This is a genomic window from Salinimicrobium aquimaris (assembly GCF_035607535.1).
Classification (GTDB): Bacteria; Bacteroidota; Bacteroidia; order Flavobacteriales; family Flavobacteriaceae; genus Salinimicrobium.
This window is the reverse complement of the sequence record NZ_JAYDZX010000003.1, coordinates 288,357-346,027: the sequence shown is the minus strand read 5'-3', so window position 1 is coordinate 346,027 and position 57,671 is coordinate 288,357. Positions and strand designations below refer to the sequence as shown.

Here is a 57,671-nt window from a genome sequence, read left to right as displayed (position 1 = left end):
TTTTATGAGTCGGTTCCAAAGAGAACCACTCAGGCTTTGATTCGCCAGACCCTGCAGTACAATTGCCGACGATTGTACGCCCACGTTCCCTGCCATTGCCGCAATAAGCGGAACAAAAAAGAAAAGTGCGGCATGCTCCTGCATGGCGGCATCAAAGGTTCCCAATACGGTCACAGAGACAAAACCGCCCAGAAGCGCCAGAATTAGCCAGGGTAATCTTGCACGGGTAAGCCGTAGAATAGAATCATCGGCCTCCACGTCTTCAGATATACCGGCAGCCATCTGGTAATCTCTTTCGGCTTCATCCCGAATGAAATCCACAATATCATCAATGGTGACACGACCAACGAGACGTCCCATTTCATCTACAACCGGAATGGCTTCCAGGTCATATTTTTGCATGATACGCGCTACCTCCTCGCCTTTTGTATGCACAGTAACATAATCCACTTTGTCTATAAATACATCGCTGATGTTAGCTCTGCTTGAGGCTGTGAGCAGGTCCTTCAGGGATAGTCGGCCCTTAAGTTTTCCCTTGTCGTCCACTACGTAGATAGAATGGACACGGGTAACATTTTCGCCCTGGGCTTTCATCTCGGCCAGCGAACCGGTAACACTCCAGTTCTCGTTGACTTTCACAAGCTCCTTTGCCATGAGTCCCCCGGCAGAATTCTCGTCGTAGCGCAGCAGCTCCACAATATGCTCGGCGTGCTCTTCATCGCTCATTTCCTGGATCACCTCCTGCTTTCGCTCTTCAGAAAGTTCGGCGATGATATCGGCAGCATCATCGGTATCCATATTCTCGAGTTCTTCGGCAATTTCTTTGGCCGAAAGATTATCGAGGATACGTTCCCGCACGTCTTCCTCCAGCTCCATAAGGGCCTCGGAAGTTTTGGTGCTGTCAAGCAGTTTTATAATATAGGTTGCCTGGTCGAGGTCGAGTTCGTCGATGATCTCGGCAATATCGGCATGGTGCACCTCATCCAGCAGCTGCAGGAGCTCGGCATCGCGCTTCTCTTCAATGAGATGCTGAATGTGCTCGATATATTCTTCGCTTACCTCAAACTGCATAAGGCTGGATCTTTTGTGTAAGTTCAATGAACCGGGCAGTACTCAGCTGCTCCGGGCGCAAGCCAAAGATACTATCTTCTTTAATATTTTCAGGAAGATCGAAGATTTTCAGACTGTTTCTTAGAGTCTTTCTTCGTTGCTGAAAAGCAGTCTTTACCACTCGGAAAAACAGTTTTTCATCGCAGGGCAGGGAAAGCACTTCTTTCCTGGTTAGCCGAAGCACGCCGCTATCCACTTTTGGAGGCGGATTAAATACTGAAGGCGGCACGGTAAAAAGATATTCCGCCTCGTAAAAAGCCTGTACCAGAACAGAGAGGATCCCGTAGGTCTTACTTCCCTCTTTTTCGCAGATCCTTTGTGCAACTTCCTTCTGAAACATCCCCGAAAACTCCGGAATATACTCCCGAAGCTCCAGCATCTTAAAAACGATCTGCGAAGAAATATTGTAAGGAAAGTTCCCGATGATGGCCAATTGATCCTGCTTAAAAACTTCGCTGATATCGTACTTTAAAAAGTCCTTTTCATGGATCTTTCCTTCGAGTGCAGGATAATGCTCGTGAAGATAGGCCACACTTTCTGTATCGATTTCAATGACATGAATATCAGCATCCTTCCTGAGCAGGTATTTTGTGAGCACGCCCATTCCCGGACCAATCTCCAGAACGTGAGGATATCCTTTGTAGGTGAGAGTATCTGCAATTCTTTCGGCAACAGATTCATCTGTAAGGAAGTGCTGACCAAGATGTTTCTTCGCCCTTACGTCCCCTTCCTGAGGTGCATGCGCAGCCGCATGCTGGTGTTTCCCACCTTTCTTTTTGTAATTCTTCTTCATATAAAGGTGGGATTCTTATTGCTCGCTGATGATCTCCAGTTCCGTCCTGAAGGCTACGAATTTCCCTTCAAAAGGAGCTGTTTTGCTTCGCAAGGTTTTGGCATCTTCGTCGTAATACCGCTGCAGCATCTGCTTACTCTCGGTAGTGTACTGAACAGAATAGGTCACCCCTCCCATTTCCTCGTTCACCATCACCCGCGTCATTAGGGCTTTTATGAATTTTCCGGTGTTGAGCATATCAGGAATGTGTTCTTTTTTCATCCATTCCACCCACTCATCGTGGATATCTTCCTGAATATTTATAGTGACGTTGTAGATATACATAAGATGCTAATAATTTTGCGGCAGGAACGCTGCCAAATGAATGCTTATTCCAGTTCGTCCCCCCGTAATTGCCGGAATTTTTTCCGGGCGTCGACAAAGTAAATACTATCGGCGTAATTAAAGATAATTTTTTCATAAAACTCCTGCGCCTTCCCGGGTTCTTCCAGTTTGTCGGCATAGAGTTCGGCGAGATAAAAATGCGCATTATCCCCTAAAACCCCATTTTTATAATGCTCAATTATTGCTAGATAGTTCTTTTCGGCCTTAGCATATTCCCGGGCCTGCTCATAAAGCCCCGCCTGTTTTAAAAGCGCATCATCTTCTATTTTCTCGCCTTTGTGCTGAGTCAAAACAGAATCCAGGACCTCAATCGCCTTGCTGTTCTTTTCCTGAAATGCCAGAAGATCGGCACGCGCGTACTTCTTTAAGGCAGTTCTCGTACTGTCCTCCTGCGAATTTTCGCTTATTAGCAGGCTGAGTTCCATGGCATCATTTGAGATGAGCTGGGAAGTTGCCGACTTCAATACATCCAGCTGAATTGTAGCCCAATCGAAATCCCCCTTGTAATAACTCGTTTTTGCCACCTTAAATCTTGCCATCTGTGCGATCACATCGTTTTCCACCAGGTTCTGCACCTGGGAATAATAGATCAAAGCCTGATTAAATTTCTCGTCCAGCACAAGAATGTCTGCCAATGCCATTTTTAAAGCTGCTTCTTCCAGCTTCTTTAGATCCCGGTCCAGGAAATTGCGCAGCACTACTTCAGCTTCAGAAATCTTTTGCTGCTTAAAGGCAAGAAAATTGGCGTAGTCGATGTACAGGGACAACATTTGGGAACCACTTCCATAGGTCTCAAAAAGGGTATTATAACCTGCCTCTATTTCCGAATATTTTTCCTGCGGAAGAGTCTCCTGCAGGATATTCAATCTTAGCTGATGCGCCTGAAGTTTCAGATCTTCATTGGGAGCTTCAGCAATAACAAAATCCAGGACTTCAAGCGCCGTTGCAGGTTGCCCCTCTTCCCGCGCCATTACCGTAAGCCGAAGGATCGCGCCCAATCCCTGACCAGACCGGCGGTAGATTGCCTTCTCTTGCTGAAATGCCTTTTGATATTCCTTTTGCTGCACAAACAGCCAGCTCAACATACCGTTGTACAAGATATTCTGATCCTCCTGAAGTCTTTTAAGAAGCAATTTCCTAAAGATAAGGTTTGCTTCATTTTTAGGATCATCTGTAATGAACTGCCCGTAAATGCGGCTCACCCCGGGCAGGAGATTCGGATTATTGCCCAGCACGTCGATGTAATTACTGAACATTTTTTCGATTTCGCCCTGCTCCCCGTAAAGCCTCGCAAGCTGAATATTGTATTCGGCATCGGGATTCATTTTCATTCCCAGTTCATAAGCCGTTACGGCACGATCAAGTTTACTGTACTTTTCAAAGGATCGGGCAATGGAAAAAGCATAATTGGGTCGGGATTCTATAGCTCTTAAAGCTTCGGCATAAAATTGATCGGCCTGAGAAGCGTTCCCCTGCAGCTCATAATTATGACCCAGTTCCACCAGGTAGTGCGGTGCATTGGCAGTGTTGTTCACCCGCTCCTTCAGCAGTTTTTCTGCCTGATTATATTTTTCAAGTTGCTGGTAGGTGGCTATTAATCCGTAGAAAAAAGAAGCGTTATAAGGCTCCTGCTTCAGCAGCTTTTCGTAGATGTTCTCTGCCTTTTCAAATTCTCCGCGGTCGAAATAGTTCTTCGCCAGTTGTTCTGACTGGGAATAGCCTGAAATAACCGTGAAAAGGAGGATGAGAAGGAAGTAGAGATCGCGCATCCCGATTTAATTTTTATAAAGATAAGAAATTGCCCTTTTTAGAACCTGAAAGAGAGGTAATTATTATCCTGAAACAAAAAAACCTCACAGGTTTTGAAAAGCTGTGAGGTTTGTTACCAGTAAAGATTAACTCCTAGTCAATAATATCAAACCCCGTATAAGGCACCAGCACCTCGGGTACTTTTATTCCTGCAGGAGTCTGGTAGTTCTCCAGGATACCTGCGAGGACGCGCGGCAAGGCAAGCGCGCTTCCGTTAAGCGTATGCACCAATTCCTTTTTGCCGTCTTTGTTCTTGTACCGCAACTTGAGCCTGTTGGCCTGAAAAGTTTCAAAATTTGAACACGAACTAATTTCCAGCCAGCGATCCTGTGCTGTAGAGAACACCTCAAAATCGTAGGTTAGAGCTGAAGTGAAGCCAAGATCTCCACCGCAAAGCCTCAGGATGCGGTAAGGCAACTTTAGATCTCTCAAAATATCTTTTACCTGCTCTACCATATTGTCCAGAGCAGCATAAGAATCCTCCGGCTTTTCGAGCCTCACGATCTCCACTTTATCAAACTGGTGCAGGCGATTTAGGCCTCTTACGTGCGCGCCATAGGAACCGGCCTCTCTTCGGAAACAGGGTGTATAACCTGTACATGCGATAGGAAGGTCACCTTCAGAAAGCATATCGTCTCTAAACATATTGGTAATTGGTACCTCTGCAGTTGGAATAAGGTAAAGGTTATCGTCGGTCACATGGTACATTTGCCCCTCCTTATCGGGCAGCTGACCGGTCCCGTAGCCCGAAGCTTCGTTTACCATCAATGGCATTTGAAATTCTGTGTATCCCGCTTTGACATTCTTGTCTAAAAAGTAAGAAATAAGGGCTCTTTGAAGTCGGGCGCCTTTTCCTTTATAAACGGGGAAACCGGCACCGGTGATCTTGTTGCCAAGTTCAAAATCTATGATGTCGTATTTTTTTGCGAGTTCCCAGTGTGGCAGGGCACCTTCGGCAAGTTGCGGTACCTCTCCTTCCTTAAAGACCTCCACATTATCTTCTTCTGAATTTCCTGCCGGAACGAGCTCGTTGGGAATGTTTGGAATATTATATAAAGTCCTGTTGAGCTCCATAGTGGTAGCCGCCAGCTTTTCGGATAATTCTTTTGTAGATTCCTTTAAGTCTGAAGTTTGTTGCTTCAGCTGATTAGCCTTCAGGTGTTCTCCGGTCTTGAACAGCATTCCAATTTCTTTGGAGAGTCGATTAGATTCAGCTAATTTTTCATCGAGTTCGGTCTGGGTGGCACGACGGGTTTCATCCAGCTCAAGCACTTCAGAAAAAATCCCTTCAGCATCAAAATTTCTCTTTTTTAAGGCTTCAATATATGCCTCCTTATTCGCCCTGATATTGGCTACCTGTAACATAGTCTTATTTTTTGAAGATTTGCCGAAACGGCATTTCCGGAATCATAGAACAAAAATAGCAAAAGCCCGAAAACATCAATCTATTGAGGAAGGTAAAATCCAGGAGTGATGTTCAAAATGCTTCCAATCCTCTGCTGCGAGATCCACCTTTGGATCGATAAAAGGCTTATACGGCCTCCCATTCACACTTACTTTGCTATCCACGTAGACCTCAACCTCTCTGCCCGTCTGTTCAAAATCCTCTTCAAGACGTTGTGCAAACTGCCAGATCATATCGGGCTTGGAACCTATGGATCGCTGCTGCTTCTTAGAAAGATACTTACTGTTTTGTATATAGAGCGTATCCTGCGGCTTCGCCTTATCAACGACCTTAAACTGTATTCTCCCCGACTTTGACCTCAACATCATACGCCAGCTAAGCCTGTGCCCTTCCTCGGTCCACAGCACATCATCTTTAAAGAACCAGTGCCTTACCGGCAAAGCCGCCTGTACCAATAGCCAGATGCTCATAAAACCTATGATCAGGTTACGGTGTGGGGGTACCTCGATCTCTCCTGTGGAATAATAGGGCTTCTTCCATAGAAAATAGCGGTTGATCGTTTTTGCCGGAAAAAAGAACAGGATAAAGGCAAGCGCCAAATAAGGGAAGATACCTATCTGGAATACTATGGAATTAAAGATGTGGAAAAATATAGCTGCCAAAAATGCGGGAATCCTCGTTCTTTTCCAGAGCAATAGCGGGATGATCAAAAGATCAAACAGGAATCCGAACCAGGCAATAGTATAGTGTACCCACGTTTGCTGAAGAAAATCCCCTATCAACCAGTAATCCTTTCTCGCAGCCATAAGCATTCCCGGCAGGGTAGCATCAAACCAGTCGGGGTAGATCTTTGCTATGGCAGCGTAGGTATAAACAATGAACATTTGAACCACCAGCAACAGCCAGACCCAGCGCGGCATGCTTATCTTCTTTAGATTGGGCCTTTGCCACACATCAACTGAAGCATAACGGTGCGCCGGAAGCAGGATCATAAGAAAACACAACAGCATCAAAAGGTAATAATGATTGTTGTAGGATGTTTTCTGCATCAGGTAAACCGAAGCCCACATAATGGCGTACATAAAAATGCTGAACCTGTACTTGTAACCCAGCGCCACCAAAAGTCCGAAAAATCCCATCACCGCGTAGTACCAGATCATTCCGTTCCCCGGCAGCGGCTGCAAAAATTCAAAACCGATAAAATTAAAAGTAAATTGGGGCTCAATGAAGACCCTTCGCACCCATCCGGTAAAGATCGCACCTATAGCTTCGATGACCAGCAAAATCCCAAAAAGGATCCTGAACACGATAAGTGCAGAATTATCAATTCGGGTGAAAAGCCATTTATTGAGCATAGTTATCGCGAATGAACTGGAGGCTAAAAGCTTCATCCTGCTTCATGGCCAATTTTAATCCCTCAATGGAATCAAATTTTTTCTCATCTCTTATTCGCGTGAGCAGCTGTATAGAGAGGTACTTTCCATAAAGATCCTTATCAATATCAAAGAAATAAGTTTCTACTGTCTTTTTTGTACCACCAACAGTGGGATTGGTACCTATACTCATCATACCAAAAACCTCCTGCCCGTCAATGACAGAACGCACCACGTAAACGCCATTTTTGGGGATCAACTTGTACTCCTCTTCAATGTGCAGATTTGCCGTGGGATAACTGAATTCCTTTCCCAGTCCTCTCCCCTTTACCACGGTTCCCGCAAGGGCAAAAGGATAGCTTAGGTATTGATTAGCCCTTTCCACTCTTCCCTCCAGTAGTGCTTTCCTGATCTTGGTAGAACTTACGGTCACATCTTCAATATCCTGTTTAGAGATCTCCTCTACTTCAAAATCATATTCCTTTCCAAATTCCCTCAAGTCATTGATGTCGGCAGTACGGTTGCGACCAAACCTGTGGTCGTAGCCAATGATCACCTTTTTAGCCTTTAATTTGTTCACCAGGATATCCCTCACAAATTCCCGGGCTGTAAGGCGCGAGAATTGCTGGGTGAATGGGTGGACTATTAAATGATCGATGCCGCTTTTTTCAAGGATCTCCTTACGTTCTTCAATGGTGTTGATAAGCTTAATATCGGCATCCTTTTGCAGTACCATCCTGGGATGCGGGAAAAAAGTGAGGATCGCCGACTCAAGATTTCCTGCTTTTGCGGTATTCACCAGCCTTTCAATAATCTTTTGATGACCAACGTGCACCCCGTCAAAAGTGCCAATGGTGACAACTGTATGATGACTGCTATTAAAAGCATTTGCTCCTTTATGTTCTTTCAAGTCTGTTCCTATTTCCCGTTAAAGGTATTCATAGTATTATTTATTCCGGCCGTACCAAAGGATCTTATCACTTCAGTTGATTTGTCAAGTCTCTCCGGAAGTTTTTTTGTCTCCTCCTCATCCCATTCTCCCAGTACATAATCCACCTGCCGGCCTTTGGAGAACTCATCACTTATGCCGAAGCGAAAACGGTTGTACCGGGTTGTTCCCAGTTGCGCCTGAATATCTTTTAACCCATTATGGCCACCGTCACTCCCCTTGGTCTTCACCCGAATGGTACCAAAGGGCAAATTAAGATCATCTGTAATGACCAAAAGGTGCTCCAGAGGGACCTTTTCTTTTTGCAACCAGTAATTTACTGCTTTTCCGCTAAGGTTCATATAGGTAGAAGGCTTCAGCAATATAAAGCTGCGGCCTTTGAACTTGTAGGTGGCAAGATCACCTAACTTCTGTGATTCAAAAGTGAGGCCCTCTTTTTCGGCCAGATGGTCCAGTACTTTAAATCCAATGTTATGACGTGTATTGTGATATTTGGGGCCAATATTTCCCAGCCCCACAATTAGAAATTTTTTCATAGGGGAAATTTCTTCTTCTTTAGACGGCTTTGCCAGTAATCTACCAAAGAAAGATAACATGTGTGCTTTTTTGGTAAAAATAAAAAAAGCATCCCATTTCGGGATGCTTTATATTTTGAATAAGAAAAAGACGCCTATTCGTTTTCGTTAACCTCTGTTGCAGGTACTTCATCTGCTGCAGTTTCTTCTTCTTCATCTTCGGTATCGGCGATAACGTTACGAGAAGTTCTAACTTGACAAACAACAGTGTTTTCAGGATGCATGATCTTGAATTTATCACTTTTAAGAGCAGTAACATAAAGCTTGTTTCCAATCTTAAGCGGCGTGATATCTGCTTCAATAAAGTCTGGAAGATTTCCTGGAAGACCTTTCACTCTCATACGACGAAGGTTGAATCTCAACACCCCACCATTTTTCACACCACGTGCAACACCTGTAGTGTGTACAGGAATTTCCATAGTAATTTCTTTGTCTTCGAAGATTTGGTAGAAATCGATGTGCAGAATTGCATCTGTTACCGGGTGGAACTGGATGTCCTGAAGTACAGCATTAAATTTCTCACCACCTTCTAAAGCGATCTCTACAGTATGTACATCTGGGGTGTACACAAGGTCCTTAAAGGCAATCTCGTTTGCTGCAAAGTGTAATGGCTCATCTCCCCCGTATAATACGCAAGGAACCTGTCCAGCATTACGTAGGGCTTTAGTAGCTTTCTTGCCCACGCTTTCTCTTTTAGATCCGTTGATCGTAATTGATTTCATTGTTAAAAATTTTAGGCTGCAAAAGTAAATCTTTTTTTGAGCTAATAAAAGCTTCGGACCTAATTATTTATGACGTGGAAACTTTCCTGGAGAATCAAGAGCCAGGAGTCATGAAATAAGGCCTTATATTTCTTTATTATTTAATGCCCGGCCCAATACTGAGTACTGTAAATTTCGTACTGCTTACTTCTAAAATCTAACTTTTGGATTAGATGACGAATTTCGAACTGATAGACCTGTTGTTGTGAACTCTGTTCATGACATCGGCAAACAGATCGGCACAGGTGACCACGCGGATCTTATTGCTCTCCTTTTTCAGCGGAATGGAATCGGTAACGATAAGTTCGAGAAGCTTGGAGTTCTCGATTCGCTCATAGGCCTCTCCCGATAGCACCGGATGGGTACAAATCGCTCTCACACTTATAGCCCCTCTTTCCATCATAACATCGGCTGCTTTAGTAAGTGTGCCCGCAGTATCTACCATATCATCTACAAGAACAACGTTACGGCCTTCCACATTCCCGATCAATTCCATGTGGGAAATGGTATTAGCCTTTGCTCTTTGTTTATAACAGATCACCACATCACTTTCCATGGCTTTGGAGTAAGCGTAGGCTCTTTTAGAACCACCCATATCCGGCGACGCGATTGTGAGGTTCTCTAAATTAAGACTGCGTAGATAAGGTAGGAAAACTGTGGAAGCGAACAGATGATCCACAGGTTTTTCAAAGAATCCCTGGATCTGGTCTGCGTGGAGATCCATAGTAATAATTCGGGTAGCTCCTGCTGTTTCCAGCATCTTGGCAATAAGTTTTGCAGCAATAGGAACCCTCGGCTTATCCTTCCTATCCTGTCTTGCCCAACCGTAATACGGCATTACCGCTGTAATATGTCTTGCAGATGCTCTTTTTGCAGCATCAAGCATAAGCAGTAGTTCCATAAGGTGATCTGCTCCGGGGTGGGTAGATCCAATGATAAAAACCCGGGAGCCCCTTATAGATTCTTCAAAGGAAGGCTGAAATTCCCCGTCACTGTATGTGGAGGTGATAACCTTTCCCAATTTAGCACCATAAGATTCTGCAATTCTTTCGGCGAGATCCAGACTTTGTTTACAGGAAAAAATTTTAACTGCGGTAGTTACTTCAGGCATTGTGTGTTGTTTGTGGTGTTGCCCTGCAAATTTAGAAATTAATTCCTTTTAGGAAGATTAGCCCGGCTTGTTTATTAGGTGAATAAAAATAAAAAACATCTGGGCTACAATAGTAAAAAATGCAAAAAATGAGGTTTCTGAGGGTGCCGTAAACAGAAACTAAAATTCTGCGAGAAAAAATAATTGGAAACACAAAAAATTCTTATTTTTGCCTCCCATTTGCCTTGGTGCCTGCCTGCCGGCAGGCAGGGCGGAATTGGTAGACCTGCCTACCGGCAGGCAGGCGCGCCGGAAAGAAGTTCTTTACATGTTTTACGTTTATGCACTTTCAAGTCTTAATAAGAACTACATATATGTAGGCTTAACTTCTAATCTTGAAAGAAGAATAGATCAACATAACTCCGGCAAAGAAAAAACTACAAGGGGATACCTTCCTTTTGAATTGATTTTTTCCGAGATTTGCAGTTCAAGATCCGAAGCCAGGCTTAGAGAGAAGTACTGGAAATCGGGAACAGGTAAAGAAAAGCTCAAAATAATTCGGGCGAAATTGAAATAAGCCTTGGTGGCGGAATTGGTAGACGCGCTGGATTCAAAATCCAGTTTCTTCGGAAGTGTGGGTTCGATTCCCACCCAAGGTACAAAAAGGCTCATCTCCTGATGGGCCTTTTTATTTTCAATTGACCCACTTCCTTTTCATATATAAATATCTTCCAACAGATTTTTGTAATTTCGGGCCTTTATCTGCTCATTTTATGTCTCAATTCTGGTTATACTTTAGATTAGGCCTGGAACATGTTCTGGATTGGAATGCCTATGATCACATCCTCTTTCTTATTGTCCTGGTTGCCGCATATTCTTTTCTGGCCTGGAAAAAGGTTTTCTGGCTGGTGACCATCTTTACCCTCGGACATACCCTTTCCCTGTTCCTGTCGGTTTATGAAATTGTGCTGGTAGATACAGCCTGGGTAGAATTCCTAATCCCCATAACCATCCTGATTACTGCCATCTTCAATATCCTGAACGCAAAAAAAAGAGAGAACAAAAACAACATCAGTATCCTGTATTTCACTACTGCTTTCTTTGGCATCATCCACGGCCTGGGATTTTCGACCTATTTCAAGATGATCGCCAGCGGTACCGAAAGTGTTTTTTTACCCTTACTAGAATTTGCACTGGGAATTGAAGCAGCCCAGATCATTGTTGTCATAGCTGTGCTGCTCCTCAGTTTTTTGTTGCAAAACGTCCTTCGGGTGGAAAGGCGGGATTGGATCCTGGTTGTTTCGGCTATTGTAATTGGTATTATTCTGCCCATACTAAAAGAAAATTACCTTGCTCTCTAAAAAATTTAACTTTCCTTTATTGGATTAATTTCAGTCTTGCAATAATTTAGTAAAGCTCAAGTTTTCAGCAGCTTAAAAAGCTTCTTATATTGCAGGCATTTTTCTCACTATGCAAAGAACAAAGCAGCTCAAATTTGACAGGGCATATTTAAGGATCGCCAGGGAGTGGGGCAAACTTTCCCACTGCAATAGAAAACAGGTTGGCGCACTTATTGTGAAAGATAGAATGATCATTTCTGACGGATATAACGGAACTCCAACCGGTTTCGAAAATCCGTGTGAAGATGAAGATGGGTATACGAAATGGTATGTGTTACACGCCGAAGCAAATGCAATCCTGAAGGTTGCCGGAAGCACTCAATCCTGCAAAGGAGCTACTCTCTACATCACCATGTCACCCTGCAAGGAATGCAGTAAATTGATACACCAGTCGGGCATTACCCGCCTGGTCTATAACATAGATTATAAGGACAACTCCGGACTCAATTTTTTAGAAAAGGCAGGAGTTGAAATCGAACAAATAACTGAACTGGACGGTTGAAGAACACAAATAAAAAATATCTACCACTACTCTTAGGATTCGCCTGTGCTCTTGGGGTACTGCTAGGTGCTGCCCTAGATTTTACCAGTTACACCTCCGGCTCCTTTCTTAAACCTAATAAGAAGAAAGAAAAGCTGGCCCGCCTAATTGACTACATTGAATACGAGTACGTAGATGAGGTAGATATGGATAGTATTGTTGATGTAACGGTCAACGAAATCCTTACCGACCTTGATCCTCATTCGGTCTATATTCCACAGGAGGAATATGTACAGCTAAGCGCCAGCATGAAAGGTGATTTTGTTGGGATTGGAGTGAGCTTCAGGAATATCAATGACACCATTGCCGTTATTCAAACTATGGAAGGCGGCCCCAGCGAAAAGGTTGGGATCAAAGGGGGTGACAGGATCCTTTATGCCAATGGAGAACCGCTTTTCGACTCCAATATCAATGAAGATTCGATTACCAGCAAACTTAAAGGCGAAGAAAATACCCGGGTAGTTTTAAAAGTGTACCGCAAAGGAGTTCCCGAACTACTTGAATTTGATGTGAAGCGGGGAAAAGTAGCCCTAAAAAGTGTGGATGCTGCGTACATGCTTACTGAGGAACTGGGCTATATCAAGGTCAATCGTTTTGCAGAATCTACCTATAAAGAATTTAAGGAAGGACTGCTTAAACTGAAAAAAGAAGGAGCCTCTCAAATCGTACTTGATCTTCGGAATAATCCAGGTGGTTACTTAGCTGAAGCCACAAAAATTGTGGATGAATTCCTGCCGGAAGATAAACTTGTCCTGCTCACAAAAAATAAGAAAGGTGCTGTTGAAAAAACCTTCGCTACCAAAGAAGGTAATTTTGAAACAGGGGAGCTCTATGTGCTCATCAACGAAAATTCGGCTTCGGCCAGTGAGGTCATTGCCGGTGCACTGCAGGACAACGACAAGGGAATTATTGTGGGCCGAAGATCTTATGGGAAAGGCCTGGTGCAAAGAGAAATGGCTCTGGGCGATGGTAGTGCCGTGAGGTTGACCATAGCCCGGTACTACACCCCAACAGGAAGATCGATCCAAAGACCTTATGACAACGGCAGCGAAGAATACCACAACGATTACCTCAACCGATATAAAAACGGAGAACTCATAAGCGCAGATAGCATACAAATAGCAGATTCACTGCGATACGTTACCCCGGGTGGCAAAGTAGTCTATGGTGGCGGAGGAATAATTCCCGATGTTTTTATACCAAAGGACACCAATTTCGAGAAGCAAAGTCTCAATCTAATGCTCCGCAATGGGTATATGGATGGGTTTGTTTTTGAGGTACTTGAAAAGGACAGAAAATATTACAACTCGTTAAACTATGAAGATTTTCTCCAGCGGGAAATAATTACAGATGCTACGGTGGACGATTTTAAATCTTTTATGAGGCGGGAGAATTTTGACATGCGCTTCAATAATTACAGAGCCACTCTTAAGCTTTATCTCAAAGCTGCAATGGCCAATCAATTATTCGGGAGCACAGCATTTGAGCAGATCCTCAACGAGGAAGATCCGGCTATAGCAAAGATCATCGAACTCTCGGCTAATCAGAACTTTAAAAAATAAATTTTACTTCAGCTTATCATGCACTTTGGTGTGTTCACCATTATTCCAAAGCGTGAGAATATCTGTAGCTACTGCAGCACCACTTCCGCAGGCAATCGCGTACTGACTTCTGTGATTAGCCAGGGTACCTGCCACGTATAGGCCCGGACTTACCAGGTGGTCGGAATTTGTTAGTTGAATTCTTTCTTTTGTAGCCTTTGATTTACTGTGAGGAATCAGGAAATCTTCCAACCCTTTGATCGCAAATGGTTTTGCATAGCCGGTGGCAATTACTACAACTTCAGAAGTATAAGAGTTTTTATTGGTGACGACCTCAAAACCACCTTCCAAAAATGCTATTTTCAGCACCTTTTCTTTTTCAATAGTTTCGACTTCAGGATAAAGAGTTTTGAGCTGCTGCATTCCGGAATCAAGGATTTCCTTTCCGGGTGTGCCGGCAGGAATTCCGAGGGCATTGTTCAAAAGAGCACTGGAAAGATGAGAAGCACGTTGATGCGCAATGACACCAACCTTCTTATTGGCACAATACGGTTTGGAAAGTGCAGAGCCCAGCACAAGTGCACAGGAGAGTCCTGCTGCACCTCCACCTATAACAAGAGCATCAAAATCCACTACTCCTGAGATTTTTCAGAAATAGCTCTTGACATAAGAAGGATGATCATAAGGACCACTACAATGCTGGAAGCCAGAATTCCGATCAATGCTGTTTTACTGTCTCCTGAAAGGGTATTTTCCAGGTCAAGAAACGTTGAATTATAAACAATGAGACCTACCGCAAGTGCGATCAAAAAATAGATGAGGGCTTTCATATAAACAAACTCTTAATATTAGTGGCAAAAAGTTTAACGGCAATTGCCAGGAGAATGACCCCGAATATCTTCCGGATCACATTTATTCCCTGCTTCCCAAGAAATTTTTCAATCCTTCCGGAAGACTTAAGGACGATATAGACAAAAATAGTATTTATAATAATGGCGGCAATAATATTAACAGTTGCATACTCAGCTCTTAAGGAAAGGATTGAGGTCATTGTTCCCGCCCCTGCAATGAGTGGAAAAGCCAGGGGAACTACCGCCGAAGTTTCGGGAGCTTCATCCCTGTAGAGCGTTATCCCAAGGATCATTTCCAGAGCAAGAAAAAAGAGGATAAAGGAACCTGCTACCGCAAAAGAATTGACATCGATTCCAATTAGGTTTAGGATCTCTTTACCCACAAAGAGGAACGCGATCATGAGTAATCCCGCAACAACGGTTGCTTTTTCACTTTGAATGTGTCCTGCTTTCTTTCGAAGGTCGATAATGATAGGAATACTGCCAATGATATCGATCACTGCGAAGAGGATCATACTGGCCGTGGCAATTTCCCTGAAATTAAGCTGCATCTTATAAAAAACTAGCCTGCAAAAATACCTTTTATGATCTGAAGAAATCCTGAAATTAAGAAATTTTAACAACCGACTTTCAACTTGCACTGTTAGAATAACTGCCTGAAAAATTTATCTTTGCGCCATGTTTCAACTGGGAAAAACTATAGTTTCTGAAGAGATCCTGAAAAAGGATTTTGTGTGTAACCTCTCTGCCTGCAAAGGGGCCTGTTGTATAGCCGGTGATGCAGGAGCACCCCTGGAAGAAAAGGAAACTCACCTACTTGAGGACCTTTACCCAAAGATCAAGCCTTACCTTAGAAAGGAGGGGATACAGGCCATTGAGGAGCAGGGAACTTCCATCATTGGGGCCGACGGGGAATATGAAACTCCGCTGATAGATGGCGCAGACTGCGCTTATGTCACTTTTGACCAGAAAGGTACCGCCCTGTGCGGGATTGAGGAAGCTTACAACCAGGGAGATATTCCGTGGAAAAAGCCGGTTTCCTGCCACTTGTACCCGGTTAGAACTCAAGACTATTCCGAATTTTCTGCAGTAAATTATCACCAGTGGTACATTTGTGATGACGCATGCTCCCTCGGAAAAGAACTTCAGGTACCTGTATACAAATTTGTCAAAGAAGCCCTAATAAGGAAATTTGGAGAAGACTGGTACGCCGAACTTGAAAAGGTAGCCTTACAACTTCAGGAAAAATAAAACTTCTGAACGTTTCCCGTTTAGCTTTTCGCGATCAAAAAATCCGAGGATTAATTACTTATTTTTTCTACTCTCTGTATCTTTAAGAAAACTTGAGATCATGGGAAATAGAAGAGCTTTTATAAAAAGATCGGGACTGGTATTGGCTGCAACCGCCATTCCCTTTCCGGGTTTTCTTTTTTCACAAAACAGGAGAAAAATTGGAGTCGCCTTTGTTGGGCTAGGGAGCTATAGCACACATCAACTAGCCCCCGCTCTTCAGGAAACCAGACACTGTGAACTCCGCGGCATTGTCACCGGAAGTCCCGAAAAAATTCCGCGCTGGCAGGAAAAATATGAGATTCCCGATGCTAATGTGTATAATTACGAGAATATGCATGAGATTGCCAATAATGATGATATTGATGTCATCTATATTGTGCTTCCAAATTCCATGCACGCTAAATACTCCATTATTGCTGCCAATGCAGGAAAACATGTTTGGTGTGAAAAACCCATGGCTATGAATACCAAAGAATGCCGGGAAATGATCTCCGCCTGCGAGAAGAACAATGTAAAACTAGCGATAGGATACCGGCTTCAGCATGAAAAGAACAACCGCATTATGATGAAGTGGGCAGAGACTAAGCCCTATGGACCTATTCAAGATCTAGAAGCTGCTGCCGGCTTTTACAGCAGCAACCCCGGGTGGCGCGCCATAAAAGAAATGGGAGGAGGTGCCATGTACGACATGGGCGTTTATCCTTTAAACACTTCCCGCTACACTGCCGGCAGGGAACCTATAGCAGTTTCTGCAAAGAGTTATGTCACAAGAGAGCAACTTTTCAAGGAGGTGGACGAAACCATGGAATTTACTCTTGAGTTTCCAGATGGCATTACTGCCAATTGCCGCACAAGTTTTGGAGAAGGCATGAACAATCTGGAAGTGACCTGCAATGACGGTTCTTATTACCTGCAACCTTTCCAATCCTACAGCGGCGTAAAAGGTGCAACCAGCGATGGAAAGATCCTGGAACCAATGAGAAATAATCAACAGGCCGTACAGATGGATGACGATGCTTTGGCGATAATCAACAATAACCCAATGATGGTACCCGGGGAAGAGGGACTAAAAGACATCATAGTACTTGAAAAGATCTACGAATCGGCTGCCGCAGGTGGGAAAAGACTGGAAATAAACACCCTCTAAAAATGCTATTTTTGACACCTCTTAATTCTCAGGTTGTGGGAAGAACACTGCGCTGTTCCTAAATGCTTTAACAAACCATAATTTATTGACTAACAATTTTTTAACCTCAGGCATTAACAAAGCTTCAGTAACAATCTTTCCCGATCATGTTAAAAACTTTGTTGAAAAGCTTTCTGCTCCTTAAGAGAAATCTTTGCCATATTTTTCAATATTTGTTACAACCATTATTAAATAACCAACCAAAACTAATATATCATGGCTCAGTTAGAACCCATTTTGCAGGAGAACAAGGACAGGTTCGTGATCTTCCCCATAAAACATCACGACATCTGGGACTGGTACAAGAAAATGGAGGCTAGTTTCTGGACTGCAGAAGAAATAGATCTGCACCAGGATCTCACTGACTGGAACCAAAAATTAAGTGCAGATGAAAGATATTTCATCAAGCACATCCTTGCCTTTTTTGCCGCATCTGATGGGATTGTAAATGAAAATTTAGCCGAGAATTTCGTTAATGAGGTTCAGTATTCCGAAGCTAAATTCTTTTACGGATTCCAGATCATGATGGAGAACATCCATTCTGAAACCTACTCCCTGCTCATCGATACCTACGTTAAGGATGAGAAGGAAAAAAATCAGCTTTTTAAAGCTATCGAAGTATTCCCGGCTATTCAGAAGAAAGCGCAGTGGGCCCTTAAGTGGATAGAATCTGATTCCTTTGCTGAAAGGCTTATCGCTTTTGCAGCTGTGGAGGGGATCTTCTTTTCGGGCGCCTTCTGTTCCATTTTCTGGTTGAAGAAGCGCGGATTAATGCCCGGCCTTACCTTCTCTAATGAGTTGATCTCGAGAGACGAAGGCGTGCATTGCGATTTCGCCGTTCACCTGCACAATAACCACCTGGTGAATAAGGTCCCGAAAGAGAGAATTAGAGAGATCATTGTTGATGCACTTAATATTGAGAGAGAATTCATTACTGAATCTCTTCCGGTGAGCCTCATCGGAATGAATTCAAAATTAATGACCCAATATCTCGAATTTGTTGCCGACCGTCTACTGGTAGAACTGGAATGTGAAAAAGAATACGGGACTGCAAATCCATTCGACTTCATGGACATGATCAACCTGCAGGGGAAAACCAATTTCTTTGAAAAAAGGGTTGGCGAGTACCAGAAAGCGGGCGTGATGAACAAAGACAAAGACGCCGACAAGATCAGCTTCGACGCCGACTTCTAGAAAACCTAATTGAGCCGCAGTTCCAGCCGGGACCACTGCGGCTTATTTTTTATAAATATTAAATATTTCTGAAGAGGTTTTCGAACCTCCGGAATTCTTATTACCTAATCTAAAGCTCAAGTTATGTTCGTAGAAAAAAGAGACGGCCGCAGAGAACCCATTATGTTTGACAAGATCACAGCCCGCATAAGGAAGCTGTGTTATGGTCTTAACGAACTTGTCGACCCTGTGAAAGTAGCAATGCGGGTAATAGAAGGGCTTTACGACGGAGTGACCACCAGCGAACTGGATAATCTTGCCGCAGAGATCGCTGCGACCATGACCACTTCTCATCCCGATTACGCTAAGCTGGCAGCGAGAATCTCTGTTTCTAACTTGCACAAGAATACGAAGAAGACTTTTTCGGAAGTCATGACCGATCTGTACAACTACGTCAATCCACGGACTAATCAAAAGGCACCTCTTATAGCCGATGATGTGTATGAAGTGATTCAGAAAAATAAGGAACTGCTGGATTCCACCATCATCTATAATCGGGATTTCCAGTACGATTACTTCGGATTTAAAACCCTGGAACGCTCATACCTACTGAAGATCAATGGAAAAATAGCAGAAAGACCTCAGCACATGCTTATGAGGGTTTCTGTTGGGATCCATCCAGATGATATGGAGGCCGCCATTGAGACCTATGAGCTCATGTCGAAAAAATATTTTACCCACGCCACTCCTACCCTCTTCAACGCCGGAACGCCCAAGCCACAAATGTCCTCTTGCTTTCTTCTTACCATGAAAGATGACAGCATAGACGGAATTTACGATACGCTGAAGCAAACAGCAAAAATATCCCAATCTGCCGGTGGTATTGGGCTCTCTATCCACAACGTTAGAGCCACGGGATCTTACATTTCCGGAACCAACGGGACTTCTAATGGAATTGTTCCCATGCTGCGGGTATTCAATGACACCGCAAGATATGTGGACCAGGGCGGCGGAAAGCGCAAAGGATCTTTCGCGATCTATGTTGAACCATGGCATGCCGACATTTTTGACTTTTTGGATCTCAAAAAGAACCACGGAAAAGAAGAAATGCGTGCCCGTGACCTCTTCTATGCCATGTGGGTGCCCGATCTTTTCATGAAGCGGGTTGAAGAAGACGGGCAGTGGACTTTAATGTGTCCGCATGAATGCACCGGGCTTTACGACATCCACGGCGATGAATTTGAAACGCTTTATATAAAGTATGAAGCCGAAGGCAAAGGCCGAAAAACAATAAAGGCACGAGACCTATGGGAAAAGATCCTGGAATCGCAGATCGAAACCGGAACGCCTTATATGCTGTACAAGGATTCGGCAAACCGGAAATCAAATCAGCAGAATCTGGGAACAATTCGCTCCTCAAATCTATGTACCGAGATCCTGGAATATACCAGTGAAGATGAAGTTGCAGTTTGTAACCTGGCTTCTATCGCACTGCCCATGTTCATTAAGGGAGATGAATTTGATCACAAGGAACTTTTCAGGATCACCAAAAGAGTGACCAGGAACCTTAACAAGGTAATCGACAGAAACTATTATCCGGTAAAAGAGGCCGAGAATTCTAATTTCAGGCACCGACCTGTGGGACTTGGGGTTCAGGGGTTGGCAGATACTTTCATAAAATTAAGATTGCCATTCACCAGTGATGCAGCCAAAAAATTAAATCAGGAGATCTTTGAAACCTTGTATTTTGCTGCTGTGACTGCCTCTATGGAAATGGCAAAAGAAGAAGGAGCTTATTCTACTTATGAAGGTTCTCCAATGAGCAAAGGTCAGTTTCAGTTCAACCTGTGGGGAATAAATGATGAAGACCTTAGCGGAAGATGGGATTGGGCCAAACTTCGAAAGCAGGTGCTCAAAAATGGCGTTCGCAACTCTCTTTTAGTGGCGCCCATGCCAACTGCATCCACTTCGCAGATCCTGGGGAACAATGAAGCCTTTGAACCTTACACCTCCAATATTTACACCCGTCGGGTACTTTCAGGAGAGTTTATAGTGGTGAACAAACACCTGCTGGAAGACCTCGTAGAAAGAAACCTCTGGACAGAAGATGTCAAAAATGCCATTTTACGCTCTAATGGTTCTGTACAAAATATCGATGTAATTCCTGAAGATCTCAAAGAACTCTACAAGACCGTTTGGGAACTGAGCATGAAAGACATCATCGACATGTCCCGTCACCGTGGATATTTTATCGATCAGTCGCAGTCGCTCAACCTGTTCATGGAGAATGCAAATTACAGCAAGTTGACCTCCATGCATTTCTACGCCTGGAAAAGCGGCCTCAAAACCGGAATGTATTACCTGCGGACAAAAAGTGCAGTTGATGCTATCAAATTCACCCTGGCAAAAGAGGAAAAGAAGCAGGAACTTCCTGCGGAAGCAGCAAAACCAACAGCAGTTCCTGTTCCTGAAGGCACCTCACTCACTCCAGAGGAATTACGAGCGCTAATCGCCAGCTCAAAAGAAGCCGAGGGAGATGATTGTTTGATGTGTGGATCGTAGATGTGAGATATTAGACTTGAGATCTGAGATCTGAGATCTGAGATCTGGACGATTGTTTTAATCCTAATTCCTCGCTAAGGGTGCAAAGATTTCGCAAAGGACGCTAAAAATTATACCCAAAAATTATCTCTGCGCTCTTTGCGTTTTGCTTCGCGATCTCTGTGTGAAATAGGAACAACTGCTTAGTCCTCTTCTAAATTTGGAATTTGGTGCCTGGAATTTGGTGCTTTTTATCATTATTCCCTGTTAATTGATAATTGTTAATTACTCATTGTTTATTTTTGAGACCTAAGTAAATACTTCATAAATGATGAACTGGGAGCAGTTGCTTTCGCTTAGAAAAGCAGGAGACACTAATAAAAGATTACGAAAAGAACAAAATGCAACCCGGTTAGGTTTTGAAGTTGATTATGACAGGATCATTTTTTCTTCGGCTTTTAGAAGTCTGCAGGATAAGACCCAGGTCATTCCACTTTCCAAGACAGATTTCGTTCATACAAGGTTAACCCACAGCCTTGAAGTTTCGGTCGTTGGACGTTCTTTGGGACGGCTGGCAGGACAGAAAATCCTGGAGAAGCATCCGCAGCTTGAAAAAACTCACGGCTATCAAATGAACGATTTCGGCGCTATAGTCGCTGCTGCTGCCCTGGCACATGATATTGGGAACCCGCCGTTTGGACATTCCGGAGAAAAGGCAATTGGAGAATATTTCAGCAATGGGAATGGCAAAAGATTTCAGGAAATGCTCACTCCCGAAGAATATCAGGATCTCGTGAAATTTGAAGGAAACGCGAACGGATTCAAGATCCTGACAGAAGACCGACCGGGAATTGACGGTGGCATCAGGCTTTCTTATGCAACTCTGGGAGCTTTCATAAAATATCCGAAGGAATCCCTTCCGCATAGACCCACTTCAAGAATAGCCGATAAGAAGTTCGGAATATTTCAGTCTGAAAAAACCTTTTTTGAAGAGGTAGCTAATGAACTCGGCCTAATTCCCACCGGCAGCGGAAAGAACATGAGCTACTGCAGGCATCCGCTTGCCTTTTTGGTAGAGGCGGCCGACGATATTTGCTACACCATCATTGATTTTGAGGATGGGATAAATCTTGGTCTTATTCAGGAGGAATATGCACTTGAATACCTCATTAACCTGGTCAAGGATTCTATTATCACCAAGAAGTACCACAACCTGCAAACCCGTGCCGACAGGCTTAGCTATTTGCGTGCGCTGGCGATAAATACCCTTATTACCGAGGCGGTGGAGATTTTTATGGCCAATGAAGAGGCTATCCTGAAAGGGGATTTTCACGAGGCATTATTCGACAAGAGTAAATATGAAGCCCAGATCACCGATATTATTAAAATCAGCATCGATAAGATCTACCAAAGCGAGGAGGTGGTGAGCAAAGAGATTGCGGGTTATCAAATGTTAAGTCACCTGCTGGACACTTATACAACTGCTCTGTTGCCCGAGAATGGAGAGCAGACCAATTATAACCGACTCGTGCTAAAGCTAATTCCTGAGGTAGGGCATTTTGAAGATCTTCCTGTGTATGATAAGCTGATAAAAATTTGCAGTTATATCTCCTCATTAACAGACAGTAACATTGTTTCCTCTTTCAAAAAATTCAAGGGGCTGAAAATTTAATTTTTCGTATTTTGCCGTCCTAGCTTTTCTAAAGCTTATTAGTTTCCCTATATGATTAAACGACTGCACTTTGTGATTCCTGTCGTAATATTTGCCATTGTTTTTGGTCTATTTATTACTGCGGAAGATAAGACTACTGATAATGTTTCGGAGATAAGAAAAAAACATTCCGAATTTCTAAAGGAGAAAAAGCCTGCTAAGGACCTGGGGTATTCCCGTCTTGAAAGGATCAAAAGGGCTTTGCCTCCCAAGAAGTATTATGAGGAAATGGAATACCTCACCATGAATCCGGCTCTTGGTTATCCCGAACCCTACAAAGTGAGAGAACTTCATGAGCAGCTGGTGAAGGCAAGACAAAGAAAAAACTATAATAAATCTCCCGGCGACAGTGATAAACATCCCTGGATCTCCCGCGGCCCAAATAATGTGGGAGGAAGGACAAGGGTGCTTTTATTCGATCCCAATGATGCCAGCGGTAGAAGAGTATTTGCAGGAGCCATTAGCGGTGGGCTTTGGGTCAATGAGGATATCACCAATGACAATTCTATGTGGAGGCAGATAGAAGGACTCCCGGCAAACCTAAACATTTCCTGCCTCACAGTAGATCCCAGAGATAGCAATATCTGGTATGCTGGTACAGGAGAACAATATACCGGCGGTGACGTAGTGGGAACAGGAGTCTACAAAACGACCGATGGTGGTAAAACCTGGAACAAGGTACTGGATGTGGAAAAATTTTCTACACCAGGAAGCGGCACAAGTTTGCGAGTGGTTGGCGGAGTTTATTACATAAATGATATACAAGCATGGGATAATGGCAGTAGCACAGAAATCTTCATTGGCGTTTCTACTCATATTTATGCAAATGCAAGAAATCCACAAAACCTGCTGGGATATTTTGACAGGGGATTATACGGAAGCAAAAATGGAGGCACTTCCTGGAATAAAATTCTAGAAGAGGAATCTTTTAATGATTTTGAGGTAGATGCTGCAGGAAACATATGGGTATCCACCACTTATTCTCCTGGTGTTGAAAACTCCCTGGGAGGTAAGATCTTCAAGCGGGACTTAGGGACTAACACCTCATGGAACCAGATTGCAACTGTTCCTAATGTTTACAGAACCGAAATTGAAGCTTCAGCAACGAACCCGAATAAATTTTATATCCTGGCCGAAGACTTCGAAGAAGAAGCTTCTCTCTGGATAACCACAGATGCATTTAATACGATTTCTCCTTTAAACGAACCTAATGATGCCGACCTGGATATTCCTGCCAGTGATTTTGCCAGGGGACAGGCCTTCTACAATCTTATGATCGAGGCTGATCCCACAAATGATAACATAATCTATGCCGGCGGAATCGACCTTTTTAGATCTATAAACAGTGGCCAGAGCTGGGAACAAATTTCGAAATGGGAGGATACCCCGGGATTGGAAAATCTTCCGGTATCTTTAGTTCATGCAGATCAACATGTGATGCAGTTTCGGCCGGGTAATACCAACCAGGCCATTTTTGGACATGACGGCGGGGTTTCTTTTGCCAGTGATCTTGCTGCGGCCAGTTCATCTGACGTATTTATAACTCCAGAGTTAAATTATATAACCACTCAGTTTTATTCTGTTGCCGTAGCTCCCAAAAGCTTTGCATCGGGAGATTATTTCCTTGGAGGGACTCAGGATAATGGTTCTCTTTTGATCGAAAACGGAAATCCTGCGTCTATAGGAATTTTAGGTGGTGATGGAGCTCATTCCTTCTACGACCAGATTGATCCCAGCTATTTTATTGTAAACCTTATATATAACGATCTTATAGTATTGTACAATTACGAAAAAGAAGGTTTCTGCTTAATAGCTTATAATGAAGATCAAGACGGCTTTTTTATAAATCCACAAGCCCTGGATTCGAATCTCGATCTCCTCTACTCAAACGGACCCGAAGGTGTATTATACAGGTACGAAGATCTTACCCAGCTCGAAGTTTTGGAGGACGGAATAAGTGATAATTCGCCTATTGCACCACGAAGTTCTCTTAAGAACAACCTTTTGGACGCCTCAATTAGTGCAATAACTGTATCTCCATATACTACAGAAAGCAGTACAGTTTTGCTGGGCCTGGTCAATTCCAAGCTTATATGGATTGAAGATGCCGATGGAGCTACTTCCAATGCCACCTGGAGGGAAATTACGGGCCCACAGTTCGTGGGAAGTATTTCTGATGTAGAATTCGGGCAGTCGGAAGATGAACTATATGTGAGTTTCTACAATTATGGCGTAAGGAGTATTTGGTATACTGCAAATGCAACCTCCTCCAACCCAACGTGGGTCAATAAGGAAGGGAACCTTCCCGATCTTCCGGTGCTTTCTATCCTTCCCAATCCTTTGAATAAAAGTGAAGTAATAGTCGGCACAGAATTGGGAGTTTGGGCAACAGAGAACTTCAACAGCAGTCAGCCGGTATGGGTACAATCCTATAATGGAATGAGCGATGTAAAAGTGACCGACCTGGATCTTAAAAAAGGTAATAATGTTGTCTATGCAGCCTCCTATGGCCGCGGAATCTTCTCGGGACAGTTCAAAACTGCCAAAGAAGAAGCTGAAGAGAGGGGTGAAGTGGTGATAGAAGAAAATGAGATCCAGATATTTCCCACAGTTTCAGCAGGTATTTTTAATGTGATTTCCGGAGAAGATGTACAAAAAGCTGAAATTCTGGTTTATAACATTCAGGGAAAGCTAATAAGATCAATAGAAGCCCCTTTGGTGGCCAACGAACCATTTCCGGTAGATCTTTCTTTTGAGGCGCGGGGAATGTATATCTTCCGGATTACCGGGGGAGGAAAAACGCGTGTTCAGAAAGTTATAAAAGCGATAGACCACTATAGCTCCTAAAAGGTATAAACTACACCTACCCCCAGGAGTTGTTTGAATTGTACTTTTGGACCACCCGTTTCCAGTTTTCCGTCGCCGTCAAGGTCCTGCTTGAACTTTACGTCGTCATCGTACCTAAGATGTGAACCTACATTGGCTTTTACATAATCGTTTACCTGTAAGTCCAGATTCAGTTCCCAGTCCACATCAATATTTCCGAACTTATTGAGATAATCGGAATACAACTTCAGCTGTTGATTAAGGCCGATATTGTCAAAGATCTGTTTTGTAAAAGCGCTGCTTAAAAGGAACCCGAATTCTGTCCTTATTCTTTCGCCGTCTTTTAAGATATTGCCTTCTGCATCTTTAATTGCGGGCTGCACTCCGAACATCCCCTCATTGGCCAAAGCCTGATCCAGCACAAAAGTGGACTTCTGAGTAACCGGTGAGATGTAAACAGTAAGATCTTCTTCGGGAGCAGAATACTCTGTACCTACACCCAGAAAAGCATATCCCGGGGCCATGAATTTAGAAATAGGCGAATCGGTATTTGGATATCGGTACCCGTATGTCAGCTGCGTATTAAAATTAAATTTAGCCGAGTAATACCAGTTGGAAACGGAATCACGGCGGTATCCAAAATTCGAATTTATTTCCAGGTGATCTTCAGTTTTCCGAAGTTCCCGGCCCTCCTGCGCATTAAATCCGTACTTGACGGCAAGCGTAGAGTTCCAGTTCAAAAGTTCTTTTTTATATTTTCTTCCAAATAGCCCGTGAAGTAAAGCCGAAAATGAATTGTTCCCTCCGGAATTCCAGTTGATAAAGGCCACTTCACTAAGATTTACTCCCACCTTATTGGTCTTCTTCCAGTAATCGATCTTTTCATTTACCACTTTGATAGTATCTGCAACAGCAGTATCAATTTCGGTGGAATCGGCTTTTACAGTTGCTATCTTGACCGTATCGGCCTTAACTGTGTCCAATTTATCGGACTCAATTGCCTGCCCATAAGAAAATGTGCTTACGAGGAGTAGAAGGAGGCAAGGAAATATTTTATGCATTAGGGTAATCAGTAATTTTTGAGAAGGTCTTTAAGACAGCTTCTAATATTGTCAACGTCTATTTTTGCTATTTCTTGTAATTCGGTCACTTTTCCGTGATCTAAAAAGTCATCGGGCAGCCCCAGCATTTTGATTGGCAACCGATAATTGTGTTTCTGGGCAAACTCCATAATTGCCGATCCAAAGCCTCCCTTGATAACTCCATCTTCAACGGTCACTATTTCCTTATAGTCGGCAAAGATCTCGTGCAGCAGCTCCTCATCAAGAGGTTTAGCAAACCTCATATCATAATGCCCGACTTCCTTTTGCTTCGGAAAATCTTCAAGTGCTTCAGTAACATTCATTCCTATTGCACCAAAGCTCAAAACTGCAATAACTGTTCCTTGCTGCAGCTTTTTGCCTTTACCTATTAACAACTTATCAAAAGGTAATTGCCAGTCATTTCTAAAGCCTCTTCCCCTTGGATATCTAATTGCCAACGGCCCCGATAAATTATCTTTTTGAGCCGTATATAACATGTTTCTCAAATCCACTTGATCAAGCGGAGCGAAAATATTCATGTTGGGGATACACCGCAGGTAAGCAATATCAAAAGCCCCGTGATGAGTAGCTCCATCCTCACCCACGAGTCCGGCGCGGTCAAGACAGAATACTACCGGTAACTTCTGAAGTGCCACATCATGGATCACCTGGTCATAGGCTCTTTGCAGAAAGGTCGAATAGATAGCACAAAAGACGGTAAATCCCTGGGTGGCCATACCGGCAGCCAGGGTTACTGCGTGCTGCTCTGCAATTCCAACATCAAATGCGCGTTCGGGAAAAGCCTGCATCATATATTTCAGGGAACTTCCTGTTGGCATCGCCGGAGTTATGCCTATGATCTTTTCATTCTGCTCTGCAAGTTCCACTAAAGTGAGACCAAAGACATCCTGAAATTTCAAGGGAAGACCTTTTGTATCATAAGGAAGTAATTCCCCCGTGTCGGGAACAAATTTTCCCGGAGCGTGATACTTCACCTGATCTTCTTCGGCCTTTTTAAGCCCTTTCCCTTTGGTGGTGATGACGTGAAGGAACTTTGGTCCGCTAATAACCTTCAGTTCTTCTAAAGTGCTTGTAAGGCTTTCCAGATCGTGACCATCAACCGGACCGAAATATTGGAAGTTGAGAGCCTCGATGATATTATCTTGTTTCGGTTTATAACCCACCCTGGCTTTGGTAAGATAATTTTTTAGAGCTCCAACGCTGGGATCTATACCAATGGCGTTGTCATTGAGAATGATCAATAGATTTGCATTGGTGACTCCGGCGTGATTTAGGCCCTCAAATGCCATTCCGCTGGCAATAGAGGCATCTCCAACAACTGCTATATGCTGCTTTTGAAATGCTCCTTTTAAATTAGACGCCAGTGCCATTCCCAGCGCAGCCGAAATTGCCGTTGAGGAATGTCCCACTCCAAAAGTGTCATATTCACTTTCGCTTCTTTTCGGAAATCCGCTGATTCCGCCAAGCTGCCGGTTGGTGTGAAAAACATCTCTTCTTCCGGTAAGGATCTTGTGGCCGTAAGCCTGATGCCCCACATCCCACACGAGTAGATCTTCGGGCGTATTAAAGACATAATGTAGTGCCAGGGTAAGCTCTACTACCCCAAGACTGGCTCCCAAATGACCTTCCTTTGTGGCGACGATCTCAATAATGAATTTCCGAAGTTCTGCCGCCAGCTGCGGAAGTTTTTCCGGAGCTAATTTCCGCAGATCTGCAGGGGAATTTATAGTATCGAGAATAGTTTGGGCCATAAATCGCAAAGGTACATCTTGAAATTGTATTTTTGAATATGCAATTAGTTTTTGACGACAGCTATTTTATGCGCAAGGCGCTGGAAGAGGCTCAGCTTGCCTACGAAAAAGGAGAAATTCCCGTGGGGGTTGTGATCGTTGCCAAAGGGCAGGTCATTGCCCGCGGACACAATCTGACAGAACTTCTAAATGATGTCACCGCCCATGCCGAAATGCAGGCTATAACTTCTGCGGCCAATTTTTTAGGTGGGAAATACCTCCTGGACTGCACCATGTATGTCACCCTGGAGCCCTGCCAGATGTGTGCAGGTGCTTTGTACTGGAGCCAGATCTCTAATCTTGTCTTTGCAGCATCAGATCCTGAAAGGGGCTATAGAAAAATGGGCGCAAAACTTCACCCTAAAACGAAAGTCAAAAATGGCATTTTAGAGCAGGAAGCGTCAGATTTGCTAAAGAGATTTTTTATTGAAAGAAGGAACCTCAATTAGACCTGCAAAGCCAGGGATTAAAATAACCACGCCTCAAACACTGCATGGGTCAAAAAAAGGCTTTTTTTTGGAAGAGCTACAAGGCCAAAAAACACCTTGCGGGTCTGTTTCAACCCTTTCAGGGATCAAAACCCTGAAAGGATTAAAAAAAGATTCCCTTCAAAAATGACATTTCTGAAAGGAATCTTTGGCTATTTAACAAATCACTATTGGGTTATTAGAACCCAGTCTACAAGTACTTTTGCTTTTCCTGCTTTTATCAGGTCAACAGTAGATTGAGGAAGGCCGTTATAAGGTTCTTCGACAAGATTGGTTTTGTAAGGATAGGCACCCCCAAGCGCGAGATTCACAATGAGAAACTTCGGATTATCAAAGGCCCATTTGCCATAGTTTTCCACCATAGGTTTTGTAACCCTGTAGATAAGACGGCCATCAACCTTAAATTCAAATCCTTCCGGAGTCCAGTCTACGGAATATACATGCCAGTCTGTAACACTTTCCCCCTCCGGGAAAAAATATTTGTTTACTAACGGAGTTTCTCCAGAATAACCGGGGCCGTGTAGGGCAACCCCGATCCAATCTGTTTCTCCTACATACTCCATAATGTCTATCTCGCCTGTTGCAGGCCAGTCGCCGCCGCCAAGGGCCCAAAAAGCCGGCCAGAATCCTGCGCCTTCAGGAAGTTTCATCCTGGCTGCTGCAGTTCCATAAGTAAACATAACTTTGTCTCGGGTATTAATACGACCCGAAATAAAATCAAAGTTCTTTCCGTTTATGGTTGTAAAATTGGGCGAATAATGCGCCTGGAGAACTAAAGCACCACTTTTAGCACCCTGCGCTTCTTCGCCCTTTACTGTATAAATCGTGGCCGTAGAGTCATAATAAGCCTGCTGCTCATTATTGACGTGGAAATCTGTACCTATGACATTCCACTTAGTTCTATCAAGTGAGTTTTGAGAAAAATCCTCAAAGAATAAAGTGTCGTTTTTGGTTGTTTGATCTGCATGTTGCGCAAGAAGGTTCGCACTTGAACATATTCCTAATACCAGCAAAGCAACCTGGAAGTATTTTTTCATTCTTTTCATGTTTTTGCGTTCTTTTATAGCAAACTGGATGTCAAAAATGACATTTGTGACATCCATTTATTTTAATTTAATTCAAAGCTATTTTTTTTCAGATCTACTGAATTACCACCTACCATCACCTGGAATTCACCCGGTTCTGATGTCCATTTTTTATCAGCGTTGTAGAATTCCAGCAACTCATTAGTGATTTCAAAAGTCACTTCTTTAGTCTCCCCGGGCTGTAGTTCCACAAGTTCGAAGCCCTTTAATTCTATGACAGGTCTTGTGGTGCTGGCAACCAGGTCGCGGAGATACAACTGCACCACTTCTTTTCCTGCCTTATTTCCGGTATTTGTAACAGGCACGGTTACTTCAATTGAACCCTGCTGCGTCATTTCATTAGAAGACAACTTGAGGTCACCAAACTTGAAGGTCGTATAGCTAAGTCCATAACCAAACGGATACAAAGCTGTTTTCTCTTCATCTGTATAAGCGGAATAAGTCACATCTGTAGGATTGGTAGGACGGCCGGTCATCTTCTGATTGTAGTACAACGGCTCCTGACCAACAGCTCTCGGGAAAGACACCGGAAGTTTTCCGGAAGGATTATATTTTCCGAATAGCACATCGGCAATAGCGTTTCCACTCTCTGTACCAAGTTGCCATGCAACAAGGATAGCAGGAATATTTTCAGAAGCCCAGCTTATCTCAAGCGGCCTTCCGTTTTGAAGCACCAAAACAACATTCTTGTTAGCCGCAAATACTTCTTTCATTAGATCCTTTTGTACTCCAGCCAGACCAATGTTTACCTGACTTCTTCCTTCCCCACTCTGGAAAGCATCCTCTCCCAGAGCAAGGATCACAAGATCGGCCTTCTTCGCAGCATCCACAGCCGCTTTAAAACCAGATCTATCTGTGGTATTGATCTTAAGCGGTTTAAGGAAGCTGCGTTCCCCTACCCCAAGATCGGCTCCTTTAGCATAAGTTACCTTTACATCTTTCCCAACGGCATTTTTCACACCTTCTAAAATAGAGACAGCGGAATTAGCTTCTCCTTGCGCGCGCCAGTTTCCAATTGGAGTATTCTTATCATCGGCCAGAGGACCGATCACAGCAATATTTCTAACTGAAGAAGAAAGCGGTAAAAGATTCTTTTCATTCTTTAAAAGAACGATGGATTTTTTAGCCACATCCCTGGCAACCGCTCTGTGAGCAGCCCGATCAATTCGAGCCATGGCTTGTGGATCTGAATATCGGTAGGGATTCTCAAAAAGACCCAGTTTAAATTTCACTCTTAAGATCCTTCTAACTGCCTCATTGATCAATTCTTCATCTACTTTGCCTTCTTCAACAAGTTCGACGAGCCCAGTTTCGTAGGCGCCACCTTCCATATCCATATCGCTTCCGGCTTTTACAGCAATTTCGGCGGCATGCGTAAGATCTTCAGCAAAGCCGTGATCTCTCATTTCGGCTATTGAAGCCCAGTCTGAAACTATAAAACCATCCCAGTCCCAGTTACCTTTAAGGATCTCTCTTTGCAGAATCCTGTGACCTGTAGCGGGAGTACCGTCAAGATCATTGAAGGAATTCATAAAGGTTGCTACCCCTGCATTGGCAGCGGCTTTAAAGGGAGGAAGAATGGTGTTGTGCAGCTCATTTTCTCCCACATGAACAGTGTTGTAATCACGGCCGGCTTCAGCAAAACCGTAACCTGCAAAGTGCTTGGCTGTTGCTGCAATAGATGCAGGATTAGAAAGATCGTCACCTTGATATCCTCTAACTTTTGCTTCAGCAACGCGGGAGGTGAGAAATGGGTCCTCTCCTGCTCCTTCCATAATACGGCCCCACCTTGCATCCCTGGAAATATCTATCATTGGTGCAAAGGTCCAGTTCACCCCATCTGCTGCTGCTTCAAGAGCCGAAATTCGTGCTGTTTCCTCCATAGCCTCCAGATCCCAGCTGGCGGTTTCCCCGAGCGGTACCGGGAACATGGTCTTATACCCGTGGATCACGTCATATCCAAACATAAGTGGGATCTTGATCCTCGAATTCTCCATGACAAGTTTTTGTGCTTCCCGTGTGGCATCAACCGAAAGGACATTCAACATGGAACCTACAAGTCCTTTTTTGAGCTGTTCCTTGCGATATTGGTTTTGATCTCCGGTTGCCGGACCGGTAAGGTCCCAAGTCCCGCTGTACTGCACCATTTGCCCTACTTTTTCTTCGAGGGTCATAAGGGAAAGTACAGAATCGACTTTTGCTTCTACATTTTTTACTGAACTTTTGATTTCAGCATCCTGTGCCGTAGCTGTGAGAGCCGGGAAAAGACAGGCCAGGAATAATATTCGCTTTTTCATTTCTTGTATATTTGGTAATAGGGATTGATATATAATTTTATTTCGTCACCTCCAGGTCGGTTTTTAGTTCGTCCACCATTAGCTCAAAATCTCCCGGTTCCACAAGGGATTCTCCTTTTGGAGTGAAGTAGGCAAGATCTTTTGCATTTAGGGTAAAGGTTACGGCTTTTGTTTCTCCCGGTTCCAGAGATATTTTTTCAAATCTTCTCAATCTCTTTACATCTGGTGTACTTTGGCTGGCATAAAGGTCAGACGTATATAATTCCACGACTTCTTTTCCTGCTCTTTTACCGGTATTGGTCACTTTCACTTCTACTGTAACACTTCCGGTGGTGCTAATTTTTTCTTTATCCAGCTTTAGATCTGAATATTCAAAGGTGGTATAGCTCAAGCCATCCCCGAAAGAGAACTGCGGATTGTAATCGGCTTCATAATTGTAAACTCCTTCAGCTTTTGCCTGTTCTTCAGAAGGCTTGTGAATGTAAGGGATCAGTGCGTTTGGATACCGCGGATAATTATACGGCAGCTTTCCGGAAGGGTTCACATCTCCAAATAAAATATCGGCAAGCGCATCACCACCAAAATTTCCGGGGAGGTAGGTTTGCACGATGGCTGGCATTTCTCGTTCGAATTTACTGATAATCCGGGGGCGCCCTTCATTTAAGACAAGAATCACGGGGGTACCGGTCTTTGCTAGTGCTTTGGCTAATTCCGTTTGATGGTCAGACAGGTAGAGATCGTTGAGATCCCCCGGCTTTTCAGTATAAGTATTTTCACCTACAGCAAGGATGACATAGTCAACGTTCTTAGCTGCGGAAATTGCCTGCTCAAAATTCACTTTTTCATCCTCATAATATTTACCGCCTTCGACGTAAGAAACTCCGGGTTCAAAAATGACATTTTCGGCTCCTATTTCATACTGAATTGCTTCCAGAATAGTGTTGTACGACTCGGCAAATTCGGGAGTCTTCTCCCCTTGCCAGGAATAGGTCCAGGCTCCATTGAGAGTACGCATGGAATTCGCGTTTGGACCGGTAACGAGTACCTTCACATTCTTCTCAAGCGGAAGGATGTTGTCTTCGTTCTTAAGCAGGGTTATAGATTCGGCAGCCATATCGTAGGATGCCTTTTCAAATTCCTCACTCCCGAACTTTGGATAATTACTGTAATGAGTTACAGGAGTTTCAAAAAGATTAAGCGCAAACTTCACTTTAAGGATCCTTCTTACCGCATCATCAATCCTGGATTCCTTGACCTCGCCAGTTTTTACAAGATCGACCAGGTTATCAAAGAATACCTCATACTGGTAAGGCACCATTGACATGTCTATTCCGGCATTAATAGCCATTTTAATAGCCTCACGATCTGTTTCGGCTACCCGGTCGCGACGGTGCAGGTTTTCAATATCGGCCCAGTCGGTCACCACCAATCCTTCAAAGCCAAGTTCCTCTTTTAGAAGAGAGGTAAGCAGGTCATAATTGGCATGAACAGGAACTCCATTGATAATTCCTGAATTCACCATGATCGTGTGCGCTCCAGCCTCTACTGCAGCCTTAAACGGCGGCAGATGATATTCCCGAAGAGCATCCTGTGGAATGTAAGATGGAGTTCTATCCTTTCCAGAAGTTACAGCGTGATAGCCCAAAAAGTGCTTCAGGGTAGAAGCGATATGTTCGGGATGTCCAATGTTGTTGTTCTTGCCTTCGTAGCCATCTATCATAGCTACCCCTAAGACAGAGGCTAAGTAAGGATCTTCCCCAAAAGATTCCCACATCCTTGAGAACCGCGGATCCATTCCCAGGTCTAAAACAGGAGAGAAGTTCCACGGAATGCCGCTGGCCCGGGTTTCGTAAGCCGTGATCTCTGCTCCTCGCTGAACAAGTTCCGGATTACGACTGGCTGCCTGCCCTATTTGCTGCGGAAACATAGTAGCGCCAGCAGTATAAGTAGCGCCATGGATCATATCTACGCCGTAAATTATTGGAATTCCCAGTTTGGTCTCGGCTTTGTTGATCTCCTGGATCTCATTTATGATCCCATACCATTGCTCTGGTGATAAAGCCCTGTTGTTGGCTGTGTTTAGGAAAGAGCCCACGTGGTAATCTGAGACCGCTGTTTTAACCTTATCCCTGTCGAGCGCAAATGGATAGTCACTGGCGTAGCGATTTTCACCTTTTCCAATAACATCAAGGGTTACCTGGGTCATCTGCCCTACTTTTTCCTCAAGGCTCATCTTAGACAGAAGCTCATCAACTCTGCTCTCAATTTCGGCTTTTGTTGGTGTACTTGTCCTGTCCTGGGCCTTGACACCACAGCCGGTGGTTATCAAAATACCTATTCCCAGAAAAATTTGCGCGATTTTCATTTGTTATTCATTCAGAAATATTAAAAACTATTCTTGCCGGCTTATGTTAATCTGTTCATGCTTGAAGCCAATCGACTACCAAAAATTTAGATCGATTTTGTTCTTTTTGGAGGCTAATGTTCTTTATAGGTACCTCTGTCTATTCACCTGCACTGTCAGATATTTTAAAGCTGGAAATTCATCCAATTAATTTTTATAGGTTTCTTTCAACACAAAGATTTATTGATAAACTCTTACATAATCCACCTCCATAGTTGATGACTCGAAATTAGGATCTATTGAGAACCAACTTCCACCCATGGCAACATTTAGAATTAGAAAATGATCTGAATTGAAAGGCCAGGTTTCACTGTTTTTATTCGCCGGACTATAAGTGTAGTGGACTTCACCATCAACCGAAAAAATAATTTCCTGACTATCCCATTCAACTTCATATACGTGAAACGCCGTTGATACATCTTCAATTTGTTGTGCCCCATGATTCGTTGTGTCACCGTAGCTCGAGGGCGTATGCAAAGCACTTTGCACAATTCCCTGGTTGTGTCCCCAATGTTCCATAATGTCTATCTCCCCACAGTTTGGCCAACCCACCGTTCTAATGTTTGATCCTAACATCCAAATGGCCGGCCAGGTACCTTCACCATAAGGTAATTTTGCTTTTACTTCCACTCTACCGTAGGTAAAATCAAATTTTCCTTCAGTCAAAATTCGGGCTGACGTATAAGCTGAGTTACCATAATTCTCCTTCTTTGCTGTTATTTTGAGAAGCCCATCTTCTACCTTTACATTTTCCAGACGATCGGTGTAATATTGTTTTTCTCCATTTCCCCAACCATTACTTCCTGTACCAAGATCGTAGTCCCACTTGGAATTATCCGGACTACCGTCTGTATCAAATTCATCAGAAAAAACGAGGTCATTGAAAGGTGGCCGTTCAACAAGCACCTGGATCTTTTTAGTGGTACTCACATAATCATTAGTTGAAGAATAAGCATAGACTGACACCGAATATGAATTGAGATCTTTTTTTGTGTAGGTAAATTCAGTGGCACCTGTAGTGTTCGTTACAGTTTCACCATTACCAAAATGAAATTCATACCTTACCGCGTTAGCTGCGCTGGCAGTACATTTTATAACCCCGGTTCCATCTCCATACGGATGTTGTTCATCGGCACCGACTATAGAAACCTCCAGTGAAAGGTTTGATGGGATAATGTCTTCTGTTTCAACAATTTCATCTGAACTGGCTTCACAAGACAACAGGACGAACAATCCCAGGCCCAGCAATACCAAAGTATTGGGACTAAATAATTTTTTCATGATCTCCTTATTATTTGAAGAGCTGTTTAAAAAAAGAGGGCAATTTGCCCTCTTTTTATCTTATCCAATTCCATATGAAAAAGGACAGTGACTAAACAGGCAGCAGCTTATTTTGAAAGAATTTCTTATTTGAATTTTGAACTGCTAACTTTTAAACTCCTTATTCCTGGTAAAAATCATCTTCCTGGCAGCTAACTACCAGGAATTTGATTGATCAAAACTTAAAAATTTCTAATATTGAACAGAGTTTTCTCTCTAATTCTGTTCGATATCATCTATGTAGAAGGTACCAGCGGTAGTTCCACCAAAATCAAGGAAGATGGAGAATTTATCATATTGTCCTGTTGGAACAAATGCCTCTCCGGCTCCCTGATTACCATCGATATAACTTTTTCTTGCATTATTAAAGTCAAAAGTTAATTCTTCCCATCCTGTACCACCATGGTTCACTTCAACCTCATTAGCTCTTTCTCCATTTACACCGGTTTCTAATTTAAATAACACCGGGTATGCAGTTTCAGAATAAACTTTCATGGTAATAGTCTTGTTAGAGCCTGAAAAATCTATAGCATCAGCCAATGAAATGGTTAATGCATCATATTGACCTCCGGGAGTGATAACTTCACCAACCATGGTTGCAGTAGGATTAATACCAGATTGTTGAGGGTTAGTTACCACATTAAAATCAACTCCGGAAGCGGCGCTAACATAATCGTCGTTTCCATCAAAACTTAAAGGAAGACTTAGTGTTCCAGCTGAATCTCCATCACCTGTTTCTTTAGATCCTTCAGGCACAAATACCCAGGTCCAGCCTGTACCACCTGCATTTCCTGGCACATATAAAACCATTTGGTCTTCAGTCAAAGAAACTATTTCATAAACTCCGGCAGGATTTCCCCAAGGGGCTTCAGCTCCAAGAATATTTCCATCATTAATAATTAGTTTCTGGTTGGCCACATCAAGAACAAAACTGCTAAGTTGTCCATCAGCATTTTCATCGGCATAGTAGGTATAATTAGCTGCACCGTCAAGATCAAATTTCATCTTTCCTGAAGCATCAACCGGCGGACAACAGTCTCCGGCAGCATTCCACCAGATAGTCCAGGCACCAGCTTTATCTCCGGGAGGAGACATGAACCACCACTGTTGACCATCTGGGGCAGGACCACCAGCAAAGACCCAGGTCTTACCTTCTGCTGTGTTTTCCCCTACAAGATCATACCAATCCTGATCTAAAGCATGATCCAGCTGCTCTACTTCCACATCAATTGTCTTTGTGAAGAATTCACCACCCAGAGTTCCTACAAAGGTAAAAGTAGCAGTTCCCGGTATAGGATAAACAAAAGTTGTCTTGTTGGTAAGGGCCTTACCAAGATTATAATCCCAATAACCCGTGACACCGGGAGTGTCCATATTTAAGGTAATCATGTTACCCCCTGGAGTACTCTGGGTAGCTATTAATTCTACACCTTCAACATCTGTGCTGTTCTCTAAATGCATCTCATCTACTTCCGGTTCACAGCCCGCGAAAAGCATGACTACAGAAGCAATAAGCAGAGTTCCTAATTTATTAAGTTTCATCTCTCTCGATTTTAAGATTTATAATTTATTCCCATCCAGGGTTTTGCTCATAAACACCATTAGATAATCTAATTTCAGATTCTGGTATTGGAACCAAACCTTTAGTTTCCGGTCTATAGTTTACCTGGTAAGTAGCAGCAGCTCCGGAATTACTCACATTGAGGGTATAATTAAATGCTGACTCAACATCTCCCCAACGAACTAAATCAAACCAGCGAAGGCCTTCAAAAGCAAACTCATGCAAACGCTCCTGTTTTAAAGCCTCTAAGGAATAACCAACAGGATCCAATCCAGCTCTGGCACGAACAGCGTTCAGTCCTTCTGCAGTACCCGTAATTTCAGAGTGCATCAATAGAACGTCGGCATAACGCATGAAAATGAAATCCTGTGCATGCATTAATTGCATATCTGCGTTACCCCAGCCATATAATTGTACAAACATACCCTGTACAGTTCCTGCCTCGTTAGGGTACTGTAGCGCAGTATATTTCTTATTATAGAATCCGGTGAAATGATCCTGATTATTTGGTAGAGACCAGTTTCCAGTTCCCTGGCTTGGCTCCCCTACTTGAAGAATGGATCCTAATTTTCTTGGATCCTCATCATCCCATTCAGCCCATAATCTTGGATTTACTGTCATCCAGCCCCATCCTTCTCCAAAAGGCACTAAAGAGTTACCGCGTATAGAACCAAATAGAGATAACCTGTTTGTATAAATATTTCCATTATTCCATCCCCAGTCTCCAAAGGAAAACCTTTGTACAAACATGGATTCATAGTTTCCGGTACCAAAAGTTGGATTAGCTCCATCCTGGCCCACCCAGGACAAACCTTCTTCTGCAGCCCACGGTAAAATCTCATCATTTCCTGCAGCTATATTCACATAGGAATATGGCCATAGATTTCTAAAATCTGAAGCTAAAGCATATCCACTGTTATTGATAACATCTTCTAAATAAGCAGCAACCTCAGAGGCACCTAAAGATCCGCCATCAACCAAAGGCAATGTATTAGTAGGGGTATCGTTAATGTTAGTCATATATCCGGTATAGAACAAATACACGCGACCCATATAAGCTTCTGCTACCCATTTATTGGCGTGCCCATAAGTGGCCGTTGGAATAGTAGGGAACGGCGTGGATGGCAAGGTCTCAATGGCCATCTTTAAATCTGTGGCAATTTGCGCAAATGTCTCTGAATAAGAGGCTCTGGGCACATCCTTAGGATCGTCAACTGCAGTAATTAAAGGAACCCCGCCAAAGAATTTTGCCAATCTAAAGTAGAAAAATGCTCTCATAAAATGAGCTTCTCCAATGGCCTGAGCTTTAAATTGCTGAGCTTCTTCGGCACTAGGAAAGTATGAAGAAAAATCAGCACTTGCTGTTTTTTCAATAATAGCATTGGTCCTTGCAATACCATTGTAGGACTGAACCCACATACTACGATAAGTGTCTTCTGCAGGGTCTATAAAATTATCGACCCTTTTAGCAGATGCATCATCTGGTCCACCACCACCTAACATCATATCAGACATAAGGTTTGCGGCAATTGGTTCACTACCCTCCGGAGTCACAACGTAAATGGCATTGTAGACGCCGGCCATAGCCTCCTCTATATCAGTTGGAGTATTGTAATAAGTTTCCAAACTTTTTCCGTAGAGATTGTCGGTCTCCAGGTAGTCTTCACAACCAACCGCAACTAGCAGCGTTGAAAGAGCTATTAAATATTTTATTTTTTTCATAATTCTGATTTTTTTTAATTAAAAGTCAACTCCCAATCCAAACATTACTGTTCTCGCCTGTGGATATAATCCAAGGTCAATACCTGAAGCCCAGCTTGCGTCATGTCCAAAACGCACCTCAGGATCCATTCCGTCATAATCAGTAAACGTATGTAAGTTATTAATAGATACGTACGCATTAAGATTCTTTATTGCTATAGATTCAAACATGCTTCCAAAATCATATCCTACTGTCAAGTTATTTATTCTCACGTAATCTGCATCATGCATAAAAATGTCAGAAATAAACTGAGTATTCCTGTTTGAAGTAGAACTTAATCTGGGAAGGGTATTAGAAGTACCCTCTCCATGCCAGCGGTCAAAAATAGAAGTGGTATAGTTCTGAGTAAATTGATCAGAAAAAGAGCGGTAAGATTGCATTACCTGCATTCCGAACTTACCTGTCAATGTAGTATTTGCATAAACACCTTTGTACTCTAAGTTCAATTGAAGACCTCCTTCAAAGTCAGGGTTTGGATTTCCTAAAAAGGTTTTATCCAGATCATTTATTACCCCATCCTGATTAAGATCTACAAAACGCACATCTCCAGGACGTTGATCATTAAAGTAAGGGTTTCCATCAGGACCTACATAGGCATCAACTTCCTCCTGGTTTTGTAGGATCCCATCAGCCTTGAAGCCATAGAAGACACCAATAGGTTGCCCCACCTGTACTCTCGAAATTGGTGCAGTTCCCTGGGACAGAACATGACTGGGTCCCTGGATTATTCCTTCTGCATTGGCAATTCTTGTAACTTCATTTTTGTTATGAGCTCCGGTTAAAGTGACACTGTAGTTAAAGTCTCCGAAACTGTCGTTATAGTTTACTACAACTTCAAAACCGGTATTTTCTATATCACCACCATTAATAAATGGAGCTGCAGCACCGAAAGTTCCTAATATTGGCGCTTCTACCAACCAGTCTTTGGTAGTTTTCTTGTACCAGTCTAATGTTAGCCCAAGCCTCGAATTGAACATTCGGGCATCAATACCGAAATTCAACTGTTCTGAAGTTTCCCAAGTAACATCGGGATTCGTAACTCTTTCAGGATAAGCTGTAACCCCTGATACCGGTTTAGTATCACCGAAGAAATATCCAGGAAATACATAAGCGATTTGTGAGGAGTAGATAAAGTTTGGAATTGACTGATTTCCGTTTTGACCCCAGCTTGCTCTTAGTTTGGCATAATTAAGAACCTCCGAGGTGTCTGCCATAAAATCTTCTTCTGTAAATACCCAACCAGCAGATACCGAAGGGAAGGTACCCCACCTGTTGCCTTCTGCAAAGTTTGAAGAACCATCAACACGAACTGTTGCGTTGAAGAGATACTTTTCTAAATAGTTATACTGTACTCTACCCATGTACGACATCAAACCACCACCACCGGCAGCCCAGTCAGCACCCCACGTATTTATATCATTTATACTTTCGGGACTTTGAGTATTATTTATATAGGCATATCTTGGATTTCCCGGGAATAAAAGATTATTCCTGGATCCACCAACCTCAGTGTTAATCTGGTTTTGCAGTAATTCTGTACCAACCAAAGCATTAAGCTCATGATCGCCCATTGTAAAATCATACGAGAGTGTGTTAGTCCAGGTATAGTCATTACCAAAGTATTGACCTTGCTGAGCACCGTCCACTTCATCCTGATAAAGCACTCCAAGATGGTATGTTGGGTTCATCGATCTGCTGTGACCAAACCAGGCATTAGTACCATAGGAAGATCTGAATTTCAAATCTTGTATTGGTTCTACTTCTAGGAATACGTTACCCACGATATTATTCCCCTTACCATAATTGTAGTTATGGCGGTAATACATTATGGCAAGCGGATTTGTTTGATTTGTACTTATACCACCTAAAGTTGGGGTAAAGCCAAATTCGTTAACATTGTTATCAATAGCCGGCTGCCAATAAGCTGGCATTAATGGATTTTGAACCAAAGCATTGTGCAGGTCATTATAATAAATATTGCCTGTTGCGACCGCCCTGTTCTCAATATTTGTATAGGTGAAATTCTCTCCTATTGTAATAATGGCGTGTTCATCATTCTTTTTCAACACCATTTCTGTATTTAATCTTGCAGTAAATCTTTTAAATCCGGCATCTGTGATATGACCACCTATTATACCTTCCTGATCCAGGTAAGAGGCTCCTACAGAATAAATAATGTCCTCACTTCCTCCGGTGATATTAATCGCGTGACTTCTCATTGGTGCATCTTCCTGCGTCATCTCATTGATCCAGTTAGTTCCTTCCCATCCGTTTTCAAGATCTGCCCAGATTTCCTCACCTAGCTGAGTTCCTAGTCCGGGATAGTTATTCTCTAACCAGCTATTGTTGGTAAGCATGGCTCGCCAGTCATTTGGTGCCAAACCATCATTAACCCGTCCTTCATCCATAATATACATGTACTCCTGGGCATTAAGAGGATCCAGGTTTCTGTAAATATTTTGGATACCGTAGTAGGTGTCATAACTAATCTGCGCTGCTCTATTACTACGACCTTTTACCGTAGTTACCAGAACTACACCATTGGCTGCCCGCGAACCATAAATAGCTGCAGACGCCGCATCTTTTAGGACGTTGATGGATTCAATATCAGATGGGTTCAAATAATCTATGTTCCCTACGGCTACACCATCAACAATGTACAAAGGATTGGAGTTACCAATAGTTCCCAAACCACGAATGGTAATACGAGTACCTGCTCCAGGTGCTCCACTGTTTCTGGTTACGTTAACACCCGCTACAACACCCTGAAGTGCCTCCATAGGAGTCCCCGGGTTAAGAGATGCGATATCCTCCCCTGAAACATTACTGGTTGCGCCTGTGACTAAAGCACTCCTTTGAGTACCATAACCTACTACCACTACTTCCTCAAGAGCAGCAGCACTTTGTGTTAATCTAACCTGGATATCATTGGCATCCGTTAAGACCACTTCCTGGGGGGTATAACCTATATAGGAAATAACCAGAACATCTCCGGGAGCTGCCTCTATGGAAAAATTTCCGTCAAAATCGGTCAGGGTACCCGTAGAGGTTCCCTTGATGATCACATTTGCCCCAGGCAATGGCATTCCTGAATCATCAATCACAGTACCTGTAATTATTTCCGTTTGGGCCCAAACTGAGCTTGCTGCGAAAATAAATAACATCATTAAGTAATTTTTAATTTTCATTGATAGTTAAATTTAGTTGTTGGTGCATAATTTAAACTGATTTTCCATTAAGGCATATCCAAAATCGAAACCGATTGCGAATTATCATCTAAATAATTTACAACAGGATATTTTGTGAAATGTTTAGTATAGGATGTTGCGATGTTAAAATTGTGTTACTAATATATCAAGTAAATTTATAGAAAAAGTCGAAAACCGCCTCTACAAAAAACATACAGCAAAAAAACTGCATGTAAAGATTGCCATAAAGCCGCTATATTGCTGAGATATATCAATAATAGCAGTCTTTTAAAGATATTTAAAAAAGATAAATAAGTATTTATTAAACAGTAATGTAGAGGTATTGTAGAGGAAAAATACGGTCCTGTTAAGGCTACAGATCCATGATATAGTCGGTTAAATTGACTTCTCTGGGAAGATTCATCTTCTTTCTCAATCGATATCGCTTTATTTCTACACTCTTCACAGATATGTTAATAAGTGGGGCGATCTCTTTAGAGGAAAGATTTAATCTTAAATAAGCGCAAAGCCGAAGATCATTTGAAGTTAGTTCCGGATGCTTCTCCTTAATTTTGTCAAAGAATTCCTTATCAGCATTCCGAAATGCTTCCTTGAACATTTTCCAATTATCTTCCTCCTTTAATTCCCGGTCTATGGTTTTAATAACTCCTTTGACGTTGGTACTTTCCACTTCTTTCAGCTCCTCCTTAAGATTTGAAAGGAACTCGTTCTTTTTTATCAAAGACATAGTAGAGGCCGCCAGCTGGCCGTTTTTCTCTGCCATGTCCTTCTCTAAATGCTCTTTCTGAAGTCTGATGATTTCCTGCTCGGCCTCCATGTTCTTTAATCTAAGGGACTTTTCCCTTTCTTCAATCAATTTTGCATGTCGCCTTCTATAAGAGTAGTGAACTGCAAGGAGTCCTAAGAGAAAGACCAGAAAATAAAGGAACCATGCGAGATTACTGTAGTACCAGGGACGCTTTATTGAGAAGTCGTAAGTTATAACTTCCGTTTCCAGGTCATTGATCCTACCTCTTAGTTCAAAAGTATAATTCCCCGCAGGAAGATTCTCAAATCTCGCTGTGCCTGTTTGGTCCCAATTAGACCAGGCAGAAGAATAGTTGAGGAGACGATAGCTATACTGTGTCTCGGCCAACGCCTGGTAATTTGGAATACTATATTTAAAAATTATATTATTTATATCACTTACCAGATCAAGTGTGGCAACATCAAGGGATCGGAAAGAAAAATTTTGTCTTTTGGAGGCAGTTCCAACGGCATTGAGCAGTAATTCCCCGGAAGGGATTTTCTTAAGCGGCAGTGAAAATTGGATGTAACCACCGTTGGAACCTATTACGTACTCATTGGACCCTACAAGTGAAATATTTTCGAAACCCTTGCTGATGTTTCTACTTTCCAGAGGTAAAGGAACTTGACGCTGGACAAGTTTCTGTTCAAATGGATCCCTGCTAACATAGAAAAGATTATCACTACCAAAAGTCCACCAGCTCCCATCCTCCAGTACTAACGAGACTCCGCTGATCCTTTCATTATCCCTGCTAATTTCATTAAGCTCATTTTCAGACGTAAATTCATTTTTAGTCCTGTCATAGAGATAGACCGCATCTTCGGTAGAATAATATATATTATCTTCAAACTTGAATATCTGCGGCCCCATTTCAGATTTTTCACCCATTCCAAAATTCTCCTGCTTTTCAACTTTGGTATAATCCTCGTTGATTTCCAGTCTAAAAATCCCTCTATGGTAATGACTCATCCAAATTATGGAATCATTTTCTATGACCATATCCTGAACAGAAAGATCAAAACCCTCTATATAATGTGCTGGTGAATTTTCTCCACCCCCAGGTAAAAAACTTAGTCCGTTATAATGTCCCTGTAAAACACCTGAACCAAACTCCTCCACAGTCCAGGTTCCCAAACCATCCCAAACTTGAGTGGCCTCTACTCCATCAATGACAAATGTGCCCCTGTCATGTCCTGCATATAAATTACCATCGAGGTAGTTTAAACTCCACACCTGACCTGTGGTGCCATTTACGAGGCGGTAAGGCCTCTTAGACCCAACTTCTTTATAATAGAGACCCTGATTTGTCCCAAGATACATGATTCCATCTACCACCGCACTGCAATACACTGTGCCAATTGTTCCGAATATATCCACAAATAAACGGAAAGAACTTTCCCGATTGATCAATGCGATCCCATTGTCAAGCCCACCCCAAACATTGCCCTCTTCGTCTTCCATGACTGCAAGCAGGGTGTTATTTAGTAAGGTGGGCTGGGAGAGATGGTATTCCAATTTCCCTTCCAGGCTCAACAAGTAAAGACCTCCCCCTATACTTCCAAGAGCAAGAGAGCCGTCTCTGAGATAGACTGCGGAAAAAAAGCTTACTGAAATAGGATAATTCTCGACCGGTAAGGCATCCCACTGGTTACCAGTTATTATAAACAAGCCGTCATCCCTGGTCACAGCCAACATTTTGTCGCCGGAATATGGAAACAGACCAATAATCGCTTTGTACTGGATTTGCTCATTAGAAACAAATTCACGCCCTACTCCATCTTCAATTACATAAAGATCCTTTTCAGCCACCTGGTAATATATCTTGTCCCTTACTCCAAATAAGTTTGAAATATTCTTCTCCGTAACGATCGCGGTTACTTTGCCGGAGTTCTTATTGAAACTGTATAATCGTTGGTGACTCTGAAAGATCACGTAATCTTCCACTTCTTTAATATCCCAGAATTGTTCTCCATCAACCAAGCCCGATGCTACTGAATCTTTTAATGAGAAATACTGAAGTCTTCCATTTTCCTGAGTTCGCCAATACCCGAATTCCATGTACGCCCCGGTATAAATGTTTTCACCCGAAGCTAGAACAGAGCGCACCGCTGTTTCTCCGGGAACTTTATACAAGGTCCAATGCTCCCCATCATACTGAAGAAGCCCCGAATTATTTGCGACAAAAATTTTCTTATCAGGTCCCTGGGCAATCATCCAGTTCTGATTTCCTGCACCATAATCTCTGGGCGAAAAATTAGTAACAGGAGGTAACTCCTGCCCGGTGATCCCAAGGCTAATAAACAAAAAGAGATAGAAGTAAATCTTCAAAACTTGTCCGGTTTTTAAAACTGAGGCTTCTAAACAAATATAGCCTCTATTTATGTTTAACGAAATTTTAAGTAAATGATTTTATTGCAAAAGATCCCCGTTCTACTCGGGAGCGGCAAGAACCTAGACCTGCGCAAATCATATATTAATGGTCCTTCAAAAGTGCCATTTGGGGACCATCATTTTCCACCTGCTAATGCTTAGGACTATTTTAGGAAAATCCTTCTTTTATTGTTATAAACGGGTTAAAAGCACACGAAAGAGCCGTTATTTTTTGGAAATTGAGGCATTTAGCAAAGCTCCAGCCGCGCGACACAGGCTAAAATTATAAACCGGAACTCCTCTATGATCCAAAAAATGTTATCCCAGGGCCGTTTTTTAAGGCCTCTTCTTCTAAATATTATTGTTTTACTATTTTCCATTTCTTCAGTAAACGCACAGCAGCAAAAAAGCGATACCGCGGTTGTAAGCCGCTCCTTTTATATCTTATCTAATACAGGACCCGGTGCCGAAAAATCGACCTCCATGCTTCTGGAAGAAATAGTTCAGGCTTCAAAAGAGGAATCTCCGGCTACTCTTTTATTGCCGGGCAATATCACTTTAGAAAAAGGATATCCTGAAGGACAAGAGCAAAGACAGGAAGCAAAAAGGTTTCTTCAGGAGCGATTATTGAAGCCCCTGCAGAATTTCAATGGGAATATCATTTATGTTCCGGGGGAAAACGAATGGAATAGATCGGCTCCTCAAAGCATTGATGATATGGAAAGTTTTCTTCAGGATAACAGCAACGGGAAATTCCTTCCAGATGATGGATGTCCAGTAGAAGATATTGAAATAAACGATGAAATTGCTCTAATAACACTTGATTCCCAGTGGTACCTGGAAGACTGGGACCAGAGCAGCGAATTTAATGTCGATTGTGATATTAGAACAAAAGAGAGGTTCTTCATCGAAGTTAAGGATGCTCTAAAAGATAATTTTGGGAAGGTAAAGATCGTTGCCGTTCATCACCCGGTGTTAAGTTCTACAAGTACCGGCATTCTCAATAAAATTTTTCCTTTTTCCCGACAGAACTTTGAAAATCCTTTGTACCGGGAATTTCGTAAGACTCTGGAAACCCTCGCAAGTCAGTTTGATGATGTCATTTTTGTTTCAGGAAATCACGCTAACCTTCAGTATTTAAGCAACGGAAGAAATCCGCAGATCATAAGTGCTACTGCTGCCAAAACAGAGCCGGCTACTGCCACAGAGGAAGATCATTTTGCTTCGGAAGAACCGGGATATGCCAAACTTACTATATTCAAAAATGGCCATTCCAGAGTAGAATTTTTCACTTTAAATACATCAGCTGAGCAGCCGGTCTTTAAGAAAGAAATTCCGAGGGAAAGAACCATTAAGGTAGATCTAAAGGAAGAAACCTGGAAAGAATTAGGAGAAACTTTTTCAGCATCTATTTATAAGAAGGAAGAGACCGATAAAAGTGCTCTTCACAGATTTTTTTGGGGGGATCATTACCGTGACGTCTACAGTAAAAAAATAGAAGTACCTGTGCTTCTGCTCGACACGCTTCATAGCGGACTTTCTCCAATAAAAGAAGGTGGCGGCCAGCAATCCAGATCCCTTCGATTTATAAATGAAAACGACCACGAATTTACTTTAAGGGCACTAAGAAAAAGTCCTATGAACTACATTCAGGCCGATTTGCTTCCCACATCCTACCTGGGGGATAGGCTCAACAACACTTTTCCCGAACGTCTTGTGCTCGATTATTTTACCACTTCACATCCTTACGCAAAATTTGCCCTTGATAACTTTGCCGAAGCTCTTGATCTTCCCCACATAAAACCAGAAATATATTATGTTCCCAGACAACCTGCCCTGGAGATTCACAATGATGAATATGGGGATGAACTCTATGAACTACAGGCACATGCGGGAAGCGAAAACAAATCTTTTGCTCAATTTGAGAAGCCCGATGACATTCTTAGCACTTTTGACCTGTTGGAAGAGCTTAGAGAGGAACCTGATGCAAGTGTTGATGAAGCCGAATATCTTAAAGCCCGGCTCTTTGATATGCTCATAGGGGATTGGGACCGTCACCAGGATAACTGGCGTTGGGCGGCTTATGAGACAGATGAAGGCATGCACTATCTCCCCATTCCGAGAGATAGGGATCAATCATTTTCAAAATATGACGGTCCGCTCATTAGCGCCCTAAAACTTGCTGTCCCTTTGCTTCGGAAGATGCAAACCTATGATGAAGAAATTGATAACATTAAATGGTTCAACTGGTCTGGTTACCCCCTGGATTTGCAAATTCTTTATAAAACAGACTGGGAGCAGTGGCAGGAGCAGGTAAAGTTAATTCAGCGAGAAATTACTGATGAGGAAATCGCAGCTGCCTTCGCAGAATTACCTGAAGCGGCACAAGATCTAACCATTGAAGAGATCAAGAAAAAATTAAAGGCCAGGCGTGGCAACCTAATGAAGATCGCCCGCGACTACTATGAGCGAATGCTGGAATTTACTGTGATCACAGGGACAGATGAAGATGAAGATTTCAGGATAAGCCGAAAAGAAAATGGCCTTACAGAGATCGTACAGTTCTCTGAAGGAAAAGAGATCTTTCGACATACCTATAAGTCCGAAGAGACAGGAGAGATATGGATCTATGGAATGGACGGGGAAGACAGCTTCACAGTAAGCGGTAAGGGCGAGGATCCCATAAGACTAAGGATCCTGGGAGGTCCCGGAGAGGATGTTTATGATTTTGAGAATAAGAAAAAGGTAAAGTTGTATGATTACAGAAGTTCAGAAAATGAGATTGTGCAGCCCGGTTCCCGCAGATTGCTCGTAGATTCCTACGAGATCAACAATTTTCATTACAAGAAATTCAAGTACAGCACCTTTAAGGCCCTCCCTTACGTAAATTTTGAAACCGATGCAGGATTTACCTTGGGTGCCGAGGCTGTCTGGACGAAATATGGCCTGGTGAACAATCCTTTCCAGGCGCAACATGAACTATTGGCAAATTATTACTTTGCCACAAATGGCTATTCGGTAAGTTACCGCGGCGAATTCGCTCATTTATTCTACAACTGGAATTTAGGCATCAACGCCCGATACACCAGTCCTAATTACACTCTGAACTACTTCGGAAAGGGAACCGAAACCACTTACGACCCTTCCGACATTAATAGAGACTACAACCGGGTGAGGATCCAAAAAGGTTATTTTTCACCCTCTTTGATTTGGCGCAATAACGCCGGAAGTGTATTTGACATTGGTGCCTCCTTAGAATCATACCAGGTTAAATACGAACCAGACACTTATCTCGGCGAAATATTCGCACCCGAAAATGACATTTTTGACCAGCAATTGTATGCAGGGGCCGAGGCCAATTACAGGTTCTACAGTAAAAACAGAAGCGCCTTTCCCAGTTTGGGGTCCGATATAAGAGTTACTACCGGCTATAAAAAGAGCATTGACGATGCAAAAAACGAATTTGCTTATCTGGAACCTTCAGTTTCTTTTAATTATCCACTTATTTCAAGTGGCTACGCGGTTTTTGCCACAAAGATAGGTGGAGAAGTCATTTTTGGTGATGATTATGAAATCTATCACGCTGCAGCCATTGGTGGAAACCGCAGCCTTCGCGGGTATCGAAACCACCGGTTCAATGGGAAGCAGGCATTCTATCACAGTACAGATCTTCGAACTGCTCTGGGCTTATGGGAAAACAGATTTCTACCGTTTGTTTATGGTGTCACCGCAGGCTTTGACTATGGAAGGGTATGGGTGCCGGGAGAAGATTCACAACGATGGCACAATAACTATGGAGGTTCCATTTGGATAAGTGCGGGACTTGCAGTAACCGGAAATATTGGCCTTTACCATGGAAGTGACGGCAACCGTCTAAGTGTAATGCTTAACTTCAAATACTGAGTTAGTTCGGAGTTGGGTGCTACCTATCCTGAATGGCGGATTGGACAAAAGCCAATCCACCAATATTCTCTTTTACCTCTGCCCCTGTTATGCCGAACATCTTCAAATTCTATTCATTGTGCAATGAACAACTAGCTGGAAACTTAATTACCATACCATTAACAGACTGAGCTCCAAATTCTTACTAGTTTAAGTTCAAAAATAAAGACATGGGAAAACTGGAGGGAAAAGTTGCACTTATTACGGGTTCAGATTCGGGTATTGGACAGGCTTCGGCTATTGCATTCGCACAGGAGGGCGCCAGGGTGGTTATTACCTATCATTCCGACGAAGAGGGAGCGGAAGAAACGCTCAAAAAAGTAGAAAATTCCGGCAGTAAAGGGATGGTGCTGCAAGTAGATATTTCCGATGAGAAGGAAGTTGAAACTATGTTCAATAGTAGCCTGCAGGAATTTGGCAGGCTGGATATTCTGATGAATAACGCCGCAATTAACGGCCAGGGCTTTAAAGTGGCCGAAATGCCCACAGAAAACTGGGACAAAGCCATTAAGACCAATCTTTATGGCACATTTTTCTGCACCCGAAGATTCATTAAAGAACTGCGCAAGGCGAAGCAAAAAGGAAAGATCATCAATGTGAGCTCGGTACACGAGGAGATTCCGGCGCCGGGTACAGCAGAATATTGTGCATCCAAAGGTGCGGTTCGCAATTTCACACGGGTTTTGGCCCTTGAACTGGCCGAAGAAGGGATCAATGTCAATAATATTGCTCCGGGCATGATCCTAACTCCAATGAACCAGGAAGCTCTTGACGACAAGGAAACACGTAAGGAACAGGTGCAGCACATCCCCATGAAACGCGCCGGAAAACCGGAAGAGATAGCCAAAGTAGCAGTATTTCTAGCCTCTTCAGATTCAGATTATGTCACCGGCTCCACCTATGTAATGGACGGTGGATTAATGCAGCAGGTAGGACAGGGCGCATGATCAACTGGCCAGATTATAACACCCAGTGCCAAAGCCGGATATACTTCGGAAATTAAACGGAGGAGAAAATTTATCACGAGGAGCAGTTAAAAAGGTCATTTTTGAGGAGCTTTAAAAAAACCGGCTGATTTCTCAGCCGGCTTTGACCACCCCGTTAATCATGAAAACAGTAACTGGAAAATCATTCTGCCAACACGAGGTGAGGTCAGACATGTTTGAGTTACATGTTCTTTTACTGCTTTTTATTATTTCCGTTTATTTAGATGAATAACATTTGAACGCCTTCCTTATCGGCTCTGTTATAGAAATCCCCAATGGTAAGGATTCCATCGAGATCCTCAATAAGATCGGTTTCTTTTAAGTGGAACATGTCATAGGCAAGTTTACAGGCCCAGAGTTTTACTCCCGAAGCAGATAAAATCTCCAGAAATTCATCAACCGGAGGCATGTCGAGCTTATCCATTTCCTTCTTCATCATTTTTGTAGCTATAGCTTCCATCCCGGGTAGTCCACCTACCATAGTAGGTATGTGCATGGCAGGATTGCCAACAGTTGCCACGTGCAACTTGTTCATTTTCTTCTTCTGGATAGCTTCCAGTCCAAAAAAGGTGAAGAATATTTCAGATTCGATTCCTTCCATTCTGGCACCATTTGCCATAATAAAAGCCGCATATACATTCTCAATAGTAGCTTTAGAAAGGATAAAGAGCATCTTTTTTACTTTAGTCTGGCTCATTTCAGTAGTTTTAAAGTTAGATACAGCTTTTAGGTTTTGGTACACCGGCAATTTTGGTAGAGATCTTCAAAGGTCCGCCGGGGAATAATGAGTAGAACTCTTTAATGTCTAAGACACCGCTTTTCTTAATTCCTCTTATTGATAATGCCTTTTCGGCTTTTACCTGTTCCTGAAGCCATTCGATAACTTCCCAATGTCTTGGGGTCATTTGAATTCCTTCGGCTTCGGCAATTTGTTCCCCTACCTCTTTGTTCCACTGTGAAAAATCAAGTAGATATCCTTCTTCGTTTACTTTTACGTTTGATCCTACAATTAAAGTTTCCATGATATATAGTTTTTGATTTATGGTTTTATAGTTTTTTGCCCCTGGTACTCATATTCCTACTGACCAGCGGAATAGGCCTTCCTTTTAGTAGTACATTCCAGTAGATCCACCGGAATGCTAATTTTCCCCAGTGGTTGAAGACACTTTCCTTTAATAGTTTTAACGGGCCAATTCCAGCAACAGGAAACGTTCCTTCCACAGGTTCCTGTTTGTAGTTAAAATCAATAAGTAAAGCCTTGTTCCTGCCTGTCTCAATAAAGCAGTTGGCATGTCCGTCAAATTCCGGTTTTAAAGCTTTTCCTTCGATGTGTAATAAGATGTTATCTGTGAGGGTTTCAGCTTCAAAATGTGCTACAGAACCTGCCTTGGAAGCCGGTACGTTGGTAGCGTCACCAATTACAAAAACATCGGCATACTCTTTAGACTGAAGAGTGTGAGGATCTGTAGGCACAAAGTTGAGATCATCTCCCATCCCCGATCTTTCAATAACCTCATCCCCCATATTTGTTGGTATAGTAACTAACAGATCGAAAGGAATTTCTCTACCGCCATAGTCTATGATCTTACTGGCTTCATTATCCACCCTTTCTATGGCAAAATCAATTTCAATGTGAATGTTCTTCTCCTGTAGTAGATAGCCTAGAGCTTTTGAGCTTTTCTCCTTGGTGAAGGCGCCGGAAAGAGGTGTCACATAGGTTAGCTTTACCTTATCCCGCATACCTTTCTTTTCAAAATAAGAGTCCGCCAAAAAAGCGAATTCCAATGGTGCGACAGGACATTTAATAGGCATTTCTGTTAGGTGTACAACCATATTTCCTCCCTCCCATTCCCTTAGCTTATTGCGAAGGGCAACTGCTCCTTCATAAGTATAGAAGTCAAAGACAGATTTTTGCCAGTTCTTTCCTTTCATCCCCTCCACCTCTTCGGGGGCGATCCTGGAACCGGTAGCAATAATGAGAACGTCATAGTTCAAGGTCTCATCCTCTAGCTTTACCTTTTTATCTTCGGGCAAGATCTGTTCTATTTTTTTCTGAAGGTAGTTGACGCCCCTGGGGATGAACTTCTTTCCATTCTTTTTGACCTGATCTTCAGTATAAATATCAAAGGGCAAAAACAGGAATCCCGGTTGATAGTAGTGGGTCTTATATTGGTCAACTATGGAAATGTTCCAATCATTTTTTTTGAGTTTAGGTCGTAGATGATTTGCCATCATCGTACCGGCGGTCCCGGCTCCCAGTATTACCAGATTTTTCATGATGTATGATTTAAATACTGGTGTAAATTTAAGACCATGAACTCTTTTTTTATGTAACTTCTGTTACATAGGGAGATGAAAGTACAACCCGTTAGATAGGGAAATAAAAAAACCGGATCTATACGATCCGGCTCCTAAAATGTCGATTTCCAAGTTCTATTATTGTGCGGGACGGTAATCAAATTCCTGACCGCCAACAGAGATACCTGCCATCGCGCCCGCTTTTGGCATAATTGCAACTCCGGCGCCATTTTCAAAAGTAATGGCCTTACCTTTACCTTTATCCCAAATTACGGCAGAAGCGCTACCTCCAAATTCGAAATTTCCTTCCTTGAATTTATCAAGGGCTTCCTGGGTTTGAAAAACTATAAGTTCTCTAAAGGCTTTCCCGCCAAACTGAAATCCAATATCTATTTGTCTTAGTTCGGCATAGCCCGCAACCTGACCATTTTCATACACAATCCCATTTCCGGCAGCCCCGCCAAGAATCCATGCTCCTTTACCAACATTTGGAAAAATTGCATATCCTGCGGCATTATTAAGCATACTTTCCAGTTCCGGGTTTGCCCGCATAAATGCCATTTTAGCATCCATTGCATCAGATTTTATCACTTCCCGCTTTTCCATATCCATGATCTTTTCCTGATCCTGGGCATGTAATGTTGCTGAAGTAAAAAGTAACATCAAGACAAAAAGTCCGCTGTACAAGTTGTGAGTAATTCGTTTCATAACAGTTCTTTTTTATGGTTAAGTCTTAATTTACTAAACTAGCTCCCGAAAAAGTGTTAATCGCACGTTATTTCACGAAATGTTAAGGTTTTAGGCGGTAAAAATCGATCATTGGCAAATATGGAAAATAGAGAAAGGAAAAAATCAAGAGCGGGGTAGACCAATCGAATTTGAATTTTGCACCTGTAAGCCGTCGAGGGAACCGGACTAATATTTTATCTTTAGAACTTCGAAAAACCCTGGTAAGAGTAATTCATGATAAAACGCAAAAGCAAACAATTGCCTGGAAGGCATTGCAAACTTTATATGCGACCCGGAGGATGCAGATTGGAAAGGCTTGTTCATTAGAGGGAATGAAAGGGGACTATTTTTGGTGTTAGGTCTATTCAATATTAGAGATATGCTATATTTTTGGAACTGCTTTAGAAGTTGTTTAATGAAAAAGTCGGAATCTTCCCTCCCTTCAAGTTCCCCTGGAACACAGTTACTGAAGCATCTACCTTTGATCCTAATTTTCTCGGGAAATGGCTTTTTGTTTGCTCAGTCCACCAGTACATTTTCACAACTTTCTCCTGATTCTCAAATAGAAATAAAAGTTAACATTCAAGACCAGATTACCTGGTCGGTTACAAATCATTCTCAGCAGGTCATTTCTTCCTCACCTATCGCTCTTCACCTTGAAAAGGAGGTTCTCGGGGTAAATTCGCAGTTGGTGGATTCAAATAAGAAGGAAGTAAACACAACAATAGATGCTATCAATTACAAAAAAGACGTTATTAAAGACAGGTATAACGAATTAACCTTAGAATTTCGCGACAACTTCGGGTTGATATTCAGGGTCTATAATTCGGGAGTGGCTTACCGCTTTACCACAAACAAGAAAGAAGACATTACTGTTGTTTCTGAAGATGTAAACTTCAATTTTAGTGCAGATCATATGGTTTACTTTCCCTACGCTAATGATCCCGCGAATGATGTTTACCAGATCTCCTTTGAAAATCTCTACGAGTACGTTCCGCTTTCTCAGATGGTAAAAGATACTCTTGCCTTTGCCCCTGTTTTAGTTGAACTGGAAAAAGGTATGAAGGCAGCAATTACAGAGGCCGACCTGGAGAGTTATCCCGGAATGTTTATAAAAGCAGGTACAAAGAAATATTCTTTAAAAGGAGAGTTTGCAGGCTACCCTCTTGAAGAAGAAAAGGGAGGGCATAATGGCCTGCAATCTTTTGTGACGAAAAGGGCAGATTACATAGCCAAAACTCGTGGCACCAGAAAATTTCCATGGCGCGTAATCATTATTAGTGACGAAGACAAAGAACTGCTCAACAACGACATGATATATAAGTTGGCCGCTGCGTCACGTATAGAGCATACCTCCTGGATCGAACCCGGAAAAGTTGCGTGGGACTGGTGGAACGACTGGAATATTTCGGGAGTGGATTTTCGTGCCGGCATCAATACCGAAACTTATAAATATTACACAGATTTCGCTGCCGAATACAACATAGAGAACATCCTTTTAGATGAAGGCTGGGCGCCAAAGGGAGAAATTTTAAACACCATTCCGGAAATTCATCTTGAAGAAATCATTAAATATGCTGAATCTAAAGATGTAGGCGTATGGCTATGGTCGGGATATCTTCCCCTTGCCCAAAACATGGATGAGGCACTCGCCACCTATTCCCGAATGGGCGTAAAAGGTCTCAAGGTAGATTTCATGAACAGGGATGACCAAAAAATGGTGGACTTCTACTACGAACTTTCCCGAAAAGCTGCAGAACATAAGCTGATGCTGGATTTTCACGGCTCCTACAAACCCACCGGACTACAGCGAACCTATCCGAATGTGGTAAATTTTGAAGGCGTGCGCGGGCTGGAGAATGTCAAATGGTCCAATACAGATTTTCCTCTTTACGACACCAGAGTACCTTTTATAAGAATGCTTGCAGGTCCTATGGATTATACTCCCGGGGCCATGAAAAATGCAAACAGACATAACTTCAGGGCCGTCCATTCTGCGCCTATGAGTCAGGGGACGAGGGTGCATCAGCTGGCATTGTATGTACTTTATGAAGCTCCTTTCAATATGCTTGCCGACAACCCTACAAACTACAAGAAAGAACCTGAAAGTACAGAGTTCATAGCGTCTGTGCCTACCACCTTTGATGAAACCGTGGCATTAGACGGTAAAGTGGGAGAGTATGCAGCCATAGCACGAAGAAAAGGAGAGACCTGGTATGTTGGTGCGATTACCAATTGGGATGCGCGGAATCTCGAGCTTGGCCTTTCTTTCTTACCGGCGGGGAAATATGAAGCTGTAGTTTTTAAAGACGGAATTAATGCCGACAGAGAAGCAACAGACTATGTACGGGAAGTCATAGATCTTTCTTCCGGGGAGGAGATTGAAATATACATGGCTCCCGGAGGTGGTTGGGCTGCAAAAATTTATCCTGTAAAGTGAAAATAACAAGAATTTTCTACCGTTTTGACTAGAAAAACCGAATGCAGGACCTTTGTGAGAAGCAGTATTTTGCTATTGCCGCAAATGTGACCAAATCAATCTTCCCGAAGTTGACATGTTATCTTTTTCACTTATTGCTGCCGGCGTGGTGCCGGGAATAAAAGCCGCTGAAGATTCATCTTTATCGGCTACAGACCAATTTGCCCATGAGAGCTTGTGGCGCTTCATAAAATCCATCCATTCTGCGGTTTCCTGTTCATAAACAGGTCCGTCTCCATTGGCATCTGTGGTACCAAACTCGGTGACAAAAAGAGGTAGACCTTTTGCTATGGCACTTTCAGCTATGTTCCTTAATTCCTGCCGGTGGGTGCCTGCATAAAAGTGAAGTGTGTAGGCCAGGTTGTTTCCTTCAACGGGATCCTCTGCAGCAAGATCTACTCGCTGCGACCAGGTAGGAGTTCCTAAAACAATGATATTATCGGGGTCATGTTTACGTATTGAAGCTATTATCTGCTCATGATAAGGTTTGAGCACCTTTGACCAGGATACCTCAAGAGGTTCGTTATAGGTTTCATAAATAAGGTTTGGGTAATGTCCATATTCCTCTGCAATTTCAGAAAAGAACTGTTTTGCCTGCGGCAGGTGATCTTCTGCATGATGATCATGCCAGTCTACAATGACATAGATACCCAGATCAATGGCAGCCTCTATGACTTCTTTTACCTTCTTCTTTTCTCTCTCCGGATGTTCAAGATATCCATTGTGCTCAATTGCCATTGCGGCACGAACGACCTGAATATTCCATCCCTCTACCAGATTTTCCACGGTTTCCCGGTTGTAGAATTGGGGTTGCCACTGACTCCAGAAAAGAGACATTCCTTTTAACTGAACCTTTTTTCCTGAAGAATTGACCAGGCTGCCATTCTCTATCGCCAATTGTCCATGAAGAGCCACAGGGGTAATTTCTTGAGTTGTTTGGCCTGAAGATTCCGGGGTGGAGGAATAGCTAAAATTTGTGAGGATTGCTAAGGCTAAAAGGCTGATGATTTTGAGGGATTTCATAAAATTATATTATTAAAGGACACGCTTTATTCCGCTAAACTGCTCCCGGTACCGGGAAGGAGTGCAGTTTTTGCTCTTTTTGAACACCCTGTTAAAATTGGCAATATTATTAAAGCCGCATTTAAAAGCAATTTCTGCAATACTCAGATCTTTTTCTATCAGCCAACGGGAAGCATAACCTATCCTGGTGTCATTGACATATTCAATGAGGGTCTTTCCGGTTCTTTTCTTGATGAACCTGTTAAAAGATACCGGACTCATATTTACCAGCCCCGAGATCTCATTCAATGAGATCTTGTTCTGGTAATTTTCCTGTACGTATTCATAGATCGTTTTGATCTTGTCACTGTTCTCAAAGTCCTTATTGTTGGACGTGTAAGTAGAAAGCAGGCGCTGATTTCTTGAGGTGGCAAGATCCTGAAGTATTGAGATAAGCTCCAGAAAATAATCAATGCTATCAATTTTGGAAAGCCGCAGGATCTTTGGCTCCACTTCTTTGGCTATTTTTTCGGAAAAAAGAATACCATGAGCAGAGCGTTCAAACATATCCTTTATCGGCTTCATGATCCTTCGACTCAATAATTTCTCATCAAAAAGGTCATTGTGAAACTGAATTGTGATCTCACGGATATTTTTATTCCTGCAGTTGTGTAGTTCCCATCCATGCTGCAGGTTAGGCCCCACCAGTACCAGCTCAATATCTTCAATATCTTCCAAACTGTCCCC

The 57,671-nt window shown here is 42.8% G+C and carries 43 protein-coding genes and 1 tRNA gene (2 of these 44 cut by a window edge); 15 read left to right on the top strand and 29 right to left on the bottom strand.

Annotated features, from left to right (window positions below):
• The 10 genes from mgtE to VR862_RS07635 form a co-directional block, all read right to left on the bottom strand.
• On the bottom strand, positions 1-1,071 hold the 5' portion of the coding sequence (mgtE, locus tag VR862_RS07680; protein WP_324720368.1) for a magnesium transporter. The gene continues 282 nt to the left of window position 1, outside the view; the window shows 1,071 of its 1,353 coding nt (coding positions 1-1,071); it begins with the start codon at positions 1,069-1,071; the stop codon falls past the left edge of the window.
• Entirely contained in the window at positions 1,061-1,903 is an 843-nt protein-coding gene (gene rsmA, locus VR862_RS07675) for a 16S rRNA (adenine(1518)-N(6)/adenine(1519)-N(6))-dimethyltransferase RsmA (RefSeq protein WP_324720367.1), read from the bottom strand. The genes mgtE and rsmA overlap by 11 nt, the downstream gene beginning before the upstream one ends.
• Positions 1,904-1,918: 15 nt before the next feature.
• Complete coding sequence (locus VR862_RS07670) at positions 1,919-2,227, bottom strand: DUF4286 family protein (protein ID WP_324720366.1); 309 nt, start codon at positions 2,225-2,227, stop codon at positions 1,919-1,921.
• A gap of 44 nt (positions 2,228-2,271) precedes the next feature.
• Positions 2,272-4,056, bottom strand: coding sequence for a tetratricopeptide repeat protein (locus VR862_RS07665; protein WP_324720365.1), 1,785 nt, complete (start codon positions 4,054-4,056; stop codon positions 2,272-2,274).
• 133 nt (positions 4,057-4,189) lie between these two features.
• The gene (serS, locus tag VR862_RS07660) at positions 4,190-5,461 is read right to left on the bottom strand and encodes a serine--tRNA ligase (protein WP_324720364.1); all 1,272 of its coding nucleotides are present in this window, start codon (positions 5,459-5,461) and stop codon (positions 4,190-4,192) included.
• Between the two features lie 75 nt (positions 5,462-5,536).
• On the bottom strand, positions 5,537-6,856 hold the full coding sequence (locus VR862_RS07655) for an HTTM domain-containing protein (RefSeq protein WP_324720389.1): 1,320 nt from the start codon (positions 6,854-6,856) through the stop codon (positions 5,537-5,539).
• Positions 6,846-7,784 carry a bifunctional riboflavin kinase/FAD synthetase gene (locus VR862_RS07650; protein WP_324720363.1) on the bottom strand — a complete coding sequence of 313 codons (939 nt, stop codon included), beginning with the start codon at positions 7,782-7,784 and terminating at the stop codon, positions 6,846-6,848. The genes VR862_RS07655 and VR862_RS07650 overlap by 11 nt, the downstream gene beginning before the upstream one ends.
• Before the next feature lie 8 nt (positions 7,785-7,792).
• On the bottom strand, positions 7,793-8,419 hold the full coding sequence (gene pth, locus VR862_RS07645; protein ID WP_324720362.1) for an aminoacyl-tRNA hydrolase: 627 nt from the start codon (positions 8,417-8,419) through the stop codon (positions 7,793-7,795).
• A gap of 74 nt (positions 8,420-8,493) precedes the next feature.
• Positions 8,494-9,120 (bottom strand): 50S ribosomal protein L25/general stress protein Ctc, encoded by a 627-nt coding sequence (locus VR862_RS07640; RefSeq protein WP_324720361.1) that lies wholly within the window; start codon positions 9,118-9,120, stop codon positions 8,494-8,496.
• A 208-nt stretch (positions 9,121-9,328) separates the two neighbouring features.
• Positions 9,329-10,270 (bottom strand): ribose-phosphate pyrophosphokinase, encoded by a 942-nt coding sequence (locus VR862_RS07635; protein WP_324720360.1) that lies wholly within the window; start codon positions 10,268-10,270, stop codon positions 9,329-9,331.
• A gap of 208 nt (positions 10,271-10,478) precedes the next feature.
• Here VR862_RS07635 and VR862_RS07630 point away from each other — a divergent pair, with 208 nt between their 5' ends.
• From VR862_RS07630 to VR862_RS07610, 5 genes are all read left to right on the top strand, one after another.
• Entirely contained in the window at positions 10,479-10,826 is a 348-nt protein-coding gene (locus tag VR862_RS07630; protein WP_324720359.1) for a GIY-YIG nuclease family protein, read from the top strand.
• Positions 10,827-10,908: transfer RNA gene (locus tag VR862_RS07625), tRNA-Leu, on the top strand.
• A 114-nt stretch (positions 10,909-11,022) separates the two neighbouring features.
• Positions 11,023-11,610, top strand: coding sequence for a HupE/UreJ family protein (locus VR862_RS07620; protein WP_324720358.1), 588 nt, complete (start codon positions 11,023-11,025; stop codon positions 11,608-11,610).
• A gap of 109 nt (positions 11,611-11,719) precedes the next feature.
• Positions 11,720-12,151 (top strand): deoxycytidylate deaminase, encoded by a 432-nt coding sequence (locus tag VR862_RS07615; protein WP_324720357.1) that lies wholly within the window; start codon positions 11,720-11,722, stop codon positions 12,149-12,151.
• Positions 12,148-13,752: a S41 family peptidase gene (locus tag VR862_RS07610; protein WP_324720356.1), complete on the top strand. Its 1,605-nt coding sequence runs from the start codon at positions 12,148-12,150 to the stop codon at positions 13,750-13,752. Before VR862_RS07615 ends, VR862_RS07610 begins: the two co-directional genes overlap by 4 nt.
• Positions 13,753-13,755: 3 nt before the next feature.
• Here VR862_RS07610 and VR862_RS07605 read toward each other — a convergent pair whose 3' ends face one another.
• From VR862_RS07605 to VR862_RS07595, 3 genes are read right to left on the bottom strand one after another with little or no spacing between them, the layout of a single operon-like run.
• Positions 13,756-14,364 (bottom strand): FAD-dependent oxidoreductase, encoded by a 609-nt coding sequence (locus tag VR862_RS07605; RefSeq protein ID WP_324720355.1) that lies wholly within the window; start codon positions 14,362-14,364, stop codon positions 13,756-13,758.
• Positions 14,364-14,561: a hypothetical protein gene (locus VR862_RS07600; RefSeq protein WP_324720354.1), complete on the bottom strand. Its 198-nt coding sequence runs from the start codon at positions 14,559-14,561 to the stop codon at positions 14,364-14,366. Before VR862_RS07600 ends, VR862_RS07605 begins: the two co-directional genes overlap by 1 nt.
• A complete protein-coding gene (locus tag VR862_RS07595; RefSeq protein WP_324720353.1) occupies positions 14,558-15,133 on the bottom strand; it encodes a MarC family protein in 576 nt (191 codons plus the stop codon). The genes VR862_RS07600 and VR862_RS07595 overlap by 4 nt, the downstream gene beginning before the upstream one ends.
• A gap of 127 nt (positions 15,134-15,260) precedes the next feature.
• On the opposite strand from VR862_RS07595, the gene VR862_RS07590 reads away from it, so the two are divergent.
• The 6 genes from VR862_RS07590 (at position 15,261) to VR862_RS07565 (ending at position 25,333) form a co-directional block, all read left to right on the top strand.
• The gene (locus VR862_RS07590) at positions 15,261-15,833 is read left to right on the top strand and encodes a DUF3109 family protein (protein WP_324720352.1); all 573 of its coding nucleotides are present in this window, start codon (positions 15,261-15,263) and stop codon (positions 15,831-15,833) included.
• 100 nt (positions 15,834-15,933) lie between these two features.
• On the top strand, positions 15,934-17,022 hold the full coding sequence (locus VR862_RS07585) for a Gfo/Idh/MocA family protein (protein WP_324720351.1): 1,089 nt from the start codon (positions 15,934-15,936) through the stop codon (positions 17,020-17,022).
• A 255-nt stretch (positions 17,023-17,277) separates the two neighbouring features.
• Complete coding sequence (locus VR862_RS07580) at positions 17,278-18,255, top strand: ribonucleotide-diphosphate reductase subunit beta (protein WP_324720350.1); 978 nt, start codon at positions 17,278-17,280, stop codon at positions 18,253-18,255.
• Between the two features lie 123 nt (positions 18,256-18,378).
• Positions 18,379-20,796 (top strand): ribonucleoside-diphosphate reductase subunit alpha, encoded by a 2,418-nt coding sequence (locus VR862_RS07575; RefSeq protein WP_324720349.1) that lies wholly within the window; start codon positions 18,379-18,381, stop codon positions 20,794-20,796.
• 310 nt (positions 20,797-21,106) lie between these two features.
• Entirely contained in the window at positions 21,107-22,447 is a 1,341-nt protein-coding gene (locus VR862_RS07570; protein ID WP_324720388.1) for a deoxyguanosinetriphosphate triphosphohydrolase, read from the top strand.
• Positions 22,448-22,498: 51 nt separating this feature from the next.
• The gene (locus tag VR862_RS07565; protein WP_324720348.1) at positions 22,499-25,333 is read left to right on the top strand and encodes a T9SS type A sorting domain-containing protein; all 2,835 of its coding nucleotides are present in this window, start codon (positions 22,499-22,501) and stop codon (positions 25,331-25,333) included.
• Here VR862_RS07565 and VR862_RS07560 read toward each other — a convergent pair.
• Positions 25,330-26,295, bottom strand: coding sequence for a DUF3078 domain-containing protein (locus VR862_RS07560; RefSeq protein WP_324720347.1), 966 nt, complete (start codon positions 26,293-26,295; stop codon positions 25,330-25,332). The genes VR862_RS07565 and VR862_RS07560 overlap by 4 nt on opposite strands.
• Before the next feature lie 86 nt (positions 26,296-26,381).
• Entirely contained in the window at positions 26,382-28,166 is a 1,785-nt protein-coding gene (locus VR862_RS07555) for a 1-deoxy-D-xylulose-5-phosphate synthase (protein ID WP_324720346.1), read from the bottom strand.
• Positions 28,167-28,204: 38 nt separating this feature from the next.
• Between VR862_RS07555 and VR862_RS07550 the strand changes: the two genes are divergently transcribed.
• Positions 28,205-28,654 (top strand): nucleoside deaminase, encoded by a 450-nt coding sequence (locus VR862_RS07550; protein WP_324720345.1) that lies wholly within the window; start codon positions 28,205-28,207, stop codon positions 28,652-28,654.
• A 206-nt stretch (positions 28,655-28,860) separates the two neighbouring features.
• Here VR862_RS07550 and VR862_RS07545 read toward each other — a convergent pair whose 3' ends face one another.
• The 8 genes from VR862_RS07545 to VR862_RS07510 form a co-directional block, all read right to left on the bottom strand.
• Positions 28,861-29,796 (bottom strand): glycoside hydrolase family 16 protein, encoded by a 936-nt coding sequence (locus VR862_RS07545; protein ID WP_324720344.1) that lies wholly within the window; start codon positions 29,794-29,796, stop codon positions 28,861-28,863.
• Between the two features lie 5 nt (positions 29,797-29,801).
• Entirely contained in the window at positions 29,802-32,075 is a 2,274-nt protein-coding gene (gene bglX / locus VR862_RS07540) for a beta-glucosidase BglX (protein WP_324720343.1), read from the bottom strand.
• A gap of 37 nt (positions 32,076-32,112) precedes the next feature.
• Positions 32,113-34,440 carry a glycoside hydrolase family 3 N-terminal domain-containing protein gene (locus VR862_RS07535; RefSeq protein ID WP_324720342.1) on the bottom strand — a complete coding sequence of 776 codons (2,328 nt, stop codon included), beginning with the start codon at positions 34,438-34,440 and terminating at the stop codon, positions 32,113-32,115.
• A 219-nt stretch (positions 34,441-34,659) separates the two neighbouring features.
• Positions 34,660-35,760 (bottom strand): glycoside hydrolase family 16 protein, encoded by a 1,101-nt coding sequence (locus VR862_RS07530; protein WP_324720341.1) that lies wholly within the window; start codon positions 35,758-35,760, stop codon positions 34,660-34,662.
• A gap of 255 nt (positions 35,761-36,015) precedes the next feature.
• Positions 36,016-37,341, bottom strand: coding sequence for a hypothetical protein (locus VR862_RS07525; RefSeq protein WP_324720340.1), 1,326 nt, complete (start codon positions 37,339-37,341; stop codon positions 36,016-36,018).
• 25 nt (positions 37,342-37,366) lie between these two features.
• Positions 37,367-39,082 carry a RagB/SusD family nutrient uptake outer membrane protein gene (locus tag VR862_RS07520; protein ID WP_324720339.1) on the bottom strand — a complete coding sequence of 572 codons (1,716 nt, stop codon included), beginning with the start codon at positions 39,080-39,082 and terminating at the stop codon, positions 37,367-37,369.
• Positions 39,083-39,100: 18 nt separating this feature from the next.
• Positions 39,101-42,289: a SusC/RagA family TonB-linked outer membrane protein gene (locus VR862_RS07515; RefSeq protein ID WP_324720338.1), complete on the bottom strand. Its 3,189-nt coding sequence runs from the start codon at positions 42,287-42,289 to the stop codon at positions 39,101-39,103.
• 394 nt (positions 42,290-42,683) lie between these two features.
• Positions 42,684-45,446, bottom strand: a complete 2,763-nt coding sequence (locus VR862_RS07510) for a triple tyrosine motif-containing protein (RefSeq protein ID WP_324720337.1) — start codon at positions 45,444-45,446, stop codon at positions 42,684-42,686.
• 357 nt (positions 45,447-45,803) lie between these two features.
• Here VR862_RS07510 and VR862_RS07505 point away from each other — a divergent pair, with 357 nt between their 5' ends.
• Entirely contained in the window at positions 45,804-49,391 is a 3,588-nt protein-coding gene (locus VR862_RS07505) for a metallophosphatase (RefSeq protein ID WP_324720336.1), read from the top strand.
• Positions 49,392-49,600: 209 nt separating this feature from the next.
• A complete protein-coding gene (locus VR862_RS07500; RefSeq protein ID WP_324720335.1) occupies positions 49,601-50,377 on the top strand; it encodes an SDR family oxidoreductase in 777 nt (258 codons plus the stop codon).
• 259 nt (positions 50,378-50,636) lie between these two features.
• Here VR862_RS07500 and VR862_RS07495 read toward each other — a convergent pair whose 3' ends face one another.
• The 4 genes from VR862_RS07495 to VR862_RS07480 form a co-directional block, all read right to left on the bottom strand.
• Entirely contained in the window at positions 50,637-51,113 is a 477-nt protein-coding gene (locus VR862_RS07495; protein ID WP_324720334.1) for a DsrE/DsrF/DrsH-like family protein, read from the bottom strand.
• Positions 51,114-51,129: 16 nt separating this feature from the next.
• The gene (locus VR862_RS07490; RefSeq protein WP_324720333.1) at positions 51,130-51,438 is read right to left on the bottom strand and encodes a TusE/DsrC/DsvC family sulfur relay protein; all 309 of its coding nucleotides are present in this window, start codon (positions 51,436-51,438) and stop codon (positions 51,130-51,132) included.
• A gap of 25 nt (positions 51,439-51,463) precedes the next feature.
• The gene (gene sqr, locus VR862_RS07485) at positions 51,464-52,693 is read right to left on the bottom strand and encodes a type III sulfide quinone reductase, selenoprotein subtype (protein WP_324720332.1); all 1,230 of its coding nucleotides are present in this window, start codon (positions 52,691-52,693) and stop codon (positions 51,464-51,466) included.
• A gap of 159 nt (positions 52,694-52,852) precedes the next feature.
• The gene (locus VR862_RS07480) at positions 52,853-53,422 is read right to left on the bottom strand and encodes a lipid-binding SYLF domain-containing protein (RefSeq protein ID WP_324720331.1); all 570 of its coding nucleotides are present in this window, start codon (positions 53,420-53,422) and stop codon (positions 52,853-52,855) included.
• Between the two features lie 436 nt (positions 53,423-53,858).
• Here VR862_RS07480 and VR862_RS07475 point away from each other — a divergent pair, with 436 nt between their 5' ends.
• A complete protein-coding gene (locus tag VR862_RS07475; protein WP_324720330.1) occupies positions 53,859-55,883 on the top strand; it encodes a retaining alpha-galactosidase in 2,025 nt (674 codons plus the stop codon).
• Between the two features lie 72 nt (positions 55,884-55,955).
• On the opposite strand, the gene VR862_RS07470 is transcribed toward VR862_RS07475, so the two are convergent.
• Entirely contained in the window at positions 55,956-56,945 is a 990-nt protein-coding gene (locus VR862_RS07470; protein WP_324720329.1) for a glycoside hydrolase family 5 protein, read from the bottom strand.
• 12 nt (positions 56,946-56,957) lie between these two features.
• Positions 56,958-57,671, bottom strand: partial view of an AraC family transcriptional regulator gene (locus VR862_RS07465; protein ID WP_324720328.1) — the 3' portion only. 159 nt of this gene lie beyond the right edge of the window; only the last 714 of its 873 coding nucleotides appear in the window; its start codon lies off the right edge, out of view — the gene reads right to left on this strand; it ends in the stop codon at positions 56,958-56,960.

Coding starts and splice junctions, on each gene's coding strand:
- VR862_RS07470 (WP_324720329.1), bottom strand. CDS start 56,945: ATGAAATCCCTCAAAATCATCAGCCTTTTAGCCTTAGCAATCCTCACA.
- VR862_RS07480 (WP_324720331.1), bottom strand. CDS start 53,422: ATGAAACGAATTACTCACAACTTGTACAGCGGACTTTTTGTCTTGATG.
- VR862_RS07590 (WP_324720352.1), top strand. CDS start 15,261: ATGTTTCAACTGGGAAAAACTATAGTTTCTGAAGAGATCCTGAAAAAG.
- VR862_RS07545 (WP_324720344.1), bottom strand. CDS start 29,796: ATGGATGTCACAAATGTCATTTTTGACATCCAGTTTGCTATAAAAGAA.
- VR862_RS07585 (WP_324720351.1), top strand. CDS start 15,934: ATGGGAAATAGAAGAGCTTTTATAAAAAGATCGGGACTGGTATTGGCT.
- VR862_RS07575 (WP_324720349.1), top strand. CDS start 18,379: ATGTTCGTAGAAAAAAGAGACGGCCGCAGAGAACCCATTATGTTTGAC.
- VR862_RS07525 (WP_324720340.1), bottom strand. CDS start 37,341: ATGAAACTTAATAAATTAGGAACTCTGCTTATTGCTTCTGTAGTCATG.
- VR862_RS07555 (WP_324720346.1), bottom strand. CDS start 28,166: ATGGCCCAAACTATTCTCGATACTATAAATTCCCCTGCAGATCTGCGG.
- VR862_RS07550 (WP_324720345.1), top strand. CDS start 28,205: ATGCAATTAGTTTTTGACGACAGCTATTTTATGCGCAAGGCGCTGGAA.
- VR862_RS07615 (WP_324720357.1), top strand. CDS start 11,720: ATGCAAAGAACAAAGCAGCTCAAATTTGACAGGGCATATTTAAGGATC.
- VR862_RS07570 (WP_324720388.1), top strand. CDS start 21,107: ATGAACTGGGAGCAGTTGCTTTCGCTTAGAAAAGCAGGAGACACTAAT.
- VR862_RS07515 (WP_324720338.1), bottom strand. CDS start 42,289: ATGATGTTATTTATTTTCGCAGCAAGCTCAGTTTGGGCCCAAACGGAA.
- VR862_RS07505 (WP_324720336.1), top strand. CDS start 45,804: ATGTTATCCCAGGGCCGTTTTTTAAGGCCTCTTCTTCTAAATATTATT.
- serS (WP_324720364.1), bottom strand. CDS start 5,461: ATGTTACAGGTAGCCAATATCAGGGCGAATAAGGAGGCATATATTGAA.
- VR862_RS07670 (WP_324720366.1), bottom strand. CDS start 2,227: ATGTATATCTACAACGTCACTATAAATATTCAGGAAGATATCCACGAT.
- VR862_RS07665 (WP_324720365.1), bottom strand. CDS start 4,056: ATGCGCGATCTCTACTTCCTTCTCATCCTCCTTTTCACGGTTATTTCA.
- pth (WP_324720362.1), bottom strand. CDS start 8,419: ATGTTATCTTTCTTTGGTAGATTACTGGCAAAGCCGTCTAAAGAAGAA.
- rsmA (WP_324720367.1), bottom strand. CDS start 1,903: ATGAAGAAGAATTACAAAAAGAAAGGTGGGAAACACCAGCATGCGGCT.
- VR862_RS07620 (WP_324720358.1), top strand. CDS start 11,023: ATGTCTCAATTCTGGTTATACTTTAGATTAGGCCTGGAACATGTTCTG.
- VR862_RS07495 (WP_324720334.1), bottom strand. CDS start 51,113: ATGAGCCAGACTAAAGTAAAAAAGATGCTCTTTATCCTTTCTAAAGCT.
- VR862_RS07535 (WP_324720342.1), bottom strand. CDS start 34,440: ATGAAAATCGCGCAAATTTTTCTGGGAATAGGTATTTTGATAACCACC.
- VR862_RS07640 (WP_324720361.1), bottom strand. CDS start 9,120: ATGAAATCAATTACGATCAACGGATCTAAAAGAGAAAGCGTGGGCAAG.
- VR862_RS07655 (WP_324720389.1), bottom strand. CDS start 6,856: ATGCTCAATAAATGGCTTTTCACCCGAATTGATAATTCTGCACTTATC.
- VR862_RS07490 (WP_324720333.1), bottom strand. CDS start 51,438: ATGGAAACTTTAATTGTAGGATCAAACGTAAAAGTAAACGAAGAAGGA.
- VR862_RS07635 (WP_324720360.1), bottom strand. CDS start 10,270: ATGCCTGAAGTAACTACCGCAGTTAAAATTTTTTCCTGTAAACAAAGT.
- bglX (WP_324720343.1), bottom strand. CDS start 32,075: ATGAAAAAGCGAATATTATTCCTGGCCTGTCTTTTCCCGGCTCTCACA.
- VR862_RS07520 (WP_324720339.1), bottom strand. CDS start 39,082: ATGAAAAAAATAAAATATTTAATAGCTCTTTCAACGCTGCTAGTTGCG.
- sqr (WP_324720332.1), bottom strand. CDS start 52,693: ATGAAAAATCTGGTAATACTGGGAGCCGGGACCGCCGGTACGATGATG.
- VR862_RS07475 (WP_324720330.1), top strand. CDS start 53,859: ATGAAAAAGTCGGAATCTTCCCTCCCTTCAAGTTCCCCTGGAACACAG.
- VR862_RS07565 (WP_324720348.1), top strand. CDS start 22,499: ATGATTAAACGACTGCACTTTGTGATTCCTGTCGTAATATTTGCCATT.
- VR862_RS07595 (WP_324720353.1), bottom strand. CDS start 15,133: ATGCAGCTTAATTTCAGGGAAATTGCCACGGCCAGTATGATCCTCTTC.
- VR862_RS07600 (WP_324720354.1), bottom strand. CDS start 14,561: ATGAAAGCCCTCATCTATTTTTTGATCGCACTTGCGGTAGGTCTCATT.
- VR862_RS07530 (WP_324720341.1), bottom strand. CDS start 35,760: ATGAAAAAATTATTTAGTCCCAATACTTTGGTATTGCTGGGCCTGGGA.
- VR862_RS07500 (WP_324720335.1), top strand. CDS start 49,601: ATGGGAAAACTGGAGGGAAAAGTTGCACTTATTACGGGTTCAGATTCG.
- VR862_RS07580 (WP_324720350.1), top strand. CDS start 17,278: ATGGCTCAGTTAGAACCCATTTTGCAGGAGAACAAGGACAGGTTCGTG.